Below are 55,345 nucleotides of genomic sequence, written 5' to 3'. Positions count from 1 at the left end.
CAGGGCAGGATGGCGGTGAAAGAGTTGAGCACGCGCTTCTTGGCGTAGCGGCCGTTGACGACCTTCTCGGACGTGCCGGTCTTGCCGCCGACGTAATATCCCTTCACGTCCGCCTTTCTCGCCGAACCGACCTCGGCATTGAGCCGCATCAGGAACCGCATCTTGTCGCTGGTCTCCGGCTTGATGACGCGCTTGGCCATCGCCATGGCTTCGGATTCGCTGCGCTTCAGGAATGTCGGCGGGATCAGATGGCCGCCGTTCACCAGCGCGTTGATGCCCATCACCGCCTGCAGCGGCGCCACCGACAGGCCCTGGCCGAACGCTGCGGTCACCGTGTTCAATTCGCTCCAGCGCCGCGGCAGCAGCGGCGCCGCGCTCTCCGGCAGTTCGGTGCGCAGCCGCGTCGTCTGGCCAAGCTTGGCGAGGAACGCCTTGTGCGCCTCGACACCCTGGCCGAGCGCGATCCGCGCCGCGCCGATGTTGGAGGAATAGGTGAACACTTCCTTGGTGTTGATGAAGCGCCCGACCGGATGGCTGTCGTGGATGGTGAACTTGCCGTAGTGCAGGTTGCCGCGCGCGTCCCACATCGAGTTCAGATTGATCTTGCCGGAATCGAGCCCCATCGCCAGCGTGAACGCCTTGAAGGTCGAGCCCATCTCGTAGACGCCGGTGGTCAGGCGGTTGATGCGGTCGGGGTCGTGCGCTTCCTTCGGATTGTTGGGATCGAAATCCGGCAGCGACACCATCGCGACGATCTCGCCGGTCTTGACGTTGGAGACGAGGCCGGAGGCGGCCTTGGCGCGAAACTTGTCCTTGGCCTTGAGCAGCTCGTCGCGCAGCGCATGCTCGACGCGCAGGTCGACCGCGAGCTCGATCGGCTTCTGCAACCGGTCGGTGGCGAAGCCGGCGCGGTGGAGGTCGGCGAGCCCCTGATTGTCGAGCCACTTCTCGAGGCCGGCGATGCCCTGGTTGTCGATATTGACGAGACCGATGAGGTGGGCGACCTCGTTGCCGGTCGGATAGACACGCTTGTTCTCGCGCAGGAAGCCGATGCCGGGAATGCCGAGCTTGTGGACGGCCTGCTGCTGCGCCGGCGTGACCTCGCGCTTGAGCCAGACGAAGCCCTTGCGCGTCCTCAGACGCTCGCGCACCTCGGCCTCGTCGAGGTCGGGAATGGTCGCGGTGAGGAGCTCGATCGCCTCGTCCTTGTCGATGATGCGGCGCGGCTCGCCGAACAGGCTCGCCGCCTTGACGTCGGTCGCAAGGATGGCGCCGTTGCGATCGACGATGTCGGGCCGCGCGGTCGCAACCACCTCCTGCGCCGCGGCGCGGCGCGCGCTGTGGGCGTCGGCGCCGATCGCGAACATCACGAGCCGTCCGCCGATCAGGGCGTAGACCGAAGCGAACGCGAGCATGGCGAGGCCGACGCGCGCGCGCGCCTTCGCGGCGCGATCGACGTTGCGCCCGTAGAGCAGGCTTCGGATCAGCCGCCGCCGCCAAGGCTCGGTCGACTTCTCGGTGGGTTTTGCAGGCGTTGCCGGGCTCATTGCTTGTCCTCGCGCTGAGGCACGGAGCCCGTCACCGTATCAGGGTCGCTCGCGGCTTCGATGGTCTTGAGCATGGCCCCGATCGGATCGGGCTCGCCCGGCCTGAACATCCGCGGCGGACGCTCCGGCAGGTTCTTCAGCAAATCATATTGCGTGCCGTTGACCGGCTTGAGGTGCAGATGCCGGTCGGACAGACCTTGCAGCCGATGCGGCGCATCGAGCTTGGCCCATTCCGCCCGCAGCCCCGCGATCGCATCGCGCTGCTCGCGGATCTCCGCACGCAGCCGCAGCACCTTCTCAGTACGCGCCGTGGAGTCCATCTTGATCCGGTAGACGTGGGCGGCTGCGAAGATCAGCGCACCGATGACGAGGAGGTGGATGATGCGCATGCGCTAGCCGCCCCTCATCACGTCGATGAGCTTCGGCCAGGACGACGCCGCATCGGTCTCATGCGCCGGGGCCGAGCTGCGCTCGGCGGCGCGCAGCTTCGCCGAGCGCGCGCGCGGATTGTGCGCAACTTCGTCCTCGCCGGCGACGACTGGCCGCCGCGTCAGCAGTTGGAAGCTCGGCGCCACTTGCGCGACTTCCGGCAGATGCCGCGAGCCGCCGCCGGTCTTGGAGCGCTCGGCGAGGAAATTCTTGACGATGCGGTCTTCCAGCGAATGGAACGAGACGACGACCAGGCGGCCGCCGGGCTTGAGCACGCGCTCGGCCGCTACGAGCGCGGTCTGGAGCTCCTCGAGCTCTTCGTTGACGAAGATGCGCAGCGCCTGGAACGTCCGCGTCGCCGGGTGGATGTCGCCCGGCTTCGATCGCACCACCCTGCCGACGAGATCGGCGAGCGCGCGCGTGGTCGTGAACGGGGTTTCCTGCCGGTCGGCGACGATGGCGCGGGCGATGCGGCGCGAATGCCGTTCCTCGCCGAAGAGATAGATGATGTCGGCGAGATCGCCCTCCGAGGCGCGCGCGACGATGTCGGCCGCGGTCGGACCTGTGTGCCCCATCCGCATGTCGAGCGGACCGTCGAGGCGGAAGGAGAATCCGCGGCCGGCCTGGTCGAGCTGCATCGAGGACACCCCGACATCCATCACGACGCCGTCGATCGCCTTGACGCCATGCGCGGCGCAGACCTCGGCGAGATTGGAGAAGCGGTCCTCGACCAGCGTCAGCCGGCCCGCGGCGCCTTCGACCAGCTCGGCACCGCCGGCAATCGCGGTGCGGTCGCGATCGATGGCAATCAGTCGGGTTCCCGGCACGTCCAGGATCGCGCGGCTATAGCCGCCGGCGCCAAAGGTGGCATCGACGTAGACGCCGCCCTCGCGCGGGGCGAGATGCGCGATGGCCTCACGGCCAAGGACGGGGATGTGCGGAGCCGAGTTCATGCGCGGCGCCTGCCGACCGCCGGCGGAAATACCCAAGCGGACTCGAGACCGAACAAGCCCATAACGCCTCGAATCATTGCGCGTCGCGGCGGTTCCACGACCAAGCCCCTGTCCAGCATGGTTACCGAGCCCGACCGTCCCGGGCCGCAAACCCAGTGTTCCCAGCGGAATTTGTCGGGCAGCCATGGGATTTCGAGCCAAAATACGCTTTGGCCGCCTCCGGACGCGGGTCGGCTCTTCATCCCTCAGTAACGGCCCTTAGCGTTAAGAAAGCGTTGCTCGGTTCGTGACAAGTGGAAAAGGTGACGACGGGGTGATGCGTCATCCACACACATCACCAAAATGAATCCGTTAACCGCGTCGCGCGATTGCGCGCGATGGAGGGTAAAGGAATAGTAAAGAGAAGGGCTTGCCCCACTCTCCGTCCGTTTGAGCTGCTCATGCCCTCGGGTTCGTCCACAGCTGGATCTGATTCGAAGCGTCACCGCGTTCTCCCGGTTCCCAAGACCGTGGCGGGCCTGCGGACGTTCGAGCCCGATTCCTCGATCGTCTCGGACATCATCCCCTCGCCGAACTACGGCGAGCGCAACAAGGGACGGCAGCCGGACATGATCGTGCTGCACTACACCGGCATGCCCGATGTCGAGGGCGCGCTGGCGCGCCTCTGCACCGCCGGCACCGAGGTGTCGGCGCATTATGTCGTGCTGGAGGACGGCCGCATCGTGCAATGCGTGCCTGAATCGAAGCGTGCCTGGCACGCCGGCGTCTCCTCCTGGGCCGGCGAGGACGACATCAACTCCTGCTCGATCGGCATCGAGATCATCAATCGCGGCCATGACTGGGGCTATCCTGAGTTTCCGCTGCGCCAGGTCGCGGCCGTGATCGCGCTGTGCCGCGGCATCATGCTCCGCCGCAAGGTGCCGGCGCACCGGGTGCTCGGCCACTCCGACGTCGCGCCCGCACGCAAGAAGGATCCCGGCGAGAAATTTCCGTGGCATTCACTGGCCAATTCCGGCGTCGGCCACTGGGTGACGCCCGCGCCGATCGTCCGCGGCGAGAGCCTGATGCTCGGCACCATCAGCGACGCGGTGCTGAGCATGCAGCAGGCGCTCGCAAGGTACGGCTATGGCGTGCCCCTGAACGGCAAGTACGACGCTGCGACGATGGAAGTCGTCACCGCCTTCCAGCGCCATTTCCGTCCGGCCCGGCTCGACGGCGTCGCCGATCATTCGACGCTGTCGACCTTGCAGGCGCTGCTGGCGAGCCTGCCGGCGGAAGCAACGCCGGTGGCGTCGAAGTGACGGCGTAGCGGAGCAATTCGCCCTCGTGTCCCGGACGCGCGAAGCGCGAGCCGGGACCCAGTCCACGACGCGGGTCCGCGGCGACGGGATGGGCCCCGGCTCTGCAGCGCATCGCCTGGGCGCTGCGCTGCGTCCGGGGCACGAGACCCCCTACTCCATCTCCCTCATCCGTCGCGCATAGAGCCGCCGCAACGGCTCCAGCTGGGTCGCCGCCGTCGCCGCGCGATAGGCCTCGCGCGCCTCCTCCATCCTGCCGAGCCGCCGCAACAGATCCGCGCGCGCGGCCGGCAGCAGCTCATAGCCGCGAAGCCCGCCGCGTGCGGCGATCGCCTCGACCAGATCGAGCGCGCGTGCCGGGCCATCGACCATCGACAGCGCGGCAGCGTGGTTGAGCTCGATCACGGGCGACGGATTGATGCGCAGCAGCACCTCGTACAGCCCTGCAATCTGCGGCCAGTCGGTCGTCTCGAAGCTCGGCGCACGGGCATGCAGCGCGGCGATCGCGGCCTGCACCGCATAGGGCTGCGGCCGGCCCGGCACGCGCAGCGCGTGCTCCACCAGACGAAGGCCCTCCTCGATCTGCGCGCGGTCCCACAGCGAGCGGTCCTGCTCTTCGAGCAGGACGATGTCGCCGGCCGGCGTCTGTCGCCCGGCGCGGCGCGCGTCGTGCAGCAGCATCAGGGCCAGCAGACCCTTGATGCCGGCACGATCGGCCATCAACCGGTTCAGCAGGCGGCCAAGCCGGATCGCCTCGCTCGCCAGATCAGGCCGCATCAGGTCCGCGCCCTCGGTCGCGACATAGCCTTCGGTGAAGACGAGATAGATCACGGCGAGCACGCCGTCGAGCCGCGGCGCCAGCATCTCGCGCTCCGGCACCTCATAGGGGATGCCGGCAAGCCTGATCTTCTGCTTGGCGCGGACGAGCCGCTGCGCCATCGCCTCCTCGCCGACGAGGAAGGCGCGCGCCACCTGCGCCGTCGACAGTCCGCAGACGGTGCGCAGCGTCAATGCGACCTGAACCTCGGGCGCGAACGCGGGATGGCAGCAAGTGAAGATCAGCCGCAGCATGTCGTCGTCGAGCGTTGCGGTCGGCTCATCAGGGCCAAGCGCGTTGAGCTCGAGCTCATGCACCAGCGCCTGCTGCTTGCCACGAAACGCAGCCTGACGGCGGATGCGATCGATCGCCTTGTGCTTGGCGACGTTGACGAGCCAGGCGCGCGGATTGTCGGGGACCTCACACGCCCAGCGTTCCAGCGCAACCGCGAACGCATCCTGCAGCGCGTCCTCGGCGAGATCGAAATCGCCGACGAGACGGATCAGCGTGGCCAGCGCCCGCCCCGCCTCGTCGCGGAAGATTTTGTCGATCTCGCCAGGGGTCATTGAGTGATGCTTTGCATGTCATTCCGGGGCGTGCGAAGCACGAACCCGGAATCTCGAGGTTCCGGGTTCGGCCCTTCGGGCCGCCCCGGAACGACAGTGCTCACTTCTCGTAGACCCAGATCGGCCGCACCTCGATCGAGCCGATGCGTGCGCTCGGAATCCGCGCCGCGATCTCGATGGCGGCGTTGAGATCCTTGGCTTCGATCAGGTAATAGCCGCCGAGCTGCTCGCGCGTCTCCGCGAACGGACCATCCGTCGTCAGCGTCTTGCCCTCGCGCACGCGCACGGTCGTTGCGGTCGTGGTCGGCTGCAGGCGGTCGCCGGCCTTGAAATTACCGCTCTTGATGATGTCTTGGGTGAAGGTCTGATACTCGCCCAGGATCTTCTGGCTGGTCGCCTCATCGATCTTCGCGTACTCGGCCTCGTTCTGGTAGATCATCAGCAGGTATTGCATTGCTTCACTCCTGTTGTTCGGGGGATCACCGACAGCCAGTCGAACGGGCGGCGCGCCAAACGACATCTTCAGGATAAATTATTTCGGGCGGGCCGTGCGCGGCGATATCGGCTTGACGAAACCGTCACAAATGCCCCATGCGTTATCAGTCAGTCGGCCGGACGGCCGCTCCGGCAGGTGCCGAAAGGCCGCCGGGGAGGAAAGTCCGGGCTCCCTTGACATGCGGTGCCGGATAACGTCCGGCGGGGGTGACCCCAGGGAAAGTGCCACAGAGAACGAACCGCTTCCTCCTCGGAGGGAGTAAGGGTGAAAAGGTGCGGTAAGAGCGCACCGCGGGTCCGGCAACGGAGCCGGCAGGGCAAACCCCACCGGGAGCAAAACCGAATAGGGACGGCAAATGCGGGCTGATCGCGAAAGCGATAACGCCGCGGGGCGATGTCAGGCCCGCCGTCCGGGTAGGTTGCTCGAGGCCATGTGCAAACATGGTCCCAGAGGAATGGCCGTCACGTATCGTTCGCGCAAGCGGACGGTGCCCTACAGAACCCGGCTTACAGGCCGGCTGATGTTCTAAGGCGTCTTCGAGCGAAGTGGGTTTCCGTTTCGCGTGAAGAAAACGCGTCTTGCCCAGGAAGCGACGAGGGGTTCGATGCTGACCGCATCGGACCCCTCACCAATTCGGGCTGCCGTCATTCCGGGGCGTGCGCAGCACGAACCCGGAATCCATTCATCCACCGACTCCGCTGCCTGATGGATTCCGGGTTCTCGCTACGCGAGCCCCGGAATGACGAGCTACGCGACGATCTCGTCCAGCACCTTCATCAACGCCTCCGGCGCCGTCACATTCGGCGCGTGGCTGGCGTCGAGCTCGACATAGCGCCAGCCCTCCTCGCTCTTCGTGCGCCTGGCAAACTGCCCGAACACATCGCCGGGCGGAAGGCGCGTGCAATAGATGTAGCTGCGCGGCATCGCCGGCTCGCCGTGTTCGAGCCTCAGGCGCGTCTCGAAGCACTTGATCGGCATCGGGACGCGGCGCGCATTGAGCCAGTCGAGATCGGCCTGCGCCGTGTCCGGCGGCGGCGGATTCGGCGGGATGCGATAGCCGTCGCCGGAGCTGACCGCCTTGCGCATCGGCTCGCGCCCGCCCACGTTGAGATCGAACAGCGACTGGCCGTCAAGCGGCACGAAGGCGTCGAGATAGATCAGTTGCGTCACGCGCTCTCGCGCGCGGTCGGCGACGCCGGTCGCAACCATGCCGCCATAGCTGTGGCCGAGCAGCACGATGTCGCTGAGGTCCTCGAAAGCGATGACGTTGAGGATGTCCTGGATATGCGTGTCGAGATCGATCGACGGATTGGCCAGATGCGCGCGCTCGCCGAGCCCGGTGTAGGTCGGCGCCACCAGGCGGTGGCCGGCCAGCGCCATCAGCGGATGCATCTTCTTCCAGGCCCATCCGCCGGACCACGCGCCATGACAGAGCAGGAAGGTCTTCGCGCGCGGGGCCATTGGTGTTTCCATCGTTCTTGCTTGATACGATGGAGTGTAGCGGCATGCCGCGCGATGTAAACGCCGCCTCAGGCGGCGCGCGTGTCCTTCACCAGCACCGGCGAAAGCTCGCCGGCCTCGCGCCGCAGCTTGCCCGCCTCGAACCCGTGCATGCCGAGCTGCCATTGCAGGCCGACAATGGCGCCCTTGGTCGGTTGCAGCAGCGCGAGCGAGGCGAACAATGTCACCGGCAGCCACACCGCGAGCTGCAGCCATTCCGGTGGCGCGTAGGCGGTCTCGACCGCGAGGATCGCCGGCACCACGAGATGGCCGACCACTACCATCACGAGATAGGCGGGAAAGTCGTCGGCGCGCTGGTGGAACAGCTCCTCGCCGCAATGGTCGCAAGCCTCCGCCACTTTCAGGAAGCGGCCGAACATGTGCCCTTCCCCGCAATTCGGACATTTGCCGCTGAAACCGCGCCACATCGCCTTGGCCAGAGACACCGTCGCCGGGGAGACAGACATGACCACACCTCTTCCTTTCCGATGATCCATACAATAATATCTTGCATCCATACATTCAAAGGTTATGGGCCCAAATTGCATGGAATGGATCCCTACAATCACGGAGCTTTCAGGCCCGCGCTATCAGCGGATCGTCGAGGCCATGGAGGCCGACATTGCCGCCGGCAGGCTGGTGCGCGGTCAGCAACTGCCGACGCAGCGCGCGCTGGCAAAGGCACTCGGCATCGACCTCACCACGGTGACGCGCGCCTATACCGAGGCGCGGCGCCGCGGCATCATGGAAGCCCGGGTCGGACAAGGCTCGTTCGTCTCGGAGACCAGCGCGCGGCGCGCGGTCGACCTGCCGCACCCGGTCGCGATCGATCTGTCGATGAACGTGCCGCCGCATCCGCTGGAGGCGCAGCTCGACGAGCGCATCATCGCGGGGCTGGAAGCCCTGCGCGCGCAATCGGGCCTGACGGCGTATCTCAATTACCAGCCGCCCGGCGGCAGCGCGCATGAGCGGGAGGTCGCGGCGCGCTGGATGCGCGCCCGCGTTCCCCATGCGCAGGCCGACAGGCTGGTGATCTTTCCCGGCGCTCAGACGATCCTCTTCAACATGCTCGCCCATCTTGCACGGCCGGGCGAAACCGTGCTGACCGAAGCCCTCACCTTCCCCGGCATCAAGGCCGCCGCAGCCCGGCTCGGCGTCAAGCTCGTCGGCGTCCCCATGGATGAGGACGGCATCCTGCCGGACGCGCTGGCAAAGGCGTGCCGCGTGCACGAGCCGAAAGCCGTCTATCTCATTCCGACGCTGCACAATCCGACCACGGCAACGCTTTCCGCCGAGCGGCGCGGCACTATTGCGAAGATCATCCGCGATGCCGGTACCGTCCTGATCGAGGACGACGCCTACGGGCTGCTCGACCGCTCGGCCTCGCCGATCGCGAACCTGATTCCGGAGCGGACATATCTTGCGACCACGCTGTCGAAATGCATCGCTCCGGCGCTGCGCGTTGCCTATCTGGTGACCCCGGACAGCGGCGCGCAGCGCGACATGCGCACCTCTCTGCAGGCCACCGTACAGATGCCGGCGCCCCTGATGGTCGCGCTGGTGACGCATTGGATCGAAAACGGCGTTGCCGATCGCATCATCAGCGCCATCCGCAACGAAGCGGTCGGGCGCCAGCAGCTCGCGCAACGCGCGCTGAAAGGCTTTCAGTTCCTCGCCAGGCCCGCGGCGCATCATCTCTGGTTGCGGCTGCCGGAAGGACGCCCCGACGTCACGGCACATCTCCTGCGGAACGGGCTTGCCGTCGTCGCCGGCGATGCCTTCACCGTCGACGTCGCACCGCCGCATGCCGCACGCGTCTCGCTCGGCGCGGCCCGAAACAGATCGGAATTGACGGAGGCACTGCGCATCCTGGTCGGCGCGCTGCAGAAGCCTGCCGACACCAGGCAGATCGTCTAGTCCTAGACGATGACGGCGATGGAGCATCCGCAGATCACGCTTGCGTACGGCATGGATTGACCTCGATGCCGGCAGGCATGTTATGCGAGCGGTGCGATCAACCGTTCGGGGTCGCCCCTTTCGAAAGACAATCCGTTGGAAACGCTCACCTACGTCCTGCTGCTGCTCGGCGCGCTCGCCGGCGGCTTCGTCTCGGGACTGGCCGGCTTCGGCACGGCGCTGATGGCGCTCGGTATCTGGCTCTACGTGCTGCCGCCCTCGCTCGCGGTGCCCCTGGTGCTGATCTGCTCGGTCATCGCGCAGACCTCGACGCTGCCGCGGATGTGGAAGAATTTCGATCTCTCGCTGGTGTGGCCGTTCCTGATCGGTGGACTGATTGGCGTGCCGCTCGGGACCATGATGGTCGCCTCCGCGGACCCGGAGGTGTTCCGGCTGAGCGTCGGCGTGCTGATCCTGGTTTTCTCCGCGGCGCTCTATCTGAACAAGCGGCCGCTCGCCTTCACGTTCGGCGGCCGGATCGCCGACGGCGCGGTCGGTTTTGCCGGCGGCATTCTGGGCGGCCTTGCCGGACTGTCCGGCCCGCTGCCGATCCTGTGGGCCAACATCCGCGGCTGGAGCAAGCACGAGCGGCGCGGCATCTTCCAGCTCTTCAACTTCACGGTGCTCGCCACCGCGCTGGTGTTGCAGACCGCGTCAGGCCTCGTCGCCTTCAAGGTGGTCTGGCTCGCCGCCGTCGCGTTTCCAGGCACGCTGATCGGCGCATGGGCGGGCGCGCGCGTCTATCACGCGCTGAACGACAAGCATTTCGGCGATGTCGTGCTCGGCCTCTTGTTTCTGTCGGGCCTCACGCTCGTCTGGAATAGCCTTGGCGCGCATTAGGGCGGCGCGAACTGGTCCCGCGGCGCGAAGCGCTTGCCGAACTCGCGACGCAGCAGCCACAGGCTCAAGCCGGCCTGCAGCGTCGTCGCCGCGATCGAAAGATACCAGACGTGCTCGATGCGGAATCCGGGCCGCGTCGACAGCCAGAGCACCGGCAGCGAATAGGTGAACACGCGCGTCACCGAGCTCAGCAGCACAGGCCTGGTATTGCCAAGGCCCTGGAACATGCTGGAGCAGGTAAAGATGAGACCCTGCGCCACCATGTTGAGCGAGATGATCCGGAGGAACAGAAAGGCGATCTCCATCGTCTCCCGGTCGTTGGAGAATCCGGCCAGCAGCAGTCCCGGCTTCGTTTGCGCGATGATCATGAAGCCGACCGCCACGACCGTGGCGATCAGCGCCGATTTGACGAAAGTCTCTCGCACGCGCGCGGCGTTGCCAGCGCCGAAATTCTGGCCGGCGATCGGCCCGGCCGCCAGTGCAACCGCGAGCGCCGGCATCTGGATGAGGGCGAGGACGCGCTGGCCGATACCGAAGCCGGCCTGCGCCGCCGCGCCGAAGTCTCGCAGCACGTAGTAGACTACCGCCATAAAGATGAACATCATTGCGAACTCGCCCCCGGCCGGCAGACCGACATTGAGGATGCGCTTGAAGTGGCGCGGCTGCGGGCGCCACTGCGCCGGATTGAATGCAACGTAGCGCTCGACCTTGCGAAAATACGCCAGCAGCATCAGGACGCCGGCGCCCACCGCGATCGTGCTCGCCAGTCCGGCGCCGGCGACGCCGAGGGGATAATCGGTGGCCCAGCCCGAGATCAGTACCGGCGCCAGTGCAATGTTGATGATGACAGCAAGGACCCGCACCAACATGGCGGGGCGCACGATGCCGGTCGCGCTTAGCGCGGAGGCAATGACTTGCATGACAAATTCCAGCGCGAGCGCCGGCGTGAACCACAACAGATAAGTTATCCCCGCCTCGATCGTGGCCTGGTCGGCGGCAATCGAACGCATGTAAGGACGCGACAGCACCGCTCCCGTGATCAGGGTCAGCAGGCCGAAGAGCACCGACAGCGCGACCGCCTGATTGAAGATCAGGTTGGCGTCCCGCCGGTCCTTGCGTCCCACCGCATGCGCAATCAGCGCCACCGTCCCGACGCCGAGCACCTGTATCAGGCCGCTGACGAGAAAGCCGGCATTGCCCGCCGCGGCCACGCCTGCCACTGCGGCATCACCAAGCCCCGACACAAAGTAGAGGTCGACCAGCTGGCAGATCATGATCGAGATCATGCCGGCCATGATCGGAGGCGCCATGCTCAGGATGTGGCTAGCGATGGAGCCGCGCGTCAGGTCTTTCATCCCATTCCATCCCTCGACAAGGCGACGACGGGACTTCGTCCCGCCGCCGCACGCGTCATTCCGCTGCTGCGATCCGTCCGAGCTCCACCACCTGGCGCTCGAACAGGCTGCGATAGATGCCGTCCGGCTTGCGCGCGAGCACGGCGTGCGTGCCCTGCTCGACGAGCTCGCCGCGATCGAACACCAGGATGCGATCGAGGCTCTTCACCGTCGACAGCCGGTGCGCGATCACGATCGAGGTGCGGCCCTGCATCAGCCGCTCCATCGCCTCCTGGATCAGCGCCTCCGATTCCGAATCGAGGCTCGAGGTCGCCTCGTCCAGGATCAGCACCGGCGCATCCGCCAGGAAGGCGCGCGCCAGCGCCACGCGCTGCCGCTCGCCGCCCGACAATTTCACGCCGCGCTCGCCGACCAGGGTGCCGTAGCCCTTCGGCAGGCGCAGGATGAAGTCGTGCGCATTGGCAAGCCGCGCCGCCTGCTCGATCGCTTCCAAGCTGGCGCCGGGCCGGCCATAGGCGATGTTCTCGGCGAGCGTGCGGTGAAACAGGATCGGATCCTGCTGCACGATCGCGATCTGGCTGCGCAGCGATTGCTGCGTGGCCAGCGCGATATCCTGCCCGTCGATCAGCACCCGGCCGCCGCTGACGTCGTAGAGCCGCTGCACCAGCTTGACGAAGGTGGTCTTGCCGGAGCCGGAGCGTCCGACGAGGCCGACCCGTTCGCCGGCGCGGATCGTCAGCGACAGCCCGTCATAGAGCGGCGCGCGATGGCCGCCATAATGGAACGTGACGTCGTCGAACACGATCTCGCCGCCTTCGATCGCGATCGGCTGCGCGTCGGCCGCATCGGCGATGCCGATCGGCTCGTCGTGGATCGCCACCAGCTCCTCCATGTCGTTGACCGAGCGCTGGAGATTGTTGATGTGCATGCCGACGTCGCGCAAATAGGCGTGGATCACGTAGTAGCTCGTCAGCACATAGGTGACGTCCCCGGGCGAGGCGTAGCCGGAGACCCATAGCAACACGGAGCCGCCGATCACCGACGCGCGCAAGGCCAGCAGCAGCGTGAGCTGCGCCATGGCGGTGTAGTTGTAGCGAAACCAGGTTCGCCGCACCCGCACGCCCCATCGCTTGATGACGCGCGCGAGCCGCGCATCCTCGCGCAGCTCTGCACCGAAGGATTTCACCACGGCGTTGCAGGTCAACGCATCCGCCAGCGTGCCGCCCACCTTGGTGTCCCAGGCATTGGAGACGCGCGCGGCCGGCGCGATGTAGCGGGTCGAGAACAGCACCGTCATCGTGACATAGGCCAGCGCGCCGAGCGCGATCACCGCGCCGAGCGAGGTCCAGTGCAGGCCGAGCAGGATCATCGAGCCGATCAGAACGACGAACGAGGGCAGCAACGCCAGCAGCAGCGTGTCGTTGAGCAGGTCGAGCGCCCACATGCCGCGGGTGATCTTGCGGACCGTGGAGCCGGCGAAGGAGTTTGCGTGCCAGTCGGTGGAGAAGCGCTGCACGCGCGTGAAGGTCTCCTGCGCGACCTCGGACATGATCTGCAGCGTGAACGGCACGATCGCCTGCAGTCCCGCGAGCCGCAGCACCATCGAGGCCGCACCCAGCGCCACGATGGCGCCGAACGCGACCAGCGCCGCGTGCCGCGCATCGGCATCGGACGGGCCGCGGGTCAGCGCGTCGATCAGGTGTCCGGAGAAGACCGGCATGAACAAATCGGCGGCGGTTGCGCCTAATAGGCCGCCGGCCACGACGAGGCCGCGCCCCGGCTGCTTCAGCCAGTGCTTGAACACGAAGGGCAGCACGACGCGAATCGCGGCAGGCTTCTTGGATAGAGCGGTCATGGCATCATCCGGCCGCTTCGCGCGGGCCGGCTCCATCGATGGACGCAAGTCGGCCGAAGGCCGCAACGGCGTCACGTAAGACTGATCTTCACTTGGGAAACGAAGCGATCGGGGCGCTCGGCCAAAACCTTGGCCCAATCGAAACTGGCGGAAGAGGCCTCTAACAGGCCGCGTACATACCGAGCCAGAACGTGATCGAGGTCATCATCGAGCGCGGGCGTACGATCTGCGATTGCGACGAAATCATGCAAATCTCTCCCCGGTTCGTATGAATGAGGTGCGCTTTATAGATGTGTCGTTCGTGAATTGCAACGGGGCCCGCGCGAGATCACGCACGAGTGTTGCAAATTAGTGCGCGTCGCCGCCGGCGCCGAACGGCGACGGCGGCCTCTTCAGCAGCACCACCAGAAAGCTGAGCGCGAGATAGAACAGCGCCAGGATGAAAAAGGCATCGCCAAAGCTCATCACCACGGCCTGGCGATGCACGAGCTGGGAAAGCTGCTTCATGGCCATCAAGGTGGCATCGCCAAGCCCCTGGAATTTCTGCACGAACATGCTCAGGGTTTCGGTCGCGGTGGCGTTGCCCCAGGTCACGCGCTCCTGCAGACGGACGATGTGCAGGTCAGTGCGGTCATTGAGCACGGTGTTGATGACGGCGAGGCCGAGCGCGCCGCCGAGATTGCGCATCAGGTTGAAAACGCCGCTCGCGTTCTTCACCTTCTCGGGCGCCAGCGTGCCGAGCGCGACATTGTTGGTCGGCACCATCGCGAACATCATGCCGATGCCGCGCAGGATCTGCGGCACCAGCAGCTCGTAGAAATCGTATTCGCGCGTGATAAAGGTCATCTGGTAGGAGCCGATCGCGAATACGATGAGGCCGAACGCGATCATGTAGCGCATATCGACCTTCGCCATCAGCCGGCCGACCAGCGGCGCGACCAGGAACATGGTGATGCCGGAGACGAACATGGTGTCGCCGATCATCAGCGCGCTGTAGCCGCGCACTTCGGCGAGATAGCGCGGATAGATGTAGGTCAGGCCGTAGAGGCCGATCCCGATGCAGAATTGCAGCGTGCATCCGACGGCGAAATTGCGGTCGGAGAAGGTGCGCAGATTGACGATCGGCTCGGCCGCCGTGAACACGCGCCAGAAGAAGGCGATGGCCGAGATCGCGCAGATCCAGGCGCAGATCGCGACAGACGTGTCCTGCATCCATTGATATTGCGGGCCTTCCTCCAGCACGTATTCCAGCGTGCCGAGGAAGCTCGCCATGAACAATAGGCCCCACCAGTCGAAGCGCTCGAGCAGCTCGAAATGCGGCTCGTCGAAATCGACCAGCGCCAGCACGCCCAATGTGATGCCGATGCCGGGCACGACGTTGATGAAGAACAGCCAGTTCCACGACATCAGGTCGGTGATGTAACCGCCGACCGTCGGCCCGATGGTCGGGGCCAGCGTCGCGACGAGGCCGATGATGGGTCCGACGATGTGGAATTTCGTGCGTGGGAAGACAGTGTAGGCCGAAGCGAACACGGTCGGGATCATGCCGGCGCCGAGAAAGCCCTGCAGCGCACGCCAGAGGATCATCTCCTCGATCGTCGTGGCGAAGCCGCAGAGCAGGCTTGCGGCGGTGAAGCCCGCCGCCGAGATCGCGAACAACAGCCGCGTGCCGAAGGCGCGCGACAGGAAGCCCGACAGCGGGATCGCGATCACCTCGGCGATCAGATAGGCGGTCTGAACCCAGGACACCTCGCTCGAGCTCGCCGACAGCCCGGCCTGGATTTCGCTCAAGGAGGCCGAGACGATCTGGATGTCCAGGATCGACATGAACATCCCGAACACCATGATGATGAACGCAAACAGCCGCTTCGGCGCAATGCGCTCCGAAGCGGGATCCGCCATCATGGCAGGTGAAGCGGTGGTGGCGGTGGCCATGGCCTGACCTCGCGCGCTCGGCTTCCGGCTACTGCGGATGGACCGCAGCGGGATGGTCGAGGTCGACCTCGCTGTCGGCGTCGGCGGCGCCCTTGTTGGTGTCGACGGTGGCGTAGACCGACATGCCGGCGCGGAGCAGGTTCTGCTTCGCCACCGATTTGGGCACGCGGATGCGCACCGGCACGCGCTGCACGATCTTGGTGAAATTGCCGGTGGCGTTGTCGGGCGGCAGCAGCGTGAACACCGAGCCCGCGCCCGCCGCGATGCTGTCGACCACGCCGGAGAACTTGCGCATGCCATAGGCATCGACCTTGATCGTCACCGGCTGGCCGGGACGGATGCGCTTCAGCTGCGTCTCCTTGAAATTCGCGTCGATATAGACCTCGTCCAGCGGCACGATGTTGCCGAGGCGCTGGCCGACCGCGACGAAGTCGCCGGTGTTGACCAGGCGGTTCGAGAACGTGCCGTTGACCGGCGCGCGCACCGCGGTGAAGCCGAGGTCGCGCTCGGCCTTGGCCTGCGTGGTCTTGAGCTCGGCAAGCTGGGCCTGCGCTTCGGCCTGCTGCGCCCTGGCGACGTCGACATTGCTGACGGCGACCTCGTAAGCGGCCTTTGCAGCCTTGACCGCGGCGGCGCCCTGGTCGCGTCCGGCTTCCGAGCTTTCGAAGGTGGCGCGCGAGGCAAAGCCCTTGCTGCTCAGCGCCTGCTGGCGCTCGTAATCGAGGTCGGCGCGCTTGAGGCCAGCTTCCGCGGAGACGAGCTGCGCCTTGGCCTGGGCGACCTGGCTGTCGAGTGCGGCGACCTGGCGGCCGATGCGATCGATGGTAGCCTGCTGGGTCGCGATCTTGGTCGCGGCGGCTTCGAGTGCGATCCTGTAATCGCCGTCGTCGATGCGGAAGATGATGTCGCCGGCCTGGACCGGCGTGTTGTCGGCGGGAAGGATCGCGGCGATATGGCCGGCAACGCGCGCGCCGAGCATGGTGTTGTTGGCGCGGACATAAGCATCGTCGGTCGAGATGTAAAAGCGGCCGACCAGCGTGTAGTAGCCGGCATAGCCCGCAACGGCGAGCGCCAGCGCGAGGCCGACGCCGGTCAGGACGAATTTGCGCTTGCCGGATTTGGGCGCGGCGGCGGCGGGCGCCTCCACCGCGGGTGCCGGCGGCTTGTCGGCGACCGGGGTCTCGGACGCCTCGCGGGTCGGACGCTTCGCCTCCTCGGCGACATGAACGCGCGGCTGCTCGGCAGGGAGTGCGGATGCATCGGAGCCAGCATCGCCGCCCGCTTGGTCCTTCACCGCTTCCTGGCGAAGGACGCGAGCCGTCTGGTCTCTCGATGCGGCCATCAAGTCCTCCCCAAAAACACAATCGAGGGCGGCCGCTGTGGCGCGCGGTTTCCTCGCTGAACCTCAATTATCATTGACCGAACGGTTCGGTCAATATAAAGTTTTCCTGCGGACCTTACTGCTGCGAATCCTTCGTTGGCGTTTCATGGCCCTGCTTCGAAACAAAAAGCTTCCGAGACCCTAAACCAATGGTTGTAACTGCCGGCGAACAATTGCACAGCGTCCCGGACGAGGACAATTCCAAGCGCCGCCAGATTCTGGACGGTGCCCGCAAGGTGTTCATGGATCTCGGCTTCGACGGCGCCAGCATGGGCGAGATCGCCCGCGCCGCACAGGTCTCCAAGGGCACGCTCTACGTCTACTTCGCCGACAAATGCGCGCTGTTCGAAGCCATCGTCGAACAGGAGGCGCTCCAGCATGGCCAGGTCGTGTTCAGTTTCGATCCCGACCGCGAGGCCGAGACCACGCTGCAGGAGTTCGGCCTCGCTTATCTTCACCTGGTCTGCCGCCCCGGTGGCGGATCGGCGATCCGCACCGTGATGGCGATTGCCGAGCGCATGCCGGATGTCGGCCGCCGTTACTACGCGCGCGTGCTGGACAAGAGCATCAACCGCCTCTCCGCTTATCTCAAGGCCCGCGTCGCATCGGGTGATCTCAAGATCGACGATTGCGATCTTGCCGCCTCGCAGTTCATGGAATTGTGCAAGGCGTCGCTCTTCCTGCCCTTCGTGTTCCAGGCGGAGCCCGCACCGTCGGAACAGCGCATGGCCGAGGTCGTCGACAGCGCAACGCGGATGTTCCTGGCGGCGTACAAGGCGACGTAGCAGCGCGTTGCGCCTGCGGGCGTGGCGGCACTATATTGCGGCCATGTCTCGTGATCTTCGCCCGCCGCTCGACATCCTCCACTACGAGATCGTCCAGGAACAGGCCTCGGCGCTTGGACGGATGGGTCGCGCCCTCGAACAGAGCCTGTCGCGCTTGCGCGAGTTCGACGCCGCTCACGCATCGACCGAAATGCCGGAAGCGATGCAACCGGCCAGGCGCAAGCTGGTGCTGGAAGCCGGCCAGGCGCTTTGGATGTTCGTGGTGCAACGCGAGGCGTCCGGCTTGCGCGACAGCCGCCACATCATGCGCACCTACAACGTCCCGGGTGAGGTGCAGCGCTGCATGGGTTTGGCAACCGGGCCGCGGAAGCCGGCCGCGGGGTGAACTCCGGCTCTGCTGAGCTCAAGTTCCGATGTCTTCCATTGCGCGCCACCCGTGGAGGACGCGCCGCCCCTCCCGCGCGAACGCAAAGCAGTTGCCGCCGCCGGCGGGCTGATCGTGGATGCGGGCGATGGGATGGCCCTCAATGTGGCAGAACAGCAGCGTGCCGACCGCGCCGTGGCCGACGAACAGGACATCGCCGGGACGATGTCGCGCCAGCACCGCCTCGGCCTCGCGCACGATCCGCGCCTGCGCATCCACAGCGCGCTCCCAGCCGCGCACGCTGAGATGAGGCGCGGCGAAGAACTGGTCGGCGACAGCCTCGAACTCGGCCGGCTTCAGGAAGCCGGTCGCCGAACGGTCGTTCTCGTGCATGGCCTCGCGGATCTCGATCATGAGTCCGAGACGAGCGGCAATGATCTCGGCGGTCTCGATAGCCTTCCGCTCGGCGCTGGAGACGATCTGCGTCGTGCTTGCGAGCCAGCCTGCATTTGCCAAAGCCTCGGTGCGCGCGCGGCCGACCGCGCTCAGGCCCCATTGCGGCACCGGCACGTCGGGATCGATTTGCACCTGCGGGTGGGTGAGATAGCGGACGACAGACATTCGATTGACGCGATTGTAGCCCGCATCGAGCGAAGCGGAAGGAGGAGACGCTATTCCCAGATTGCGCTTCGCTCTATCCGGGCCACCGGCAAATCCGGCTATTCGTCGATATAGTCGTCGTCTTCCCGCTTGCTCTTGCGAGCACCGAGCGAACCGGTCACCGCCGGCTCACGCGCGCTCGCATAGGGCCTGCGCGATTGCGCGCGGGATGCGATCTCTTCGCCGGACACCGCGGCGGGCTGGCAGATCAGGCGGCGGCTGGCGCGGCGCATCAGATCGACATGGATGTGATCGTAGTGAAAGACGTTGGAGCCCGGCGCCAGCACGGTGGTGAAATGTGCGCACGCACCCGCCTGCACGTCGCGCAGGAACCCCTGCTCTTCCGGCATGCCGCGCCAGCCGTCCTTGATCGTGACGCGGCGGCCATCGGCGAGCACGAAGGCCGAAATGTCGAGCGCATTGCCGAAGGCGTGCTCGGAGATGCGGGAGTGCGGATTGCCGTTCATGCCGCGGCAGGAATAGGCGGAGATCTGCTTGATCTCGGCGACGCGCACGCCGAACCAGCGCATCGCCGAAGGCTGCACCGTGTCGGCGAGCCAGCGGTCGAGCTCGGACACGATCGGACAGGCGAGCGTCGCTGTCGGCTTGATCGCGACCGGACCGATGGTCGTGACGGGATTGCCCTGCGCCGGACCAAGACGCGGCAGCGGCTGCTGCGCCGGGGCCTGCGAGTAAGGCGCCGGACGAGCCGGATAGCTCGGTGCGTTCATGTAGCGCGCCGCACCCTCGGCATCGGTGCCCTCCGCCGGCAGATCGATCTCGTCCTCCTGCGCGGCCACGCCGGGTGCGTTGAGCGACATCGGTCCCGTCGAGGTGCCGTAGCCCGCGGGCTGGCGCACCGCGCTCTCGGGATAGTTCGAGCGCTGCGGATAGGACGATGCCGGATATCCCCGGCTCTGCGGATAGTTCGACTGCGGCTGCACGGGCCAACGCGGCTGGTTGCCGATGCTGCCGGGCGGGCGAAGCGCCTCGTCCGCAAAGCCATAGGTGCCGGAGGCTTCGCCGATGGCGGCGACCTTGAGCGGAAACTCGGCGCCGCAGCTGCCAGGCCCGGAGATCGGCTCGATGCGGACGATGTCCGCACTTTCCTTGACTGCGCCCGATTTCAGGCATGCGGCTTCCGCCTCGGCCCGCCACGGTTCGCGTTCGGCCTGGAAGAAGCCGCGACCGCAACCCGCTAGCGAAACAAGGACGATGGAGCCGACGAGATACAAACGAACTCCGCGCGTCATGAACGCACGTTCGGTGAATTTACTTAAAGACTCTTCAACGTGTTGATTTCAGTGTTCTTTAACCATACCGGGCGCGACGGCACCGGTTGCGGCCGATGACGAGCGACAGCCAGCCTGACTTTTTCGAAAAGAGACTTTCTGTTAACCATAAGGGCTGCGCGCCAAGCAGTGCGTACGGAGGGAGCGACCTCATGACGTTCGCCGGCAGACTGAGCGTTATCACCGCCTATCTCGCCATGGCCTTCGTCGGCGCCATCGTGCTCGGGATGATTTAGAGGCGGCCGCCTCTTACCCTCTCCTGGAGGGTAAGAAACACTACGACCGTGTGCGCGATGGCTGCGACGAGGCGGTGATCTCCTCGCGCGGCGCCTCGACCCGCGTCCAGTCGTTGCCGGAGCACCAGAAGCGGCCGAGCGCGCAGGCTTCGACGTGCAGCTTGCCGGAGCTCTTCAGCGTCATCCTCGCGTAATAGGTGTTGCCGCTGGAGCGGCTGTAGATGCTGCCGGTCCAGACATCGCGCTTCTTCGGCTTCATGTTGACGAGCACGCTCTCGCCGCGGCTCGCCGCTTCACTGAGCGCGTAACCGCACAGTGCCGGCCCACAGCGCTCGATGCGGACCGTGCCCTTGGCACCTAGGCTCTCCCATTCGCCGAGCAGCGCGTGGCCCTCTTCAGCGCTGATCTGCGCCACCGCTGCGGTCTGATTGATCTCGGCGCTCGGGACGATGACCGGCGGCTCGATGCGAGGCGGCTCGAGCGCGGCGGTCTTCGGCTGATCGGTGCGCTCCAGATCAACCCGCGACGGCGTCTCCATTCTCGACATCTCCGAGCTTGACGCCGGCGGCGGTGCAACGGGCTGCGACGTCGCCGCCGCAAGGGCGGGAGGCGCTGGTGGCGGCACCACAGTCGCTTGTGGCGGCTTGACCGCCGCCGCAGGACAAGCCGGCTGCAGCGCCTGGACCATCGGTGCGGGCGCCGGCTGCGCGGCTCGTGCCGTGCCGACATCGTCCGTCGGCCTGCTGCGCTTGGAGGCCACCGTGATGCAGGAGGCGGATCGGCAATTGCGCGGCGCCTCGACATGGAACCGGTTGCCGCCGATCGAGAACGTGTAGGAGCCCGCCTGCGCCGTCGGCGCAATCGCCAGCAGCGCGATCGATGTGCCAATCCAGGTTGCAAGCCGCCGCATCTGCGTTTCCCTCAGGTCGCGACGACTTTACGCAGCGAAAGGCGCGGCTGAATGTGCGCTGCATCACCCAGGCGGCGTTCGCTCGTTGTGACGCCCGTCACAGAACGCGCGACCGCCGCGGCGTAGGGTCGAACCACGCTTCATCCACCAGCGACTTCGGTCCATATCGGGACCACGCTATTTTCGGAGGTTGTCATGAACAAGCTCTCCATCGCCGCCACCGCCCTCTTCCTGGCTTCGACCGCCGCCGCCCATGCCGGCAATTCGATCTCGTTCCAGATCGAGGGCCAGCGCATCCGCATCGAGACCCCGCGCAACTGCGCTTCGCTCAATTGCGTGACGATCGTCGCGCCGGGCCTGTCGGACAAGCCGATCAAGCTGAACAACATCAACCTCAAGGGCCTTGGCGGCTCCAAGGACGATGACGACGACACCACGCCGGCTCCGGCGCCCACGACGGCGCAGCCCACGCCGGCTCCCGTGCAGCAGCAGCCCGTGCCGCAAGCGACTGCTCCGGCAGCGCCGGCCGCGACCGCACCGGCGGCCCCGGCGACCGTTGCCGCCGCTCCTTCTGTCGGCTTCGACAGCTCGCAGCCTGCTCCGGTTGCTGCGCCTGCCCCTGTCGCCGCCCCCGCTCCCGTCGCGGCGGCTGCCGCGCCGGCTCCGGTGGCCGCAGCGCCCGTCGCTGCAGCGAATTCGCCGATCGGCCTCTGGGCGACCGAAGAGAGCAAGGGCAACGTCCGGGTCGAGCAGTGCGGCGCCAATCTCTGCGGCTATGCCGAGAAGACCAATGAGCGCATCCTGATCAACATGAAGCCCGAGGGATCGAAGTGGAGCGGCCGCATTCGCGATCCCAACTCCGGCCGCAACTACGACTCCACTATCTCGATGAAAGGTCCGAACACGATGCGCGTGCAGGGCTGCGCCTTCGGCGGCATGTTCTGCGGCGGCCAGACCTGGAAGCGCGTGAGCTGACACGCGAAGGGTCACATCGCGAAACATACGACGTCGTCATGCCCGGGCTTGTCCCGGGCATCCACGTTCTCAGTGCGAGAAGCAAGACGTGGATGGCCGGGCCTTCGCCGCGCCGTAGCGGCTTCGGCCGCGCAGGCGGTCAAGCCCGGCCATGACGGAGCTGAGAAGACTCAATCCGATTCGCGAGCATCGCCCCGTTTGAACGTTCGCCTCTCCTGTGCCACACACGTTCATCCGTCATTCAGCTCTGTGCGGCTGATATCACCCCATCTCGCCTCGTGTTCTTTCACCGGGACTTCTCCTCGTGACATCACTGCTGGCTTGGCGCCGCTTGGCGTTCGCGCTTGTGCTGCTCGCTGTGCCGCTTCCAGGCGCAGATGTGGCGTGCGCGTCCGACGCCATCGAATTGGCGCAGGCGCAGCAAGCCCAGCCTTCGACGGCACCGGCGGCGGACGCACAGCCCGCCGCCGTCGAGCCGATCGGCAACGTCGCGACCGTCACGGGGATCGCGACCGTGATCCGGGACAAGAATTCCTATCCGCTGCGCGTGCGCGACGACATCTATCTCAACGACATCGTGCAGACCTCGTCGAACTCCGCGCTCGGCATCACCTTCAACGACGCCACCACGTTCAACCTCTCCGCCAGCGCAAAGATCACGATCGACAATTACGTCTATGAAGATGGCGGCAAGCAGAACTCGGCGATCTTCGACATCGGCAAGGGCACGGTCGCCTTCGTTGCGGCTGCCGTGGCGAGAACAGGTGACATGAAGATCGCGACGCCGACGGCAACGCTCGGCATCCGCGGCACCACCGGCGTCGTCGACGTGCCCGAGAACGCGACCGCGAACAGGGCGAATAACGTCAGCATAAAACTCTATCCCGACGCCGATGGCCGCGTCGGCCACATCGATGTCGACGACCGCGCGAGCGGCGTGCGGCTCGGCGCGCTGACGCAAGCCGCGAGCGGCTTTGCGATCCGCCCGGGCGCGGCCGCGGCAGGCGGCATGCGCTTTGCGGCCGTGCCGATCACGATTCCCGCGCGGCAGATCGCACGCGACCGCGGCTTCGTCGGCCAGGTGCATCTGGCGCAGACCGCGGGCCGGCAGATCGTCATCGAGCAGCGCGACTTCCGTCGCGCCAATCCGACTGCGCTCAGCCGCATTCCGCGCCCCTCGCAGCCGCCGCAGCAGCAACAATTGCGGCCGACGACGGCCCCTGGGCAATTGCCGCAACGGCCGAACGGCCAGCCGCGTCAGGATAACCGTCCGGGTCAGCAGCAGCCGGGCACACCAGGCCGGCAGGGCCTACAGCAAGGCGTGCAGCCGCCGCAGCGGCAGGGACAACAAGGCGGCACGGTGCGGCCGGGAACGCCGCGAGCCGGGCAGCAGCAACATTTGCAACCGCAGCCCGGCCTGCCGCAAGGTGCCGGCCGTCCGCGCACACCGCGCGCCGGACAAGGCACGGCGCCCAACAGCGCACCACAGACCCAGCCGCAGCGCGGCGGACAGATTCAGCCCGGAACAATCGTACCGCCGCAACCGGGCGGGACACAGCAAGCGGGACCGCAGCAGCCATTGCCGCGCACGGGATTGCAACCCGGCCAGCCTGCCGCTCAACAACCCGGCATGCAGCGCCCCGGCGGCTTCCAGCCACGCCTCCCCGCCGCGCAACGTCCCGCACCACCACACAGACCCGCGCCCGCTCCGAAGGAGAAAGAGCGGCGGTGAAGTCCGACGCATGTGAGCGCGCTCGGTGGCTCCCTCGCCCCGTTCTTACGGGGAGAGGGTTGGGGTGAGGGGCTGCTTCGGCAGAAATAGTGACAGTGAGACTCGCGGAGAGTCCCCCTCGCCCGGATTGCATCTACGATGCAATCCGACCTCTCCCCGCAAGCGGGGCGAGGTGAAGACAACTCACGCCTCGCCGCGCAGCCAGGCCTTCACCTTCCGCAACAGGCCATGCCGCAACTCATCGACAGAAGCTGCTTCCGCTTGTGTCAGCGTCTGCAATGATGCGTCGATGTCGTCTTTCGTCAATGGCGGCACCGGCTCGGAAACCCGCTTCGGCTCCGGGGCGGACAGAGGCGCCAGCCCTGCCGCCGCGAGCGCGATCGGTCCGATCTGAGTCAGGAAGACGCGTTCGTATTCGCGCGACAGACGGGCGATCGCGTCGTCCAGCCTCAGCCAGTCGACCGCCTTGATGTCATTCATCAGCTTGCGGACCGGCCCGCCGTCGGCCTCCATCCGCCAGAAATGCACCACCTTGGAGCGCCCGCCGGACTGATAGACCAGCGTGCCCAGAAATTCGTGCACGGCGACGTCGTGGCCGGTCTCCTCCAGCACCTCGCGGTGCGCGGCTTGCTTCGGCGTCTCGCCGTCGTCGAGCTTGCCTTTGGGCAGCACCCATTCGTTGCGCTTGCGCTGGCGCACGACTGCAACCAGCGGCACCGGCCCGCGCCGCAACACAATACCACCCGCCGCCATGACCGGCGCCCGCGCCATCGCCACATCCGTATCGATCGAATCGTCCCCGCCCGACGATATAGGCGGCGGGCACGGCGGATTGAAGGCTACTTTCTTCTGAGCAGCGCTTGACCGGCGCGAATGCGCGTGCCCTCGGCAATGCCGTCGCAGAAGGAGAAGTCGCCGGGCGCGAGGATGATGATGGTCGAGCCATGCTCGAACCAGCCGAGCTCCTCGCCTTTGCTCACGTTGACGTCGCAGGGAAAATTGACCGGGCCGCGCGTTTGCGCGTTCAGCACCATGTCGAGGAAGTGCAGGCGGATGCTCGCCACCAGGATCGCCGCCACCGGAACCAGCGTCACGGCTTCGCCTGTCGACAAATGCGTGCGGATCACCGCACGCTCGTTCTTGCAGAACAGACGCTCGACGCGCTTGAGCGCGATCGGGTTGACGTTCCAGACGTCACCGTGGATCAGCGTGACCCGCTCGATGTGCGCGTCATAGGGCGCATGGAAGCGGTGATACATGCTTGAGGTCAGCCGCAGCGTGACGAAGGAGCCGTTGCGGTGCTGCTCGACCAGCGCGGAATCGCCGACGAGATCGAGCAGCGAATAGGGCGCGCCCTTGACCTGGAACAGCTCGGTATCCGCGATTTTCCCGTGAGCGCCGACGATGCCATCCGAGGGGCTCGCCACCACCGCAGGATCCGGATCGAACGGCCGCAGGCCCGGCTTCAGCTCCCGGGTGAAGCAGTCGTGCAGACTCCTGAACTGCGTCTTGCGCGCCTCCGACAGATCGAGGTCGGAGAACAGCTTCCACAGCGCGATCGAGAAGTCCCGCACCAGCGGATTCTCGATCTTGGAAAACCAGCCCATGAAGCGGGTGAGGGCCGCGCGCGGGATGCGGTTGGTCAACAGGAAGTTGAGGTCTTCCTGCTGGGTGAACGAGGCGATGAGGGCTTTGACTGTCATGAATCTGTCAGCTCACAGGTTTAGCGCTTGTTGTCATGGAAACGACACTCCCGATTCTCTCGATGTCCGTGGCCGCCGCAGCGTCCGCTGCCGCCGTCCTCCCGAAGATCAAGGCGCGGGTCGAACTCTCCCGCGCCAAGCACCGCTCGCTCGCGGGTCACTCCAAGATGTCGCGCCGGGTGGCGCGGCTGCTGCCGTTCTACGAGTTCGAGGGTGATCAATACTTCGCCTGCGACGGTGCGCCGGCGAACATCGCAGCGCAGCGCAAAGACGCCTTCTTCCGCCTCGCCAGGCTTTATGCCGAGCGCTACCCCAGGGGACGCGCGATGACGAAGGAAGCGGCGGAGACGATCTCCGATCTCAACTTCACCGAGAGCTATCGCGTGCCGTTCCAGTTCTCGCGTCTCGTCCGCGAGCATCTGGGCACCTCGACCTTCATGGAATCCTCGCGCGGCGTCACCGTCACCGATGTCGACGGCAACACTGCTTACGATCTCACGGGCTCCTACGGCGTCAACATCTTCGGCAACGACTTCTACAAGGAGTGCATCGAGGGCGCCGAGAAGCGCGCGCACGCGCTCGGCCCCGTGCTCGGGCCCTACCATCCCGTGATCCTCGAGAATGTGCAGCGGCTCTGCCAGATCTCGGGCCTCGACGAAGTCTCGTTCCACATGTCCGGCACCGAGGCAGTGATGCAGGCTGTGCGGCTGGCGCGCTACCACACTAAGCGCACGCACCTGGTTCGTTTCGCCGGCGCCTATCACGGCTGGTGGGGCGACGTGCAGCCCGGCGTCGGCAATCCCATTCCTGCGCACGAGACCTATACCCTCGCCGAGATGTCGGAGAAGACGCTGCATGTCCTGCGCACGCGCAAGGACATCGCCTGCGTGCTGGTCAACCCGCTGCAGGGGCTGCATCCCAACGCCAACGCGCCCGGGGATTCCTCGCTGGTCGATTCCTCCCGCGGCGGCAATTTCGATCGCGCGGCCTACACCGAGTGGCTGAAGAAGCTGCGCGAGGTCTGCAGCGAACGCGGCATCGTCCTGATCTTCGACGAGGTCTTCGTCGGCTTCCGCCTCGCCGCCGGCGGCGCCCAGGAATATTTCGGCGTGCGCGCCGACATGGTGACCTACGGCAAGAGCCTCGCCGGCGGCCTGCCGGTCGGCGTCGTCTGCGGCAAGCGCGAATTGATGCGCCGCTTCCGCGACGACCGTCCCGCCGACATCTGTTTCGCCCGCGGCACCTTCAACTCGCACCCCTACGTCATGACGGCGATGGACGAGTTCCTGAGCCGCCTCGCCAGCCCGAACTTCCGCGCCGTCTATGACGGGCTGGAGGAAACCTGGAACGGGCGCGTGAACAAGCTCAACCAGATGATGCAGGATGCCGACCTGCCGGTGCGCTTCGCCAACTTCTCCTCGATCTGGACGGTGAAATACACGACGCCGTCCCGCTACAATTGGATGCTGCAATACTACCTGCGCGCAGAGGGCCTGGCCTTGAGCTGGGTCGGCACCGGGCGGCTGATCTTCAGCCTCAACTACACCGACGCCGACTTCACCGAAGTCGCCGACCGCTTCGTCCGCGCCGCGCAGAAGATGAAGGCCGACGGCTTCTGGTGGCACGACGGCGTGCTCACCAACAAGCAGATCAAGCGGCAGATCCTGAAAGAGATGCTGGCCAAGCGCTTCGGGCGCTGACGTTTCGTACTCCGAAGCCGTCATGGCCGGGCACAGCCGTCCGAAGGACGGCGTCGCTTCCGCTCGCCTATGCCCGGCCATCCACGCGTTTCCGCACGATGGCCTCAAGACGTGAATGCCCGGGACGAGCCCGGGCATGACGTAACCATCAGACATCGGAGTGAGTTCTGAGAGCCGCGCGCTTCAAGCGTGCTGCTCTTCGAGCACGGGCTCGTCGACGAAGCCCAGCGTGTGCTCGGGATTGAGGTGCAGGCCGGGATCCATCAGCTCGCCGCGCATCAGGGCGAGAGGGGCCTTGCGATAGAGCATCAGATCGTGGAAGGGATCGGTCAGGATCTTGGTCATCCAGACGAGGCCGGTCTCGACGTCGCGGATGAAGAACAGGTGCACGGTGCGGAACAACAGGCCGCCGCCGCCGACCACGAGCCAGATCTTCGCCACCTGCCGCATGAAGTCGGTCGCGCTCTGCCAGGGCGTGAAGATGCCGAACACGGTGGGATCGACGACCAGCACCAGCGGCGACAGCGCCCAGATCGCCATCAGCACCACCTTGCGCTGCAGATTGTAACCGACCTTGATCTCTTCCTTGTACTCGTGCGTCGCCTGGTTGACGTGGTCGTAGGTGTGGGGCTCGAAGAAGAAGTGACCGGCCTGGCGCGAGGTCATCGACACCAGCCAGCCGACCAGCGCGGAGACGACGGGATCTATGAACAGCCAGACATAGGCGAAGAGGAAGCTCAGCGCGCTGACGAAGTGCAGGCTCTGATTGATGCGGCTGTGGTGATAGTAGCGATGGTCGTCCCAGCGCTGAATCCGCAGCTGCTCGAGATAGTTCTTGATCATGCTCTCCCCCAAATGCTTTCGGGTTCAGGATTTACAGAGATTCGATGTAGGCCGTGTGACATCATCATTTTGTCATGTGACGATGGGCAGCGGCGCGATGACGCACGAAAGACGCGCAAGCTCACGCCGCCTTGGCGACGTCGACCTTGCGGAAGCGTACCAGCGAGAAGTGTCCCAGCGGCGGAATCAGGCGGCGCTCGGCGAGCTCCATGCCCTTCGCGCCGGCGAGCCATTTGGCATAGCGCGACCAGGCGAACTCGGCGGTGCGGAAGCCGAGCGGACGCACCACCGGCTGCAGCTTCTGCTCGATGAAGCGGCGCATGCCGGTGTCGGCGCTGACGCGGGTGAGGATGATCAATTCGCCGCCCGGACGCAGCACGCGGGCGAATTCGTCGAGCGCCTTCTCCGGGTTCGGCACGGCGGTGACGACGTATTGCGCCATCACGACGTCGAAGGAATTGTCGGGGAATTCGAGCTTCTCGGCGTCCATAACCGCGAGGCCCTCGACGTTCTTCAGCTTCTGCTCCTTCACGCGGCGGCGCGCCTTGTCCAGCATCGCTTCCGAGATGTCGGTGCCGAAGATGCGCAGGTTCGGCGCGTAGAGCGGCAGCGAGATGCCGGTGCCGACGCCGACCTCGAGCACGCGGCCGCCGATCTTGTTGGTGGCCGCGATCGCGGCCTGCCGGCCCTTGGCGAACACGCCGCCGAACACGAGATCGTAGACCGGCGCCCAGCGGTCATAGGCCTGCTCGACCGTGCCGCGCGTGAGGTCGAGCTGCTGGGTGCCGTCAAGGTTCATGATCTTAGCCATCGATGAGGTTCTCGCTGTGGTTCGAATGGACGGTCAGCCGCGCACCGGCCGCCGCGCCATGCGAGGCGAGGCGCGCAAGGAGCGGCTGGGCTGAAGTGAGGTGAGATTGCCGACGAACTGCCGCGCGCTGTTCTCCCAGGAGCGCGAGAGCGCGAAATTGCGGCAGGTCTGGCGCGACATCGTGAGCGCGCGCAAGGACGCGGTGCGCAGATCGTGGTCGACCGCGCCGATCGGGTGATCGGCAATGACGTCCTTCGGTCCCGTCACCGGAAACGCCGCAACCGGCGTGCCGCAGGCGAGCGCCTCGAGCTGCACCACGCCAAAGGTGTCGGTCAGGCTCGGAAACACGAATACGTCGGCCGCGGCGAGATGGGCGGTGAGATCCGCCCCCTTCTTCTCGCCGAGGAAGACCGCATCCGGATATTTCTTCTCCAGCGCCGCCTTCTGGGGGCCGTCGCCGACGACGACCTTGGTGCCGGGCAGATCGAGCGATAGGAACGCTTCGAGGTTCTTCTCCACCGCCACGCGCCCCATCGTCATGAAGATCGGACGCGGCAGGTCGAGCTCTGCCGGAGCGTCGGGATGAAACAGAGTGGTGTCGACGCCGCGCGTCCAGAAGCCGAGCCGCTTGAAGCCGCGCTCGGAGAGCTCCTGCCGCAGCGAGGGCGTCGCCACCATGGTCATGGCGGCGGCATCGTGGAAGTGGCGCAGCACCGCGTAGCCGACCCCCGTCGGGATGCCGGTCCGCACCGAGACGTATTCCGGAAAGCGCGTCGTGTAGGAGGTGGTGAAGGCGAGGGCGTTGCGGCGGCAATAGGCGCGCGCGGCCCAACCGATCGGGCCTTCGGTGGCGATATGCAGCGCATCCGGCGCGCACCCCTCGATCCGCCGTGCGATCTCCTTTCCGCTCGGCAGCGCGAAGCGTAGGCCCGGATAGGTCGGGAGCGGCCAGGACGGAAAGCCGTCGGGGGTGAGGAAGTCGATCTCGACGTCGAGGGCCTTGGCCGCATTCGCCAGCGAGGTCAGGGTGCGCACCACCCCGTTGACCTGCGGATGCCAGGCGTCGGTCGCGATTAATACCCGCATGGGAAAATCCCGAGAGTTTGATGATTCTCAGGCATCGACCATCAACGAAGGATATTTCAGGCGTGTGACGTCACAGAAGTGTCGGCGTGCCGTTTTGTTCGTTAACGGGCCCGCGGGGCCACGAAACTGTCATGAAACAATTCTTGCCGCCGTGAAACCGTTTTCGGTTTTCCGCGCAAATGTCCCGAAACGTTTTGCCGTTAGGAATTTAGGCAACGGAGCACCGCAACGGTGCCGCGGTGAGCAAAACACCGAGCAAACAGGGGCGATCACATGTTCAAGCTGGACACGTTCAAGACGTTTTCGCGCGCCGTTGCACTCAGTGCCGTCGCGGTTTCCGCAATCGCGTTCGCTGGCGCAGCCAAGGCCGCGCCGGTGCAGATCTTCCCGTTCTTCCAGCCGCTGCCGCCGATGACCGCGCCGCAGCCGCTGCAGCCCTATCAGCCGTATCAGCAGCCCTATCAGTCGCCGACCTACCAGACCGAGCCCGAGGATCAGGACGCGGTCGAGCTGCCGGCCCGCTTCCGCCGCCAGACCGTCTCTTACGCGACGCGCGAAGCGCCGGGCACGATCATCATCGATACGCCCAACACCTATCTCTATTACGTGCTCGGCAATGGCCAAGCGCTGCGCTACGGCATCGGCGTCGGCCGCGACGGCTTCACCTGGTCCGGAATCCAGTCGGTGAGCCGCAAGGCCGAGTGGCCGGCCTGGACGCCGCCGCCGGAGATGATCGCCCGCCAGCCCTATCTGCCGCGCCACATGGCCGGCGGCCCCGGCAATCCGCTCGGCGCACGCGCCATGTATCTCGGCGGCACCATCTACCGCATCCACGGCACCAACGCTCCCGAAACCATCGGCAAGCGCGTCTCCTCGGGCTGCATCCGCATGACCAACGAGGACGTCACCGACCTCTATTCCCGCGTCAACGTCGGCACCAAGGTGATCGTGCTGCCGATGACCGAGCGCCGTGCGGACCTCGGCGCCGCGAACCGCTAAAAGCGACAGGACATCGTGACGCGAACGGCCCCGGAACCCACCGGGGCCGTTTTCGTTTGCCCTCGACATCCTCGTTGCGCCTGCTGCGGCGCGATCCCCGACGGAGGCGCAAATGCGATCACGAAGGCAACCCTCGCCAAGCCCATGGCTGCACGCCCTCGCCGGCACCGGAGCACTGGCGCTGTTCCTGTCCGCGCCGGCCTCGCTCGCGCAGCAACCCACGAACGACGACGCCGGCAAGCAGGCCTTCAACAATTCCTGCCGCACCTGCCATTCCGTGAAGGAGGGCGACAATCGCCTCGGTCCCAATCTCAACAAGATCGTCGGCCGCAAGGCCGGCTCGCTGCCGGAGTACAACTACTCCTCCTCGATGAAGGAAGCCGGCTTCGTCTGGGACCAGGACAAGCTCACCCGCTTCATGGTGAGGCCAGACGAGGTCGTGTCCGGCCACAAGATGCAGCCCTATGGCGGCGTCTCGGCGGAGGAAGCCGCGAAGGTGGTTGCGTATCTGAGGGCGGTGTCGCAGTGACCGGTGATTGCGGCGCATCCTTCGAGACGCCCGCCTGCGGCGGGCCCTCAGGATGAGGACTGAGTGCGGCGCAGCTCTCTAGCCGCTGCGACGATGTCGATTAGCCTCATCCTGAGGAGCGCGCCCTTGCGCGCGTCTCGAAGGACGAGGCGTTCACACCGGCGGCGCGCCTACCCGCTGACCGCACCCCGCCACTCCGCCATCAACCTCAGCCGCGCCGATGCATGAAACGCGCTCATCAAGAGATACATCGGCACCATCCCGCCGAGCAGAGCGCCCTGCCCGGCGCCGCACGGCATCTCCGTGGGCCCACCCTCGGCCAAAGCCGTCAACACGGCCATGATGGCGAAGGTCGGCCAGCGCCAGCCACCTGGCGAGGTGGCGCGCGGCCGCCACAACGTCCGGGTTGGGGCCGGGGACCGCGCTGACCGGAGCGGTCATTTCCGTTCTCCCGCAGCCTCCTCGCGGAAGGCTTTCTCGCCGGCGTCCGAGATCTCCACCCATTTCTTGTCCGGCGCGGCGCCTTCGGTGTAGCTGTCGTGCCAATTCCACCATTTGTAGGTCGGGGTCTGTGGATAGCCCGGAGGCGAGTCCTCCCACACTTCCTGTCGGCCGAGCGGGGTGATGTCGAGATAGTTCCAGGTCCCGCCCATCTGCTCGTCGCCGCGGCTCTTGACGAAATAGGTGCGGAAGATGCGCGTCCCGTCGCGGTAGAACACGTTGGTGCCGTGCCATTCGTCCACGCCGAAATCGGCATCGAAGCTGTCGGTGATGGTGACCCAGGGCATGATCCAGCCCATCCGCTGCTTCAGCCTGACGATGTCGGCTTGCGGCGCACGCGAGGCGAACACCAGCGTGGTATCGCGGGCATTCAAATGCGAGACATGGGCGACCTGGTCGGCCACCATGGAGCAGCCGCGGCAGGCGTGATCGGGCCAGCCGAACACCCCGGGCTCGAAGAAGGCGCGATAGACGATCAGTTGCCGCCGGCCCTGGAACAGGTCGTGCAGACTGAGCTTGCCGCCGGGGCCCTCGAACGCATAGGTTTTGTCGACCGCCATCCACGGCATCCGGCGGCGCTCGGCGGCCAGGGCGTCGCGGGCACGGGTATGCGCCTTTTCCTTGACGAGCAGTTGCAGACGGGCGGCCTCCCAGTCCTGCGGCGACACCACCGGCGGGGTCTGCATGGCGGTCGTTCCGCTGGTTCCTGATTTTTCTGCTGATGTCATCATGACTCTCCAAAGCTCTTGCTTGACGCCCTGCCAGCGATTTCTGGCACCAAGCGGCCGCGGTGCGGGAGTAACAAGTGTGGCGGGATTGACATGGAGTCGTTGATCACCGCCGCGGCGCGCGCGTTAGAGGCCGGCGATCCGCTCGGCGCCCTGAACCGCGTCGCGCTGCGCAACGATGCGCCGTCGCTGGCGCTGCGCGGCATCGCGATGGCGCAGCTCGGCGATCTCGCCAAAGCGAAGTCGCTGCTGCGCACCGCCGCGCGCGCCTTCGGTCCGCGCGAGGCGGTGGCACGCGCAAGATGCCTGGTGGCCGAAGCCGAGATCGCGCTGGTCGCGCGCGATCTGAACTGGCCGGTGAAGACGCTCGCGGCGGCACGTGCGACGCTCGAACAGCACGGCGATCTCGTCAATGCCGCCCATGCGGGCCATATCGAGGCGCGCCGCCTGCTTCTGGTCGGACGTCTCGACGAGGCCGAGCGCGCGCTCGCCGAAGCCCGTCCCATCATGCTCCCGCCCGCGTCCCAGGTCGTCCGCGAGCTCGTGCTCGCCGGCGTCGCCATCAGGCGGCTCAGAACGAAAGACGCGCGCGCCGCGCTCGGCCGCGCGGCTCACGCAGCGCGCCTTGCAGACATTCCGGCGCTCGTGGCCGAGGTCGACAGCGCCAAGCTGATCCTCGACACGCCGGCGGCGCGCCTGATCGCGCGCGGCAGCGAGCATCCGTTGTTGCTGGGCGAGGTCGAGCGTCTCGCGACCTCGACGGCGCTCGTCGTCGACACCTTCCATCACGTCGTGCGCAGGCAAGGTGTCGCGATCTCGCTCGGAACGCGTCCCGTGCTGTTCGCGCTCGCGCGTCTCCTGGCGCAGGCATGGCCTGCGGACGTCTCGCGCGAGACGCTCATCTCGGGCGCCTTTCAAGCCAGGCACGCCGACGAATCGCACCGCGCGCGCCTGCGCGTCGAGATCGGACGGCTCCGCAGCAAGCTCGCGCCGCTGGCCGATATCAGCGCGACGAAGCAGGGCTTCGTGCTGGCGCCGCGGAAGACGCGCGACGTCCTCGTGCTGGCGCGGCCCGTTGAGGAGAAGCACGCCGCCGTCCTCGCCTTTCTCGCCGACGGCGAGCCATGGTCGAGCTCGGCGCTCGCGCTTGCGCTTCGCATCAGCCCACGCACCGTGCAGCGCGCGCTCGAGGAGCTGGCGCGGTCGGGCAAGGTGCAGTCGTTCGGACACGGACGGGCGCAGCGCTGGATGACGCCGCCCGTCCCGGGATTCCCGACAGGCTTGTTACTCCCCACGCCGCTCCTGAAGACCTAGGATGCGCGTCAAGCAGGAGGGATCGAGCACATGAAACGTTCAGCCGCCGAGATCGTCACGGAGTATGGGCCCTTTCCAGGCGTCGAGGCCGTGCATGGCGTCACCTATGACGGCACGCATGTCTGGTTCGCCTCCGGCGACAAGCTGAACGCGCTCGATCCGGCGGGCGGCACGATCGCGCGCTCCATCGACGTCGCCGCGCATGCGGGAACGGCGTTCGACGGACGGCACCTGTTCCAGATCGCGGAGGACCGCATCCAGAAGATCGATGCGGCCTCGGGCAAGGTGCTCGGCACCATTCCGGCCCCCGGCGGCGGCGGCGATTCCGGCCTTGCCTGGGCCGAGGGCTCGCTCTGGGTCGGACAATATCGCGAGCGCAAGATCCATCAGGTCGATCCCGAAACGGGGAAGATCCTCCGCACCATCGAGAGCAAGCGCTTCGTCACCGGCGTGACCTGGGTGGACGGCGAGCTCTGGCACGGCACCTGGGAGAACGAGCAGAGCGATTTGCGTCGGATCGCCCCCGAAACGGGACAAGTGATCGAGCAGATCGACATGCCCCCCGGCACGATCGTGTCGGGCCTGGAGTCCGACGGCGGCGACCGCTTCTTCTGCGGCGGCGGCAATCGCGGCAAGGTGAGAGCGGTCCGGCGCCCGCGGCGCGGCTAGTCTTGCGTCCTGGCGTGAAGGCGCGTTCGCAATCGTTAACCTGTCCGCCCCAATTCCACCCCACCGGTGCGCTCTAGCGCCCTCCTCGCCCGCCCTGTAGAATCCCCGCTTGGGCGGCTTGGGGGATTGATGCGTCTGACGTGGAATCTGAAGACTATCCTGATCGGTGTCGCGGTGCTCGCGGCGTCGTTCTTCATCAGCCTGAAGGCGATGGACTGGCTGGCGCCGCGCGCGACGAATTCGGCGCCGCCGGTCGCACAGCTGCCGCCGCTGCCGCCGGCCTCGAAGAGCTCCATCGTGATCGCGCCGGTCGCCATCGCGCTGTCGGCGATCCGCGAGCAGGCCGAGAAGGCCGCGCCGCGCAATTTCGCCGGGAAGGCCGACAACCCGATCTCGCAGATCCTTGAGAATGCCGATATCGGCTGGTCCGCCGTCCGGGGCCCGATGGCGGCAGCCGGCGACAAGGACGTGCTGACCATCTCGACGCCGCTGACGGGCAAGCTCAACGTGACCGGCTCGCTGTCGTCGAAGGCCACCGGCGCGCTCGGCGATGCGCTCGGCAGCGTGCTCGGCGGCGACGCCGCCAAGCGCATCGGCGCGGTCAACATCAAGAACCTGAACGCGAGCGCGGAGATCAAGGGCAACGTCGTCGTCACCTCGCGCCCGAAGCTCGCCGCCGCCTGGTATCTGGAGCCCAATCTCGGCGCCCAGGTCAATCTCGGCGACACCAACCTCAACGTCGCCGGCGCCAAGGTCAACGTGCCCGCGCAGGTCAAGCCGCTGATCGACAAGACCGTCGGCGAGCAGATCAACGCCGTCTCCGAGCGCATCCGCAACGATCCCAGCCTGCGCGAGAATGCCAAAGCGCAATGGTTCAAGGCCTGCCGCTCCATCCCGCTGCAAGGCTCCGGCGCCTCGGCGGCGCTGCCGCCGCTCTGGCTCGAGATGAAGCCGGTGCGCGCGATCGCGGCGCAGCCGCGCGTCGATGCGCAGGCCGTGACCTTGCTGCTCGGCTTAGAGGCCGAGACACGCGTGACCTCGACGCCGACCAAGCCGGACTGTCCGTTCCCCGACAAGATCTCGATCGTGCCGCCGACCGGCACCGGCGTGAACATCGGCGTGCCGATCGACGTGCCCTTCACCGAGATCAACAAGCTGATCACCGCGCAGATGGTCGGCCGCACCTATCCCGAGGACGGCTCCGGCCCGGTCGACGTCACCGTCAAGAGCGCCAACGTCATCCCCTCGGGTGACCGGCTGCTGATCTCGCTTCTGGTGCGCGCCAAGGAGAAGAAGAGCTGGTTCGGCCTCGGTGCCGAGGCGAATGTGCATATCTGGGGCCGGCCGGTGCTGGACCAGGCGCAGCAGACGCTGCGGCTCACCGACATCCAGCTCGCGGTCGAATCCGAGGCGGCCTTCGGTCTGTTGGGTGCCGCCGCCCGCGCGGTGGTGCCGCAGATGCAGCAGGCGCTGCTGCAGAAGGCAACCCTCGATCTGAAGCCGATCGCCGCCAACGCCCGCGAGAAGATCGCCGCCGCGATCGCCGACTACCAGAAGAGCGAGGACGGCCTCAAGGTCGAGGCCAGGATCGAGAGCCTCACTCTCGCCGACATCGCCTTCGATTCCAAGACCCTGCGCGTGGTCGCCGAAGCCGGCGGCTCGCTGAACGTATTCGTGACGAAGCTGTCGGGGATGTAGCGCGCCTCTACGCATCGCAGGGCCATCGCATGTGGTGTGCACGATGCTTCGGCATCAGCGCTGGGCTCCCTCCCCAGCTTGCGGGGGAGGGTTGGGGAGAGGGTTTCTCCGCGTTGGGGTTGTCGAGAATTTGCCGAGTATGTCCCTGCGCGGTGAGAGCCCTCACCCGCCGCGCTCTGCGAGCGCGTCGGCCGCTCTCGCAAGCGGGAGAGGCCGAGCAAGCCCCAGACGGTGCCCGTGAAACCGTATGCGATAGGCTGCCACTCGCCGGAGCCGCACAATTCCTCGTCGCTTGCGCCGCTGGCATTCTCGCTGCAGGATGCTAATCTCGCACGGCATTGTAAGGGGACACCGCGAGGACAACATGGAAGCCGGCATGGTCACACCTGCGCCGGCGCTGGTGCGATTTTCCGGCATTCAGAAGACCTATGATGGCGAGCATCTCGTGGTGAAGAACCTCGATCTCGACATCAGGAAGGGCGAGTTCATCACCCTGCTCGGCCCGTCGGGATCGGGCAAGACGACCACGCTGATGATGCTGGCCGGCTTCGAGGTGCCGACCCATGGCGAGATCTACCTCAGTGACCGGCCGATCAAGAACGTGCCGCCGCACAGGCGCGACATCGGCATGGTGTTCCAGAACTACGCGCTGTTTCCGCACCTGACGATCGCGGAAAACATCGCCTTCCCGCTCTCGGTTCGCAAGTCGGGCAAGGCGGAAACGCAAGAGCGCGTCGGCGCGGCGCTGCGCATGATCAAGATGGAAACGTTTGCCCACCGGCGGCCCGGGCAATTGTCCGGCGGTCAGCAACAGCGGGTGGCGCTGGCCCGCGCGCTGGTGTTCAATCCGCAGCTCGTGCTGATGGACGAGCCCCTGGGCGCGCTGGACAAGCGCCTGCGCGAGCAGATGCAGCTTGAGATCAAGCAGCTGCACGAGACGATGGGAATCACGATCGTCTATGTCACCCACGACCAGAGCGAAGCGCTCACGATGTCGGACCGCATCGCCGTATTCAACGACGGCATCGTGCAGCAGATCGACCGGCCCGACGCGCTGTATGAGCATCCCGTGAACAGCTTCGTCGCCCATTTCATCGGCGAGAACAATGTGCTCGCCGGCACCGTGGAAACCGTCGAAAGGGATTATTGCCGCGTCGCGCTGGCCGGTGGCGGCACCGTCGCCGCGCGGGTGGTCAACGTGTCGGGCGCGGGCGCATCGACCTCCCTGTCGGTGCGGCCGGAGCGTGTCGCGATCATCCCGAATGGCAGTTCAGGTGAGGGACCGAACCGGCTGCCGGCGAGGGTCCAGAACACCATCTATCTCGGCGACCACGCGCTGGCGGTGCTGGATGTGGCCGGCAACCCCGAGTTCATGGTCAAGCTTCAGCCGGGAGCGCATGACGGCCTGAAACATGGCGAAACCGTATTCGTCACCTTCCGCCCCGAGGACTGCCTCGCCCTCGATCCGGTCTGATCGAACGGCAGCGAAACCAATCAATGTCAACGCAACTCACATGAAGAAGGAACGAAGACCATGCTGAAGCGCAAGATTGCTCTGGGTTTCGCGGCGGCACTGGGCGCCAGTGCTGCTCTGGCCAACGTCGCGGAGGCGCGCGACCTCACCATCGTCTCGTGGGGTGGTGCGTATCAGGAGGCCCAGAAGAAGGTCTATTTCGAGCCGTTCAAGAAGGCGTCCGGCGTTGCGATGAACGACGAATCCTGGGACGGCGGCGTCGGCGTGCTGCGCGCCAAGGTGCAGGGCGGCGCCGCCACCTGGGACGTCGTCCAGGTCGAGAGCGACGAGCTCGCGGTCGGCTGCGAGGAAGGCCTGTTCGAGAAGCTGGACTATTCCAAGATCGGCGGCGAGGCCGCCTATATCCCGCCGGCGGTCAATCCTTGCGGCGTCGGCGCCATCCTCTACGATTTCGTCCTCGGCTACGACAAGGACAAGCTGAAGGAGGCCCCGAACGGCTGGGCCGACTTCTTCGACACCAAGAAGATTCCGGGCAAGCGCGCGCTCCGTCAGGGTCCGAAGACCACGCTGGAGATCGCGCTGATGGCCGACGGCGTCGCGCCGAAGGACGTCTACAAGGTGCTGGCGACCGACGAAGGCATCGAGCGCGCCTTCAAGAAGCTCGACACCATCAAGGGCGACCTCGTCTGGTGGAAGGCCGGCGCGCAGCCGCCGCAATTGCTCGCCTCCGGCGAGGTGGCGATGACCTCGGTCTACAATGGCCGCATCGACACCGCGAACAAGAACGACAAGAAGAACTTCGGCATGGTGTGGGACGGCGCGCTGTTCACCATCGACAGCTGGGTCATCCTGAAGGGCAGCCCGAACAAGGACGCGGCCTACAAGTACCTGGATTTCGTCGGCAAGGCGGAGAACCAGTTCAAGCTGTCGGAGAACATTGCCTACGGCACCTCGAACAAGGACGCCGCCGGCAAGCTCGCGCCCGCCGTCCTGAAGGACCTGCCGACGGCGCCCGACAACATCAAGAACGCGGTCGAGATCAACGTCGCCTTCTGGCTCGAGAACATCGACCGCCTGACCGAGCGCTTCAACAAATGGGCCGCGAAATAGCGGCCGATGACGAACGCGCTCCTGACCGGCGCTGATGCCGCGACCGAGGTGCCGCTCAAACGCCGATTGAGGCGTGCTGAGCGGACACGCCAGGTCAAGGCGTTGGCGCTGGTCCTGCCGCTTCTGCTGTTTCTGCTCTTCACCTTTGCGGGTCCTATCGCCGGCATGCTGTGGCGTTCGGTCGAGGATTGGGAGGTGCGTCAGGTCCTGCCGCAAACGACAATTGCTCTCGCCAGCTGGGACGGCAAGGACCTGCCGGACGAAAAGGCCTATGCGGCGCTGGCAAGCGACATCCTGGCGGCGCGCGCCGCCGGCACCATTGCGATCGCGGCCAAGCGGCTCAATTACGCGCTCAACGGCTTCCGCACGATCCTGACCAGCACGGGGCGCAATCTGAAGGCGGTGCCGGAGCCTGGTACGGCGAAGGAGACGCTGGGCAAGATCAACCCCGCCTGGCGCGAACGCGCCACCTGGACCACGATCAAGGACGCGAGCGGCCCGATCACCGGTTTCTACCTGCTCGCCGCGCTCGACCTGACGCGAAACGCGGACGGCGCCATCGTCGCTGCAGCACCGGATCAGGCCATCTACCGCGACATTTTCATCCGCACCTTCCTCATCAGCCTCGGTGTCACGGTCCTCTGCCTGATCCTCGGTTTCCCGGTCGCTTACCTCCTAGCGACGCTGCCGCCGGGCCGGTCGAACCTCTTGATGATCTTCGTGCTGCTGCCGTTCTGGACGTCGCTCCTGGTTCGCACCTGCGCCTGGATCGTCCTGTTGCAGAGCAAGGGCGTCGTGAACGATAGTCTGCTCTGGCTCGGCATCATCGATGCGCCCTTACGCCTGATCTACAACCGCTTCGGCGTCTGCATCGCGATGACCCACGTCCTGCTGCCGTTCATGATCCTGCCGCTGTACAGCAGCATGAAGGCGATCTCGCCCGCCTACATGCGTGCCGCCGCCTCGCTCGGTGCGCCACCCCTCACCGCCTTCCTGCGGATCTATCTGCCGCAGACCCTGCCCGGCATCGGCGCGGGAAGCCTGCTCGTCTTCATCCTGGCGCTCGGCTACTACATCACGCCGGCCCTGGTCGGCGGCGCCGCCGACCAGATGATCAGCTACTTCATCGCGCTCTACACGACCGAGACGGCCAATTGGGGCCTTGCGTCGGCGCTGGGTGCGGTGCTGCTGCTGGCCACCGTTCTGCTCGCTCTCGTCTACGGCAAGCTGGTGCAGGGCCAGCAGGTCACGGGAGGGATGAAGAATTGAGGGACAATTCCTCACTGCGGACGCCCAGCCAGCGCATCGCGTGGGCCGCGACCGTCGTCGTCTCCACGCTGGTGTTCATCTTCCTGATCGCGCCGATCCTGGCGATCATGCCGCTGTCCTTCAGTTCAAGCTCGTACCTCACCTATCCGCTGCCGGGCTTTTCCTTGCGCTGGTACGACGATTTCATCAATTCGCCGCGCTGGATGAACTCGCTCAAGAACAGCATGATCATCGGCGTCGCCTCGACGCTGCTGTCCATGGTGCTCGGCACGACGGCCGCGCTGGGGCTGGCGCAGTGGAAGAGCCGGTTCAAGCCGCTCGTGCTGGCCTTCGTGCTGTCGCCGGTGGTCGTGCCCGGGGTCATCACCGCGGTCGGCCTGTACTTCTTCTTCGCGCCGATTGGCCTGACCGGCAGCTATCTCGGCCTGATCCTGGCTCACACCGCGCTGGCGACACCCTTCGTGGTGATCACGGTCGGTGCGACGCTGCAGAGCTTCGACACCAACCTGGCACGCGCGGCCGCCTCGCTCGGCGCCTCGCCGCTCGAAGCGTTCCATCGCGTGATCCTGCCGCTGATCCTGCCGGGTCTGGCATCAGGCGCGCTGTTCGCGTTCGCCACCAGCTTCGACGAGGTAGTGATCGTGCTGTTCATGGCGGGTCCCGAGCAGCGCACCCTGCCGCGCGAGATGTTCAGCGGCATTCGCGAGAACATCAGCCCGACCATCACGGCAGCGGCGGTGATCTTGACGACGGTCTCGGTCGTGCTGCTCGCCACCCTGGAGGCCCTCCGCCGGCGCAATGAACGGCTCAAGGGCGGCGGGGATTGAGGACGCGGGAGGTCGAAGGCACGACAGCGCGCCCGGTGAAAACCAGGCGCGCTTCGTTCAGGCGGTTACGCGAGCCGCATTACTCCGCGTACTTGAACTCCGGCATGTTCTTCAGCTCGTCCTTGCTGGCATTGAACACGGCGTGGTCCGGATACCATTTCGACGCGGACGACGTCGACGCGGTCGTCGCGGGCCTGTCGGTCCCGGTCGCCGCGCCGGTCGTGGTGCCGGCGGGCTTGGCGCCGGGGTTCGCGCCGGTGCCGGTATAGGCGACGGGCTCGTTGACGAACTTCAGCTTCTCGTAGGGCACGGCGACCAGATGCTCGCCCATGCCGAGGAAGCCGCCGACGCCGATCACGGCGATCTTGATGTCACCATTCTTGTCCATCAGCAGGTCGTTGATCGTGCCGATGTTCTCGTTGGCCTCGTTGTAGACCTTCAGGCCGTCCATCTTCGAGGTGCGCCACTGGCCGGAAGCCGTCGTGGTCGTTGCGGTGGCCGCAGGGGCCGCCTTGTCGGTGGTGGCAGCGGGCGGTGTTTGCGCGAATGCGACGGTCGCAAGCAGCGCGGTACCGGCGAGGCCGGTGACGATCGATTTCATCAACATTGTTGTCCTCTCCTTCACAGAAAACTCGTGCGGAGAAAACCGCGTTGTCCAAGCGCAGTTCCGTGCCTGCCGCAATTTCGTCGCGCCATGCGCGAACTGTTCCTGCGTCACTCAGGAACATTTTGCGGTGCACGGTTCCCCGCCAACGATCATGCGCGTTGGGGCACGGCATGACCGCGGCGAGGACCGCGCCGACCTGGCGTCGCCGAGGTCAGCTCTTGTAGTCGATCAGGAGCGCGGCGAAGCTCGCATTGCCGGTTGAGCTGCCGTTGGCGCCGTAGGACGGGTTCGACGATTGCGATTGCTGCAGCGCCTCGATGAATTGCTGGAGGACGTCGCTCACGCTCTGCCCCGTCGCGCTGCTGCTCGATGAGTCCGTCGCGGATGCGTCCGAAGCGCCGTCGCCCGGCCGCGGACCGGGCGGCGGGCCGCCCGCGCCGCCAGGCCCTCCGGTCCCCTTCGCGAAGGCGGACTGAAAGACGTTCTTCAACTCCTCGGCCTGGTCGGAGGTGAGCGTGCCGTTCGACACCTCGTTCGAGATGAGGTCGTCGAGCTTCGACTGCATCTCCTCCCTGGACGGGCGCGTACCGCCCGACCGGCCGCTCGCCCGGCTCTCCTGGAGCGCCGTGTCGATGTCGGTCAGCGCCGTCGACAGCGCGGACTGATCCGACGATGCGATCGCGCCCGTGGAGACTTGCGATTGCAATTCCCGCTGCAGCCGCTGCAGCGGCGATTGATAGCTGCCGGTGGAGGCCGCCGAAATCGAGGTCATGATGGCTCCGTGGTTCTTGCGGGAGGGTTCGTTGCGGACCACGCCACGGTAGGGTTGACGCGCTTAACGGGATCTTGCCGCCCCGCGCCCGGTCGATTGCTGTCCGTTGCGGGCAGCCGGGCAGAAACAATCCGAAACAAAAATCTTCGCCATTTGGCCCGAATTTTGATCCAACAAGGCGCATGGCCATTCCCAATCCCAACATCCTGGTCGTCGAGGACGACCGCGAAACCCGGACGCTGATTGCAAAATATCTGCGCAGCAACGCCTGCAACGTCACCGCCGTCGCCGATGGCCGCGAGATGTCGCGCGCCATGGCCGATCACCGCGTCGACCTCATCATCCTCGACGTCATGCTGCCCGGCGAGGACGGCCTCACGCTGTGCCGCAAGGTGCGCGCCGAAAGCCAGACGCCGATCATCATGCTGACCGCGCGCGCCGAGGACGTCGACCGCATCCTCGGCCTCGAGATGGGCGCAGACGATTATCTGCCGAAGCCGTTCAACCCGCGCGAGCTGCTCGCCCGCATCAACGCGGTGCTGCGCCGCCAGGCCGCCGCGCAAGCGGCGAGCTCGGTCGAGGGTGCCTCCACGCTCACCTTCGAAGGCTGGCGCATCGATCTGCGCCTGCGCGAGCTCCGCAATCCCGCAGGCGCGCGCGTCGCGGTGACCAGCGCCGAGTTCGATCTGCTCAGGACGTTCTGCGAGCGGCCCGGCCGCGTGCTGTCGCGCGACAGCCTGCTCGACCTCACGCAAGGGCGCAACACCGGCTCGTTCGAGCGCTCCATCGACGTGCTGGTCAGCCGCATCCGCCGCAAGATCGAGCCAAATCCGGCCGATCCTACCCTGATCAAGACGGTGCGCTCCGGCGGCTACTTGTTCACGCCACGAACCGAAGTCGCGAGAAGCGAGGCAGCAAGCGCTGGAGCGGGCGCAGCGCCCCTGAGCGGCTGACGGGGGACGACGATGAAGCCGTTCTCGTTCTTCCACCTCAAGAGCATCGGCAGGCAGATCGCCGCGCTGGTGCTGGCCTCGACAGTGGCACTCCATCTCGTCGTCACCACCACCTTCCTGATCGTCCGGCCGGACCGCCCCGAGGCGTCGCCGGACGGGGCGCATCAACTGGCCGATGCCGCGCTGCTGCTGGGCGCGGCGGAGGCGGGCGAGCGTCCGCGCCTCGTCGCCGATCTCGCGCGCGCCTTCCCCGGGCTCGGCATCGAGATGCTCGCGCCCGGCACGGCAAACCTCGATGAGACCGACAGACTGAATCTGCGCGGGATGCGCCATCAACTCGGCCGCGCCTACAAGACTGGAGTACTGGCGCCAGGTGGCGGCGCGCCCCGCGTCGGCGTGCAATTGCCCGACGGCACCGTGATCGCGGGCCATGTCGGTGGCAGCCCGCGGCCGTGGTTCTGGGGCGCGCCCTGGCTGATGGCGCTGATGAGCACCTTCATCTGCGTCACCGTGCTCGGCCTGTGGGCGGCGCGCGCGCTGACGCGGCCGCTGTCGTCCTTCGCCGAGGCGGCGGAGAATTTCAGCCTCGACGGCACCGCCGAGCCGCTGCCCGAGCGCGGCCCGGAGGAGATCCGCGCGGTGGCGCGCGCGCTCAACCGCATGCACGAGCGGATCGCGCGGCTGATGTCGGACCGCACGCGGATGCTGGCCGCGATCAGCCACGATCTGCGCACGCCGATCACGCGGCTGCGCCTGCGCGCCGAGTTCATCGAGGACGAAACCAACCGCAAGCGCATGCTGATGGATCTCGACCAGATGCGCGAGATGCTGGAATCGGTGCTGTCGCTCTTGCGCGACGATCGCAAGGTCGAGGCGGTGACGCTGGTCGACATCGCCAGCACGCTGCAGCTCGTCGCCGATCAGTTCGGCGACATGGGCCATGTCGTACGTTACAAGGGTCCGGCATCGGCGACCGCCGCGGCGCGGCCTGACGATCTGCATCGCGGCGTCACCAACCTGGTCGAGAACGCCGTGCGCTTCGGCACCGAGGTGACGATCCGCCTCGACGCTTCGGACACCGCGCTCGTCATCGACGTCGAGGACGACGGCCCCGGCATTTCGGATGCACGCAAGCAGGAGATGCTGGAGCCGTTCGTGCGCGGCGACGACGCGCGCACCATGGACTACTCCACCGGCTTCGGGCTCGGCCTGTCGATCGCGCGCGCGATCGCGCTCGCCCACGGCGGCGCGCTGTCGCTGCACGACCGCGCTCCGCATGGCTTGATCGTGCGGATGCAGTTGCCGGTCGCGCAGGCGGCGCGCCGCGCCGCGTGATCAAGCCGCGAGCGGCGGGTGCTCGATGGCCTCTTGCGGGAAGATCGCCACCGCCTCGAAGCGATAGTTGCAGGCGTGGCAGGTCCAGAGATAGGAGATGCGCCCCTTGCCCGGCTCGATCCAGTCCGGCTGCGCGATCGGCGTGCCGCACTGGGCGCAGGGGTTGTATCTGGGGATGTCGGTGGCGTGTGCAGTGACCAGGTCGGCTCTCGTCATGGCACCTCTCCCGATTTGCTGGCCGTTTCTTACTCGCATTCGCGCTAGCGCGAATAGACAGGCATGCTGTCGCGAGCGGGGATCATCCGCCCCCGAAGCCCGATTACGCCAGCTTTGAGTCGTAACGGCGGCACGGCACCGCAAAAACGTTAACGGCGGCGTTTGGTCACATCATCGCCGTGATCGGGTTGCTTAAGGCGGCTGGGCGCAGGCTACTCAAGGACTATCTGATGAAAATTTTACGCGTTGTCGCGCTGCTCGCGGCCGGATTGACGTTGCCGCAGGCCGCTATGGCCGGCGAAGCCGAATATGCCGAGATGGTGGCCGCCCATGCCCGCGCCAACGGCGTGCCGGAAGCGCTGGTGCATCGCGTCATCATGCGTGAAAGCCGCTATCAGCCGCACCTCGTCGGCCGCGGCGGCACCATCGGGCTGATGCAGATCAAGCTCGCGACCGCCCGCGGGGTCGGCTACACCGGCGATGCCGCGGGCCTGCGCGATCCCAACACCAACCTCACCTACGCCGTGAAGTACCTCGCCGGCGCCTATCGTGCCGCCAATGGCGATCATGCGCGAGCCGTGCGTTATTTCGCGGGCGGCTATTACTATGCTGCAAAGCGCCAGCGGCAGGAAGCCGTGCAGGTCGCCAATGCGGGCGAGACAATGGGCCAGCCCTGGCTGGAGCCAAACGGCAATCCGCAGCCGATGTTCGGCAACGTGCCGCACAGGAAGCTCGCTCAGCGCGTCCGCAACGCGCGGGCGCAGGTTCCCGCTTATTGATCTCCGTCATGGCCGGGCTTGACCCGGCCATCCACGTCTTTGCATCCACGCCAAGAACGTGGATGCCCGGGACAAGCCCGGGCATGACGAGTGTTAACGCGTTGACCACCCCGCCCGGCTGGCATACATTGGCACCGTTCCGAGGGGTGCTCCGAGGAGGAGCTGAGATACCGCTAAATGGGCAATCCTGCCAACACAGGCTGCCCAAGACCGCGGTGACCCTTTGAACCTGATCCGGGTCATGCCGGCGAAGGGACAGGGATGTTGCAGACCACCAAGCGACCGGATTCACCGGTATCCATCATCGGCGCAGGCATCGCGGGCGCCTGGCAGGCGCTGCTGTTCGCGCAGGCCGGCCACGCCGTCACCTTGCACGAGCGCGGTGACGAGGCGATGACGGATGCCACCAGCCATTGGGCCGGCGGCATGCTCGCGCCCTATTGCGAGGCCGAAATCGCCGAACCCATCATCAGCCGCCTCGGCCTGCGCTCGCTCGATCTCTGGCGGCGCGAACTGCCGGACACGCCGTTCAACGGCTCGCTGGTCGTCGCCCATCCGCGCGAGCGCAACGATTTCGAGCGCTTTGCGCGCATGACCGCGGATCACCGCCGGCTCGATGCCGCCGGCCTTGCCGCGCTCGAGCCGTCGCTGGAGGGCCGCTTCCGCGACGCGCTGTTCTTCCCGGCCGAGGGCCATGTCGAGCCGCGCCGCGTGCTGCCGAAGCTGCACGAGCGCATCAAGGCTGCCGGCGGCACCATCAGGTTCTGCAGCGACGTCAGCGCGAGCGAGCTCGCAGACCTGGATCCCAAAGGCATCGTGATCGATTGCCGCGGCATCAGCGCCCGCGACGAGCAGAGCGAGCTTCGCGGCGTCAAGGGCGAGATGATATTGATCGAGACGGACGAGGTGCGGCTGGCGCGCCCGGTACGGCTGATCCATCCGCGCTGGCCGCTCTACGTGATCCCGCGCGAGGACGGCCTGTTCATGCTGGGCGCGACCTCGATCGAGGCGGAAGACACCGGCGTCAGCGTCCGCTCCGCGCTGGAGCTTCTGGGCGCCGCCTACACCGTGCATCCGGCGTTCGGCGAGGCCCGCATCGTCGAGTTCGGCTCGGGGCTTCGGCCAGCCTTTCCCGACAATTTGCCGCGCATCGGCATTCGCGATCGCAAGATCAGCGTCAACGGCCTCTACCGCCACGGCTTCCTGATTGCGCCTGCGCTCGCTGAGCTGACGCTCGTTTTTGTCGAGCGCGGCCAGATCGACAACGAGGTAATGCAATGCGCGTGATCGTCAATGGTGAGCAGCGTGAGGTGAACGCGGCCAGCGTCGACGCCCTGCTCGCCGAGCTCGACTACGAAGGCAGCCATTTCGCCATCGCGCTCAATTACGACGTCGTGCCGAAAAGCCGCTGGGCCGAGACGAGCTTGAAGGCCGGCGACGAGATCGAGATCATCACGCCGCGGCAGGGAGGGTGAGGATGGCTCTACGTTCGTTGCACCGACGCCTGCCACACACTCCGCTGTCATCGCCCGGCTCGACCGGGCGATCCAGTACGCCGCGGCTTCACGGTTCCAGCCGCGCTGCTGCGGCGTACTGGATCCCCGCCTTCGCGAGGATGACACCTGCACTTGTGGAGACACCTGAGCCATGGTGACCTTCTACGGCAAGACCTTCGCCTCCCGCCTCCTGATCGGCAGCGCGCTCTATCCCTCGCCTGCGATCATGCAGGACGCCATCCGCGCCTCCGGTGCCAACATCGTCACGGTGTCGCTGCGGCGCGAATCCGCCGGCGGCAAGACTGGCGACGCGTTCTGGAAGCTGATCCGCGAGTTAGATGTCACCGTGCTGCCGAACACCGCGGGATGCCGCACCGTGCGCGAGGCAGTGACGACGGCCAAGCTCGCGCGCGAATTGTTCGGCACCAGCTGGATCAAGCTCGAGGTCATCGCCGACAACGACACGCTGCAGCCCGATGTCGTCGGCCTCGTCGAAGCCGCGACCATCCTGATCAAGGACGGTTTTGAAGTGTTCCCCTATTGCACGGAGGATCTCTCCGTCGCGAGCCGCCTGGTCGATGCCGGGTGCAAGGTGGTGATGCCGTGGGCCGCGCCGATCGGCAGCGCAAAGGGCATCACCAACCGCGATGCGCTCAAGCTCCTGCGCGAGCGGCTGCCCGACATCACGCTGGTAGTCGACGCCGGCTTAGGCGCGCCCTCGCACGCCGCGCAGGCGTTCGAGCTCGGCTATGACGCCGTGCTGCTCAACACCGCCATTGCCAAGGCTGCCGATCCCGTCGCGATGGCGACCGCCTTCCGCCTCGGCTGCGAGGCCGGCCGCACCGCTTACGAGGCCGGGCTGATGAACGCCCGTGATTTCGCCTCGCCCTCCACCCCTGTCGTTGGGACCCCGTTCTGGCATGCCGTATCCTGATCGCTTCTATCCCGTCGTCGACAGCCTCAAATGGGTCGAGCGCCTGACCAGGCTCGGCGTCGGCACCATCCAGCTGCGCGCCAAGGAGCTCGACGACTCCCAGGCGCTGCAGATCGTCAGCGACGCGCTGGCGATCACGAAGGGCATGCAAGCCAAGCTCGTCGTGAACGATTATTGGCGTGCGGCGATCGTGGCCGGCGCAGAATATCTGCATCTCGGCCAAGAGGACCTCGCGGAGGCCGACCTCGGCGCGATCCGCGAGGCCGGCCTCAAGCTCGGCATCTCCACCCATGACGATGCGGAGCTTGAGACGGCGCTGGCGGCGAAGCCCGATTACGTCGCGCTCGGCCCGATCTTCTTCACCACCCTGAAGTCGATGCGCTTCGAGCCGCAGGGCATTCCGAAGATCACCGAATGGAAGCAGCGCATCGGCACCATCCCGCTGGTCGCCATCGGCGGCATCAAGTTCGAGCACGCCGCGGAGATTTTTGCGGCGGGCGCGGATTCGATTGCTGTCGTGTCCGACGTCACCCAGAACCCGGACCCCGATGCCCGCGTGAAGCAATGGCTCGGCCTGTCGAAGGAAGCGGCGTGATGCTGTCCCCGCTCTCACCCCACATTCCGCCGTCATCGCCCGGCTTGACCGGGCGATCCAGTACGCCGCGCCTTCTCGGCTCTAGCCGTACCGGTGCGGAGTACTGGATCCCCGCCTTCGCGGGGATGACAGCGGTAATTGCCTCTCGCGCAGCGAAACTAACGAATTAACCGGAGGATCCCCATGAACATCCGCTCCAACCCCGATAAAACCGTCCCCGCCGTCACCACCGGCCCCCTGCCCTCCTCGCGAAAAATCTTCGCGACCCCCGACGCCGCGCCTGACATCCGCGTGCCCCTGCGCGAGATCATCCTGTCCGAAGGCGCGGGCGAGCCGAACCTGCCGGTCTACGACACGTCCGGCCCCTACACCGACCCCTCCGTCACCATCGACGTCAACGCCGGCCTGCCCCGCAATCGCAAGCAATGGGTGCTGGAGCGCGGCGGCGTCGAGGAATATGAGGGCCGGCAGATCAAGCCTGAGGACAATGGCAGCGTCTCCACCGACAAGGCCGCGCGCGCCTTCTCGGCCTATCACAAGCCGCTGCGCGGCCTCGATGGCCACAAGATCACCCAGCTCGAATTCGCCCGCGCCGGCATCATCACCAAGGAAATGATCTACGTCGCCGAGCGCGAGAATCTCGGGCGCAAGGCCCAGCTCGAGCGCGCCGAAGCCGCGCTCGCCGACGGCGAAAGTTTTGGCGCCGCGGTGCCCGCCTTCATCACCCCGGAATTCGTGCGCTCGGAGATCGCGCGCGGCCGCGCCATCATTCCCTGCAACATCAACCACTCAGAGCTCGAGCCGATGATCATCGGCCGCAACTTCCTGACCAAGATCAATGCCAATATTGGCAACTCCGCGGTGACCTCATCGGTCGAGGAAGAGGTCGAGAAGATGGTGTGGGCGATCCGCTGGGGCGCCGACACCGTGATGGACCTCTCGACCGGCCGCAACATCCACACCACGCGCGAGTGGATCCTGCGCAACTCGCCGGTGCCGATCGGCACCGTGCCGATCTACCAGGCGCTTGAGAAGTGCAACGGCGATCCGGTCAAGCTGACCTGGGAGCTCTACAAGGACACGCTGATCGAGCAGTGCGAGCAGGGCGTCGACTATTTCACCATCCACGCCGGCGTGCGCCTGCAATACATCCACCTCACCGCCAGCCGCGTCACCGGCATCGTCAGCCGCGGCGGCTCGATCATGGCGAAGTGGTGCCTGGCGCATCACAAGGAGAGCTTCCTCTACACCCATTTCGACGAGATCTGCGACTTGATGCGCAAATACGACGTCTCGTTCTCGCTCGGCGACGGCCTGCGTCCCGGCTCGATCGCCGACGCCAACGACCGCGCGCAGTTCGCCGAGCTGGAGACGCTCGGCGAATTGACGAAGATCGCGTGGGACAAGGGCTGCCAGGTCATGATCGAGGGCCCCGGCCACGTGCCGATGCACAAGATCAAGATCAACATGGACAAGCAGCTGAAAGAGTGCGGCGAAGCGCCGTTCTACACGCTGGGGCCGCTGACCACCGACATCGCGCCGGGCTACGACCACATCACCTCAGGCATCGGCGCGGCCATGATCGGCTGGTTCGGCTGCGCCATGCTCTGCTACGTCACGCCGAAGGAGCATCTGGGGCTACCCGACCGTAACGACGTCAAGACCGGCGTCATCACCTACAAGATCGCCGCCCACGCCGCCGACCTCGCCAAGGGCCACCCCGCCGCGCAACTGCGCGACGACGCCCTCTCCCGCGCGCGGTTCGAATTCCGCTGGACCGACCAGTTCAACCTCGGCCTCGATCCGGATACCGCGAAGAACTTCCACGACGAGACCCTGCCGAAAGAAGCCCACAAGGTCGCCCATTTCTGCTCGATGTGCGGCCCGAAATTCTGCTCGATGAAGATCACGCAGGACGTGCGGGATTACGCCGCGACGCTTAACGATCCGAACTCGGTGGGCATGTCGATGAGCGGCACCGCCGAGGACGGCATGGCCAGGATGAGCGCGAAGTTCAAGGAGATGGGCGAGAGCTTGTATCTGGATGCGGAGAAGGTGAAGGAGAGTAATCGGGTGCTGTGAAATACAAGCATGCCAGGGCGGGGGCAGCTAGCCTCTTAGCTGATCCTCGCCCGACAGCTATTTCACAACTTCTCTTGCTTCAACTTCGAGCATCCTATCGACATGCTCACTAAGATAACTCCGAACATCGTTTATGTGCTCTTTCTCAACGATCATATTCAGTGCGTAGCTGCCATCTCTTAACTCCTTCCAAGCAAGGCTATGAGTGAATGGTAGCTGCTGGACGAGAGAAGAGATTAGCTTTCGCTTCGACGGGCTCAATTTTGGAAACTCCCATTCGACCACATCGAGATGAGGCGTCGATTTATTTCGCAACGCTGCCTCTGGTATTGACCGATCAAGGCGCTGCACTAACGAGCGCAAACTTTTTATTTCTTCGAGAATGAATTCCTGTCCTGAAACTTCCTTCTTGTCCAATTTGGCAACCGTAAACTCGCCGAAATTTTTCAAAAAGGTGGTGTAGTTAGCATCGGCCGCAGCTCTCTGGAAGGTTCCTCTTATTTTGTCAGCCAATTTCTGTTTAAACTCAACAATCTGGCTGTAACGCAGATCACGCGGATAGGTCACGTGTTCGATCGGCGACGTGTCAAACGAATAGGTCGTCTTATCATCCTTTACGATGATCGTCGGCTTATCGAACGCCAGCCTCATGCCAAGCTCAAACATCACGTTTGGATTCTTGCCGCTCACGTCACAGACCACGATTGGATTGTCATACAGATTCTGAATGATCCGCTTTTGGATAATCCCAATGTCGTCCGCGTTGCTTACAAGGTTCGGACTAAAGCCGGCTGTCTCGATTGCATCTGATAATATAAGCAGCACCTCTGCCCAATGAGCTTCGGACAGACCATCAATCGCTGAGATTGGCATAACCAGTCCGCATACTTCCCTAGCTGTAGAATCTGGCATCAGTCCCCCTCTCAACTTGATCGGCAAACTAAAGCATAGCGCAACCTGCACCCCGGTAGCCATAAGCACTTCGGCGCAAGTAAAGCGCGAGCACGCATATTTCGGCCAATCGAACTTACAAGACCCACAACGGACGTTTGACTTGTCACACCGCCTCCCCGACCTCCTCCGCCCCGACCTCCGCCTCATCTTCGTCGGCACCGCCGCCTCGACGCGCTCGGCCGAGCTCGGGCACTATTACGCCCATCCCGGCAACCGCTTCTGGCGCGCGATCCATGAGGCCGGGATCACGCCGCGGCGCTATCAGCCAGGCGAGTTTGCGTCGTTGATCAAACTCGGGATCGGCTTCACCGATCTCTGCAAGACGGGCGCCGGGATGGATCACCAGATCGCGGCGGAGACGATCGACGTGCCGGGCTTCAGGGCGAAGATGGACAAGTACCGGCCGCGGACGGTTGCGTTCACGAGCAAGAAGGCGGCGAGCTTGTTTTACGCCAGGTCGTCGGCTGCGATTGCGCTGGGGCGGCAGCCGTCGGATGGAAGCTGGCCGGAGACATTCGTGCTCCCGTCGCCCTCGGGTGCTGCCTCCGGGCATTGGACGATCGAGCCGTGGCGCGAGCTGGCGGCGTGGATCGCTGCGTAGGGTGGGTTAGACGCGCGGCGGCGCAAAGCGGCCGCCGCGGGGCGTAACCTACCGCTTCTGCTGCCGCGGACGCCCAAGCGCCGGGTTGCGCCAGGGACTGTGCTTCGCGCAGCCCCGGGGCTAACCAACCTACGAGAACTTCACTTCAACGAACGATATTCGTGATGGAGCGGGCGATGGCCTGCACATCGATCTCGGCGGATGGCCCTCCTTCGACAGTGATCGCTTTGAAGTTTCTCAGCTGGTCCGGCACATCGGCCGTCGATCGCAGGATCGGAATGATCGGCCTGTCCGACTTCTGCGCCAGCTGCAATTCATAGCTTGTGAAGCTGTTCGACAGCATCGCGGAATCGGCGTTGGGGAGCAGGAACACGGTGGCATCGCTCTGGGCAATCTTTTCCGAAATCCAGTCCCGGAGATTGACGCCTGAGGGAATGTCGACGTCGACGTCGACGTCAACGTGATTGCGCTTCAATTCCTTTGCGACAGCGCCTGCGAGCCGAGCGTCCGAGCTGGTATAAGAGAGGAATACCCGCGGCTGGCGTTCGCCGGGCTCGATGGCAAGCGACACAAACTCGTCGGTCTCGGCCGCAGCCATCTCCTCCTTTGACGGCGCCGACCGGCCGAGACGCAGCCAGTGGCTCAGCGCGAGGTTCTGCCCGTTGTCCATGCGGACAGCTGCCTGAATCCGAAATTCACCCCAGCCACTGCTCTCCAGGCGAAAGTTATTCGCGCGATCCGTCACGCGTACCTCGGACGGCGAGAACGTCGGGTGAAGTTTCCAGACCACCTCCTCGACGGCGGCGATCTCCTCTGGGGATCCTTCGAGCCAGACCGACCACTGCCAGTACGCGGATTCGATTGGTTCGGAATGCTGGGCAATCTTGAGGCTCGTCATCACACGCTCGCCAGCTCGATGTGAACCCACTGCGGGGACTCGACCGAATTCCACCTTGGGAGGGCTCCCTCGAGAAGCTGAACCTCAATGGAGTCATCCGCCTTGACGCCCGGCACGACGAGAAACACGCCGCCCGGCTTTCGCGCCGCCCGCCCGTCGATCCACGGACTCGGTGCCACTGCGTTGGGACGGACGAGCCTGTACTGGCACTTCGCATTGCCGCTGGCCGCGAAGATGGCGGCCTCCTTCGGCACAAGCCTGATCTCGAGAGCCCGCCCCGCTTGCGTCCGCCAGTAACCAATCGTTTCAGAGAGACGGACAAGGGCTTCCGCGGGCGTCGCCCGATCGAGCTTGATATGCTCATTCTGCGCATACGGCCCGTTCAAACGGACACCATCTTCGATGATGGCGATGGCGAGCTGATTCCTGGTCCGCGCCGCTACATACTCGCCCGCCACCCATTGGGTCGGCATCCAATAGCTTTCCGCAGGCGGAGGGGCCTGCACCTGCAGCTCTCGCGTCATCAGCGCGATCAGAGCGTCGCATTCCTGAATGCGGGCCAGGACTTCCGGAGTGAGATCCTGTCCGCCAAGAATTTCTCCGCTGACAGGCACGATGCCATGGCTGCGAATGAGCCGGTCAACGTCCCTGACCAGTTGCTCGTTGCGATCCCGAAATGAAAAGGCGACAAAAATCTTGTTCACGTCAAATCCCCGCATTGATTGACGGAGAGAGAAAAAATACTCCACTACTTAAACGCGATCAGAATGTTCGGATTCCGATCCACCGTCAAGGCCGTTGTCTGGCCAACCGCGGGGGCAATTGTCGCTGCGACGCCCTGCATTCCAGGCCCGCCAGATAGAGGATCCCACCCATGCTGACGCTCTACTCCTACCCAAAGCTCTTCGGCGTCGCCGACAACAACGGCTACGGCCTCAAGGTCTACGCCTTGCTCAAGCTCGCGGGCGTGCCGTTCGTGCATGAGCACGTCTTCGATGCCTCCGCCCCGCCGGCGCAAGGCTTCGTGCACGGCGCGGCGCCGACGAGCGTTGACGCAGGCATCTACGGCTTCATCGCCAACATCTACTATTTTCCGATCCCGACGCCGCTCGAGGCCTTCGTCGATGCGCACGCAAACCTCGTCGCGCATTGCGAGCGGGTGCATGCGATGGTGAGTAACAACTAGATTGCTCCGTCATTGCGAGCGCAGCGACTTGTCCGCCGAAGCCTCGGCGAAGGCGGAAGCAATCCAGAATCTTGTCGCGGTGACAGTCTGGATTGCTTCGTCGCAAGTGCTCCTCGCAATGACGATGTGTAGCGCCGTCTTTTACCGCATCGTGATCGCAAGCCCGCTGAGATCGGCGTTCGCCATCAACCCGACCTGGTGCCCCGTCAGTTCCAGCACCGCGCCCTTTTGGTTGCTCAGCACGATGGCGCGGGCGCCGCGGCCGACGGCTAGGCCGGCGCCGGCAGCGCCGTAGACGCCGGCAACATCCGACGGCCGGTTGATGTTGGAAACGCGGCCGCGCAGCACGGTCTTCGATCCCCCGAACACCAGGCCGTAGTCGAGGCCGCCGGTGGAGAGGGCGTACGAGCGGCCGCGGAAGTTCAGCACGCCCGAGCCGCCGGAACCGCCGATGATCCAGCCGGCCTTGTAGATCGTCAGCGTCACGAAGCCGCTGTCGGCGCGCGCGCTCGTCGAGAGGCCAGCCAGGGCGAGGATGGCGAGGCACGCGGCGCGGAGGGTGGATGCGAGCTTCATGGGTGTCTCCGGAGATTTTTTTGGGGGAGGATTCGAATCAGACGGAGCGAATGTACCTGATCGATCGGGGCGGCAACATGATGGAAGGGGAACCTCCGCAAGTACGGCGGCGGCGAGACTCGCGGAAGGTCCTCATGCGGCGAGCGCAGCGAAGCAATCCAGAATCCCTCCGCGGCGGCAGCCTGGATTGCTTCGTCGCAAGGGCTCCTCGCAATGAC

General features: G+C 65.7%; 56 protein-coding genes, 1 other RNA gene and 1 riboswitch (1 of these 58 cut by a window edge). Of the genes, 29 read left to right on the top strand and 28 right to left on the bottom strand.

The features are described 5' to 3' along the window. The 3 genes in view from AC24YW_RS30545 to rsmH are tightly spaced (at most 3 nt apart) and all read right to left on the bottom strand, a layout consistent with a single transcriptional unit that may run on beyond the window. On the bottom strand, positions 1–1,547 hold the 5' portion of the coding sequence (locus AC24YW_RS30545; RefSeq protein ID WP_487486186.1) for a peptidoglycan D,D-transpeptidase FtsI family protein. The gene continues 208 nt to the left of window position 1, outside the view; 1,547 of the gene's 1,755 nt are visible here — the first part of the coding sequence; it begins with the start codon at positions 1,545–1,547; the stop codon falls past the left edge of the window. Further along, positions 1,544–1,936 (bottom strand): cell division protein FtsL, encoded by a 393-nt coding sequence (ftsL, locus tag AC24YW_RS30540; protein ID WP_487486185.1) that lies wholly within the window; start codon positions 1,934–1,936, stop codon positions 1,544–1,546. Before ftsL ends, AC24YW_RS30545 begins: the two co-directional genes overlap by 4 nt. Positions 1,937–1,939: 3 nt before the next feature. Further along, on the bottom strand, positions 1,940–2,929 hold the full coding sequence (gene rsmH / locus AC24YW_RS30535) for a 16S rRNA (cytosine(1402)-N(4))-methyltransferase RsmH (RefSeq protein WP_487486184.1): 990 nt from the start codon (positions 2,927–2,929) through the stop codon (positions 1,940–1,942). A 440-nt stretch (positions 2,930–3,369) separates the two neighbouring features. Here rsmH and AC24YW_RS30530 point away from each other — a divergent pair, with 440 nt between their 5' ends. Then, positions 3,370–4,230 (top strand): N-acetylmuramoyl-L-alanine amidase, encoded by an 861-nt coding sequence (locus AC24YW_RS30530; RefSeq protein ID WP_487486183.1) that lies wholly within the window; start codon positions 3,370–3,372, stop codon positions 4,228–4,230. 150 nt (positions 4,231–4,380) lie between these two features. On the opposite strand, the gene AC24YW_RS30525 is transcribed toward AC24YW_RS30530, so the two are convergent. Both AC24YW_RS30525 and AC24YW_RS30520 read right to left on the bottom strand, forming a co-directional pair. Then, complete coding sequence (locus tag AC24YW_RS30525) at positions 4,381–5,610, bottom strand: RNA polymerase sigma factor (protein WP_487486182.1); 1,230 nt, start codon at positions 5,608–5,610, stop codon at positions 4,381–4,383. A 100-nt stretch (positions 5,611–5,710) separates the two neighbouring features. Next, complete coding sequence (locus AC24YW_RS30520) at positions 5,711–6,064, bottom strand: YciI family protein (protein WP_487486181.1); 354 nt, start codon at positions 6,062–6,064, stop codon at positions 5,711–5,713. Positions 6,065–6,213: 149 nt separating this feature from the next. Here AC24YW_RS30520 and rnpB point away from each other — a divergent pair. Then, positions 6,214–6,631: RNase P RNA component class A (rnpB, locus tag AC24YW_RS30515), an RNA gene on the top strand. 222 nt (positions 6,632–6,853) lie between these two features. Here the strand turns inward: rnpB and AC24YW_RS30510 are convergent. Together AC24YW_RS30510 and AC24YW_RS30505 are read right to left on the bottom strand one after the other, a co-directional pair. Next, positions 6,854–7,567 (bottom strand): alpha/beta fold hydrolase, encoded by a 714-nt coding sequence (locus AC24YW_RS30510; protein ID WP_487486180.1) that lies wholly within the window; start codon positions 7,565–7,567, stop codon positions 6,854–6,856. Between the two features lie 68 nt (positions 7,568–7,635). Continuing rightward, positions 7,636–8,073 (bottom strand): DUF983 domain-containing protein, encoded by a 438-nt coding sequence (locus tag AC24YW_RS30505; RefSeq protein WP_487486179.1) that lies wholly within the window; start codon positions 8,071–8,073, stop codon positions 7,636–7,638. Between the two features lie 79 nt (positions 8,074–8,152). Here AC24YW_RS30505 and AC24YW_RS30500 point away from each other — a divergent pair, with 79 nt between their 5' ends. Both AC24YW_RS30500 and AC24YW_RS30495 read left to right on the top strand, forming a co-directional pair. Beyond that, positions 8,153–9,523, top strand: a complete 1,371-nt coding sequence (locus AC24YW_RS30500) for an aminotransferase-like domain-containing protein (RefSeq protein WP_487486178.1) — start codon at positions 8,153–8,155, stop codon at positions 9,521–9,523. A 135-nt stretch (positions 9,524–9,658) separates the two neighbouring features. After that, positions 9,659–10,402 carry a sulfite exporter TauE/SafE family protein gene (locus AC24YW_RS30495; RefSeq protein ID WP_487486177.1) on the top strand — a complete coding sequence of 248 codons (744 nt, stop codon included), beginning with the start codon at positions 9,659–9,661 and terminating at the stop codon, positions 10,400–10,402. Here AC24YW_RS30495 and AC24YW_RS30490 read toward each other — a convergent pair. The 5 genes from AC24YW_RS30490 to AC24YW_RS30470 all read right to left on the bottom strand — a co-directional run bounded on the left by AC24YW_RS30490 (position 10,399) and on the right by AC24YW_RS30470 (position 16,889). Then, positions 10,399–11,757, bottom strand: coding sequence for an MATE family efflux transporter (locus AC24YW_RS30490; protein ID WP_487486176.1), 1,359 nt, complete (start codon positions 11,755–11,757; stop codon positions 10,399–10,401). The two genes, AC24YW_RS30495 and AC24YW_RS30490, sit on opposite strands and share 4 nt — an antisense overlap. Positions 11,758–11,812: 55 nt before the next feature. Continuing rightward, positions 11,813–13,612: an ABC transporter ATP-binding protein gene (locus tag AC24YW_RS30485; RefSeq protein WP_487486175.1), complete on the bottom strand. Its 1,800-nt coding sequence runs from the start codon at positions 13,610–13,612 to the stop codon at positions 11,813–11,815. A 71-nt stretch (positions 13,613–13,683) separates the two neighbouring features. Next, a complete protein-coding gene (locus tag AC24YW_RS30480; RefSeq protein ID WP_487486174.1) occupies positions 13,684–13,863 on the bottom strand; it encodes a hypothetical protein in 180 nt (59 codons plus the stop codon). Between the two features lie 97 nt (positions 13,864–13,960). Then, positions 13,961–15,547: a DHA2 family efflux MFS transporter permease subunit gene (locus AC24YW_RS30475; protein ID WP_487486173.1), complete on the bottom strand. Its 1,587-nt coding sequence runs from the start codon at positions 15,545–15,547 to the stop codon at positions 13,961–13,963. Positions 15,548–15,575: 28 nt separating this feature from the next. Next, the gene (locus AC24YW_RS30470) at positions 15,576–16,889 is read right to left on the bottom strand and encodes an HlyD family secretion protein (RefSeq protein ID WP_487486172.1); all 1,314 of its coding nucleotides are present in this window, start codon (positions 16,887–16,889) and stop codon (positions 15,576–15,578) included. A gap of 188 nt (positions 16,890–17,077) precedes the next feature. On the opposite strand from AC24YW_RS30470, the gene AC24YW_RS30465 reads away from it, so the two are divergent. Both AC24YW_RS30465 and AC24YW_RS30460 read left to right on the top strand, forming a co-directional pair. Then, complete coding sequence (locus AC24YW_RS30465; RefSeq protein ID WP_487486171.1) at positions 17,078–17,713, top strand: TetR/AcrR family transcriptional regulator; 636 nt, start codon at positions 17,078–17,080, stop codon at positions 17,711–17,713. 43 nt (positions 17,714–17,756) lie between these two features. Then, positions 17,757–18,098, top strand: coding sequence for a DUF6665 family protein (locus AC24YW_RS30460; protein ID WP_487486170.1), 342 nt, complete (start codon positions 17,757–17,759; stop codon positions 18,096–18,098). A gap of 18 nt (positions 18,099–18,116) precedes the next feature. On the opposite strand, the gene AC24YW_RS30455 is transcribed toward AC24YW_RS30460, so the two are convergent. Beyond that, positions 18,117–18,698: a histidine phosphatase family protein gene (locus AC24YW_RS30455; RefSeq protein ID WP_487486169.1), complete on the bottom strand. Its 582-nt coding sequence runs from the start codon at positions 18,696–18,698 to the stop codon at positions 18,117–18,119. A gap of 98 nt (positions 18,699–18,796) precedes the next feature. Beyond that, on the bottom strand, positions 18,797–19,990 hold the full coding sequence (locus AC24YW_RS30450; RefSeq protein ID WP_487486168.1) for an extensin-like domain-containing protein: 1,194 nt from the start codon (positions 19,988–19,990) through the stop codon (positions 18,797–18,799). Between the two features lie 95 nt (positions 19,991–20,085). On the opposite strand from AC24YW_RS30450, the gene AC24YW_RS30445 reads away from it, so the two are divergent. Beyond that, positions 20,086–20,265 carry a hypothetical protein gene (locus AC24YW_RS30445; protein ID WP_487486167.1) on the top strand — a complete coding sequence of 60 codons (180 nt, stop codon included), beginning with the start codon at positions 20,086–20,088 and terminating at the stop codon, positions 20,263–20,265. A 40-nt stretch (positions 20,266–20,305) separates the two neighbouring features. On the opposite strand, the gene AC24YW_RS30440 is transcribed toward AC24YW_RS30445, so the two are convergent. Beyond that, the gene (locus AC24YW_RS30440; protein ID WP_487486166.1) at positions 20,306–21,175 is read right to left on the bottom strand and encodes a DUF2147 domain-containing protein; all 870 of its coding nucleotides are present in this window, start codon (positions 21,173–21,175) and stop codon (positions 20,306–20,308) included. A 195-nt stretch (positions 21,176–21,370) separates the two neighbouring features. Between AC24YW_RS30440 and AC24YW_RS30435 the strand changes: the two genes are divergently transcribed. Continuing rightward, complete coding sequence (locus AC24YW_RS30435) at positions 21,371–22,150, top strand: DUF2147 domain-containing protein (protein WP_487486165.1); 780 nt, start codon at positions 21,371–21,373, stop codon at positions 22,148–22,150. Positions 22,151–22,463: 313 nt separating this feature from the next. Then, positions 22,464–23,882 (top strand): FecR domain-containing protein, encoded by a 1,419-nt coding sequence (locus AC24YW_RS30430; protein ID WP_487486237.1) that lies wholly within the window; start codon positions 22,464–22,466, stop codon positions 23,880–23,882. Positions 23,883–24,065: 183 nt separating this feature from the next. Here AC24YW_RS30430 and AC24YW_RS30425 read toward each other — a convergent pair whose 3' ends face one another. Next, complete coding sequence (locus AC24YW_RS30425) at positions 24,066–24,653, bottom strand: NUDIX hydrolase (protein ID WP_487486164.1); 588 nt, start codon at positions 24,651–24,653, stop codon at positions 24,066–24,068. A gap of 68 nt (positions 24,654–24,721) precedes the next feature. After that, positions 24,722–25,585, bottom strand: a complete 864-nt coding sequence (asd, locus tag AC24YW_RS30420) for an archaetidylserine decarboxylase (RefSeq protein WP_487486163.1) — start codon at positions 25,583–25,585, stop codon at positions 24,722–24,724. 35 nt (positions 25,586–25,620) lie between these two features. On the opposite strand from asd, the gene AC24YW_RS30415 reads away from it, so the two are divergent. Beyond that, positions 25,621–27,285: an aminotransferase class III-fold pyridoxal phosphate-dependent enzyme gene (locus AC24YW_RS30415; protein ID WP_487486162.1), complete on the top strand. Its 1,665-nt coding sequence runs from the start codon at positions 25,621–25,623 to the stop codon at positions 27,283–27,285. Between the two features lie 183 nt (positions 27,286–27,468). Here the strand turns inward: AC24YW_RS30415 and AC24YW_RS30410 are convergent, their stop codons facing one another. The 3 genes from AC24YW_RS30410 to AC24YW_RS30400 all read right to left on the bottom strand — a co-directional run bounded on the left by AC24YW_RS30410 (position 27,469) and on the right by AC24YW_RS30400 (position 30,025). After that, on the bottom strand, positions 27,469–28,128 hold the full coding sequence (locus tag AC24YW_RS30410; protein WP_487486161.1) for a hypothetical protein: 660 nt from the start codon (positions 28,126–28,128) through the stop codon (positions 27,469–27,471). A gap of 121 nt (positions 28,129–28,249) precedes the next feature. Continuing rightward, complete coding sequence (locus tag AC24YW_RS30405) at positions 28,250–28,939, bottom strand: class I SAM-dependent methyltransferase (RefSeq protein WP_025034506.1); 690 nt, start codon at positions 28,937–28,939, stop codon at positions 28,250–28,252. Between the two features lie 33 nt (positions 28,940–28,972). After that, positions 28,973–30,025 (bottom strand): glycosyltransferase family 4 protein, encoded by a 1,053-nt coding sequence (locus tag AC24YW_RS30400; RefSeq protein ID WP_487486160.1) that lies wholly within the window; start codon positions 30,023–30,025, stop codon positions 28,973–28,975. A 273-nt stretch (positions 30,026–30,298) separates the two neighbouring features. On the opposite strand from AC24YW_RS30400, the gene AC24YW_RS30395 reads away from it, so the two are divergent. Beyond that, positions 30,299–31,024: a L,D-transpeptidase gene (locus AC24YW_RS30395; protein WP_487486159.1), complete on the top strand. Its 726-nt coding sequence runs from the start codon at positions 30,299–30,301 to the stop codon at positions 31,022–31,024. Between the two features lie 112 nt (positions 31,025–31,136). Then, positions 31,137–31,553, top strand: coding sequence for a c-type cytochrome (locus AC24YW_RS30390; RefSeq protein ID WP_487486158.1), 417 nt, complete (start codon positions 31,137–31,139; stop codon positions 31,551–31,553). Between the two features lie 437 nt (positions 31,554–31,990). Here AC24YW_RS30390 and AC24YW_RS30385 read toward each other — a convergent pair whose 3' ends face one another. Continuing rightward, positions 31,991–32,785 (bottom strand): DUF899 domain-containing protein, encoded by a 795-nt coding sequence (locus tag AC24YW_RS30385; protein ID WP_487486157.1) that lies wholly within the window; start codon positions 32,783–32,785, stop codon positions 31,991–31,993. A 90-nt stretch (positions 32,786–32,875) separates the two neighbouring features. Between AC24YW_RS30385 and AC24YW_RS30380 the strand changes: the two genes are divergently transcribed. The 7 genes from AC24YW_RS30380 to AC24YW_RS30350 all read left to right on the top strand — a co-directional run bounded on the left by AC24YW_RS30380 (position 32,876) and on the right by AC24YW_RS30350 (position 41,143). Then, a complete protein-coding gene (locus AC24YW_RS30380) occupies positions 32,876–34,096 on the top strand; it encodes a helix-turn-helix domain-containing protein (RefSeq protein WP_487486156.1) in 1,221 nt (406 codons plus the stop codon). A gap of 30 nt (positions 34,097–34,126) precedes the next feature. Further along, on the top strand, positions 34,127–34,765 hold the full coding sequence (locus tag AC24YW_RS30375) for a Vgb family protein (protein WP_487486155.1): 639 nt from the start codon (positions 34,127–34,129) through the stop codon (positions 34,763–34,765). Positions 34,766–34,894: 129 nt separating this feature from the next. Continuing rightward, on the top strand, positions 34,895–36,463 hold the full coding sequence (locus AC24YW_RS30370; protein ID WP_487486154.1) for a DUF4403 family protein: 1,569 nt from the start codon (positions 34,895–34,897) through the stop codon (positions 36,461–36,463). A 364-nt stretch (positions 36,464–36,827) separates the two neighbouring features. Then, a complete protein-coding gene (locus AC24YW_RS30365; RefSeq protein WP_487486153.1) occupies positions 36,828–37,937 on the top strand; it encodes an ABC transporter ATP-binding protein in 1,110 nt (369 codons plus the stop codon). A gap of 60 nt (positions 37,938–37,997) precedes the next feature. Continuing rightward, positions 37,998–39,047, top strand: coding sequence for an ABC transporter substrate-binding protein (locus AC24YW_RS30360; RefSeq protein ID WP_487486152.1), 1,050 nt, complete (start codon positions 37,998–38,000; stop codon positions 39,045–39,047). A 6-nt stretch (positions 39,048–39,053) separates the two neighbouring features. After that, entirely contained in the window at positions 39,054–40,316 is a 1,263-nt protein-coding gene (locus tag AC24YW_RS30355; RefSeq protein ID WP_487486151.1) for an ABC transporter permease, read from the top strand. Then, complete coding sequence (locus AC24YW_RS30350; RefSeq protein ID WP_487486150.1) at positions 40,313–41,143, top strand: ABC transporter permease; 831 nt, start codon at positions 40,313–40,315, stop codon at positions 41,141–41,143. The genes AC24YW_RS30355 and AC24YW_RS30350 overlap by 4 nt, the downstream gene beginning before the upstream one ends. Before the next feature lie 79 nt (positions 41,144–41,222). Here the strand turns inward: AC24YW_RS30350 and AC24YW_RS30345 are convergent, their stop codons facing one another. Both AC24YW_RS30345 and AC24YW_RS30340 read right to left on the bottom strand, forming a co-directional pair. Then, positions 41,223–41,750 carry a PRC-barrel domain-containing protein gene (locus AC24YW_RS30345; protein ID WP_487486149.1) on the bottom strand — a complete coding sequence of 176 codons (528 nt, stop codon included), beginning with the start codon at positions 41,748–41,750 and terminating at the stop codon, positions 41,223–41,225. Positions 41,751–41,961: 211 nt separating this feature from the next. Beyond that, entirely contained in the window at positions 41,962–42,522 is a 561-nt protein-coding gene (locus tag AC24YW_RS30340; RefSeq protein ID WP_487486148.1) for a hypothetical protein, read from the bottom strand. Between the two features lie 182 nt (positions 42,523–42,704). Here AC24YW_RS30340 and AC24YW_RS30335 point away from each other — a divergent pair, with 182 nt between their 5' ends. Both AC24YW_RS30335 and AC24YW_RS30330 read left to right on the top strand, forming a co-directional pair. Next, positions 42,705–43,475, top strand: coding sequence for a response regulator (locus AC24YW_RS30335; protein ID WP_487486147.1), 771 nt, complete (start codon positions 42,705–42,707; stop codon positions 43,473–43,475). A 12-nt stretch (positions 43,476–43,487) separates the two neighbouring features. Continuing rightward, the gene (locus tag AC24YW_RS30330; RefSeq protein ID WP_487486146.1) at positions 43,488–44,810 is read left to right on the top strand and encodes an ATP-binding protein; all 1,323 of its coding nucleotides are present in this window, start codon (positions 43,488–43,490) and stop codon (positions 44,808–44,810) included. On the opposite strand, the gene AC24YW_RS30325 is transcribed toward AC24YW_RS30330, so the two are convergent. Continuing rightward, on the bottom strand, positions 44,811–45,026 hold the full coding sequence (locus AC24YW_RS30325; protein WP_487486145.1) for a hypothetical protein: 216 nt from the start codon (positions 45,024–45,026) through the stop codon (positions 44,811–44,813). It abuts the gene before it with no gap. 230 nt (positions 45,027–45,256) lie between these two features. Here AC24YW_RS30325 and AC24YW_RS30320 point away from each other — a divergent pair, with 230 nt between their 5' ends. The 6 genes from AC24YW_RS30320 (at position 45,257) to thiC (ending at position 50,912) form a co-directional block, all read left to right on the top strand. After that, a complete protein-coding gene (locus AC24YW_RS30320) occupies positions 45,257–45,805 on the top strand; it encodes a transglycosylase SLT domain-containing protein (RefSeq protein ID WP_487486144.1) in 549 nt (182 codons plus the stop codon). 132 nt (positions 45,806–45,937) lie between these two features. After that, positions 45,938–46,079, top strand: a riboswitch (TPP riboswitch). Beyond that, positions 46,067–47,092 carry an FAD-dependent oxidoreductase gene (locus tag AC24YW_RS30315; protein WP_487486143.1) on the top strand — a complete coding sequence of 342 codons (1,026 nt, stop codon included), beginning with the start codon at positions 46,067–46,069 and terminating at the stop codon, positions 47,090–47,092. Its footprint overlaps the riboswitch before it by 13 nt. After that, the gene (gene thiS, locus AC24YW_RS30310; RefSeq protein WP_487486142.1) at positions 47,083–47,280 is read left to right on the top strand and encodes a sulfur carrier protein ThiS; all 198 of its coding nucleotides are present in this window, start codon (positions 47,083–47,085) and stop codon (positions 47,278–47,280) included. The genes AC24YW_RS30315 and thiS overlap by 10 nt, the downstream gene beginning before the upstream one ends. Positions 47,281–47,452: 172 nt before the next feature. Then, a complete protein-coding gene (locus AC24YW_RS30305) occupies positions 47,453–48,235 on the top strand; it encodes a thiazole synthase (RefSeq protein ID WP_487486141.1) in 783 nt (260 codons plus the stop codon). Next, positions 48,222–48,830: a thiamine phosphate synthase gene (locus tag AC24YW_RS30300; RefSeq protein WP_487486140.1), complete on the top strand. Its 609-nt coding sequence runs from the start codon at positions 48,222–48,224 to the stop codon at positions 48,828–48,830. Before AC24YW_RS30305 ends, AC24YW_RS30300 begins: the two co-directional genes overlap by 14 nt. A gap of 183 nt (positions 48,831–49,013) precedes the next feature. Next, on the top strand, positions 49,014–50,912 hold the full coding sequence (thiC, locus tag AC24YW_RS30295) for a phosphomethylpyrimidine synthase ThiC (RefSeq protein WP_487486139.1): 1,899 nt from the start codon (positions 49,014–49,016) through the stop codon (positions 50,910–50,912). A 57-nt stretch (positions 50,913–50,969) separates the two neighbouring features. On the opposite strand, the gene AC24YW_RS30290 is transcribed toward thiC, so the two are convergent. Further along, a complete protein-coding gene (locus AC24YW_RS30290) occupies positions 50,970–51,824 on the bottom strand; it encodes a hypothetical protein (RefSeq protein WP_487486138.1) in 855 nt (284 codons plus the stop codon). Positions 51,825–51,966: 142 nt separating this feature from the next. Between AC24YW_RS30290 and AC24YW_RS30285 the strand changes: the two genes are divergently transcribed. Continuing rightward, positions 51,967–52,467, top strand: coding sequence for a mismatch-specific DNA-glycosylase (locus AC24YW_RS30285; protein ID WP_487486137.1), 501 nt, complete (start codon positions 51,967–51,969; stop codon positions 52,465–52,467). A gap of 145 nt (positions 52,468–52,612) precedes the next feature. Here the strand turns inward: AC24YW_RS30285 and AC24YW_RS30280 are convergent, their stop codons facing one another. Together AC24YW_RS30280 and AC24YW_RS30275 are read right to left on the bottom strand one after the other, a co-directional pair. Then, positions 52,613–53,365 (bottom strand): pYEATS domain-containing protein, encoded by a 753-nt coding sequence (locus AC24YW_RS30280; RefSeq protein ID WP_487486136.1) that lies wholly within the window; start codon positions 53,363–53,365, stop codon positions 52,613–52,615. After that, complete coding sequence (locus AC24YW_RS30275; RefSeq protein ID WP_487486135.1) at positions 53,365–54,069, bottom strand: hypothetical protein; 705 nt, start codon at positions 54,067–54,069, stop codon at positions 53,365–53,367. The genes AC24YW_RS30280 and AC24YW_RS30275 overlap by 1 nt, the downstream gene beginning before the upstream one ends. 170 nt (positions 54,070–54,239) lie before the next feature. Between AC24YW_RS30275 and AC24YW_RS30270 the strand changes: the two genes are divergently transcribed. Beyond that, entirely contained in the window at positions 54,240–54,551 is a 312-nt protein-coding gene (locus AC24YW_RS30270) for a glutathione S-transferase C-terminal domain-containing protein (RefSeq protein ID WP_487486134.1), read from the top strand. Between the two features lie 141 nt (positions 54,552–54,692). On the opposite strand, the gene AC24YW_RS30265 is transcribed toward AC24YW_RS30270, so the two are convergent. Further along, positions 54,693–55,127 (bottom strand): hypothetical protein, encoded by a 435-nt coding sequence (locus tag AC24YW_RS30265; RefSeq protein WP_487486133.1) that lies wholly within the window; start codon positions 55,125–55,127, stop codon positions 54,693–54,695. Positions 55,128–55,345 lie beyond the last annotated feature (218 nt).

It is taken from the genome of Bradyrhizobium sp. USDA3516 (assembly GCF_057651995.1).
Note: the sequence above shows the minus strand (reverse complement) of the source record. Positions and strands in the feature narration are given on the sequence as shown.

Coding starts and splice junctions, on each gene's coding strand:
- AC24YW_RS30490 (WP_487486176.1), bottom strand. CDS start 11,757: ATGAAAGACCTGACGCGCGGCTCCATCGCTAGCCACATCCTGAGCATG.
- AC24YW_RS30300 (WP_487486140.1), top strand. CDS start 48,222: ATGCCGTATCCTGATCGCTTCTATCCCGTCGTCGACAGCCTCAAATGG.
- AC24YW_RS30330 (WP_487486146.1), top strand. CDS start 43,488: ATGAAGCCGTTCTCGTTCTTCCACCTCAAGAGCATCGGCAGGCAGATC.
- AC24YW_RS30435 (WP_487486165.1), top strand. CDS start 21,371: ATGAACAAGCTCTCCATCGCCGCCACCGCCCTCTTCCTGGCTTCGACC.
- AC24YW_RS30315 (WP_487486143.1), top strand. CDS start 46,067: ATGTTGCAGACCACCAAGCGACCGGATTCACCGGTATCCATCATCGGC.
- AC24YW_RS30460 (WP_487486170.1), top strand. CDS start 17,757: ATGTCTCGTGATCTTCGCCCGCCGCTCGACATCCTCCACTACGAGATC.
- AC24YW_RS30520 (WP_487486181.1), bottom strand. CDS start 6,064: ATGCAATACCTGCTGATGATCTACCAGAACGAGGCCGAGTACGCGAAG.
- AC24YW_RS30505 (WP_487486179.1), bottom strand. CDS start 8,073: ATGTCTGTCTCCCCGGCGACGGTGTCTCTGGCCAAGGCGATGTGGCGC.
- AC24YW_RS30270 (WP_487486134.1), top strand. CDS start 54,240: ATGCTGACGCTCTACTCCTACCCAAAGCTCTTCGGCGTCGCCGACAAC.
- AC24YW_RS30355 (WP_487486151.1), top strand. CDS start 39,054: ATGACGAACGCGCTCCTGACCGGCGCTGATGCCGCGACCGAGGTGCCG.
- AC24YW_RS30465 (WP_487486171.1), top strand. CDS start 17,078: ATGGTTGTAACTGCCGGCGAACAATTGCACAGCGTCCCGGACGAGGAC.
- AC24YW_RS30445 (WP_487486167.1), top strand. CDS start 20,086: ATGACGAGCGACAGCCAGCCTGACTTTTTCGAAAAGAGACTTTCTGTT.
- AC24YW_RS30305 (WP_487486141.1), top strand. CDS start 47,453: ATGGTGACCTTCTACGGCAAGACCTTCGCCTCCCGCCTCCTGATCGGC.
- AC24YW_RS30365 (WP_487486153.1), top strand. CDS start 36,828: ATGGAAGCCGGCATGGTCACACCTGCGCCGGCGCTGGTGCGATTTTCC.
- AC24YW_RS30450 (WP_487486168.1), bottom strand. CDS start 19,990: ATGACGCGCGGAGTTCGTTTGTATCTCGTCGGCTCCATCGTCCTTGTT.
- AC24YW_RS30470 (WP_487486172.1), bottom strand. CDS start 16,889: ATGGCCGCATCGAGAGACCAGACGGCTCGCGTCCTTCGCCAGGAAGCG.
- AC24YW_RS30425 (WP_487486164.1), bottom strand. CDS start 24,653: ATGGCGCGGGCGCCGGTCATGGCGGCGGGTGGTATTGTGTTGCGGCGC.
- AC24YW_RS30440 (WP_487486166.1), bottom strand. CDS start 21,175: ATGCGGCGGCTTGCAACCTGGATTGGCACATCGATCGCGCTGCTGGCG.
- AC24YW_RS30530 (WP_487486183.1), top strand. CDS start 3,370: ATGCCCTCGGGTTCGTCCACAGCTGGATCTGATTCGAAGCGTCACCGC.
- AC24YW_RS30325 (WP_487486145.1), bottom strand. CDS start 45,026: ATGACGAGAGCCGACCTGGTCACTGCACACGCCACCGACATCCCCAGA.
- AC24YW_RS30370 (WP_487486154.1), top strand. CDS start 34,895: ATGCGTCTGACGTGGAATCTGAAGACTATCCTGATCGGTGTCGCGGTG.
- AC24YW_RS30345 (WP_487486149.1), bottom strand. CDS start 41,750: ATGTTGATGAAATCGATCGTCACCGGCCTCGCCGGTACCGCGCTGCTT.
- AC24YW_RS30335 (WP_487486147.1), top strand. CDS start 42,705: ATGGCCATTCCCAATCCCAACATCCTGGTCGTCGAGGACGACCGCGAA.
- thiS (WP_487486142.1), top strand. CDS start 47,083: ATGCGCGTGATCGTCAATGGTGAGCAGCGTGAGGTGAACGCGGCCAGC.
- AC24YW_RS30380 (WP_487486156.1), top strand. CDS start 32,876: ATGGAGTCGTTGATCACCGCCGCGGCGCGCGCGTTAGAGGCCGGCGAT.
- AC24YW_RS30410 (WP_487486161.1), bottom strand. CDS start 28,128: ATGATCAAGAACTATCTCGAGCAGCTGCGGATTCAGCGCTGGGACGAC.
- AC24YW_RS30455 (WP_487486169.1), bottom strand. CDS start 18,698: ATGTCTGTCGTCCGCTATCTCACCCACCCGCAGGTGCAAATCGATCCC.
- AC24YW_RS30395 (WP_487486159.1), top strand. CDS start 30,299: ATGTTCAAGCTGGACACGTTCAAGACGTTTTCGCGCGCCGTTGCACTC.
- AC24YW_RS30525 (WP_487486182.1), bottom strand. CDS start 5,610: ATGACCCCTGGCGAGATCGACAAAATCTTCCGCGACGAGGCGGGGCGG.
- AC24YW_RS30390 (WP_487486158.1), top strand. CDS start 31,137: ATGCGATCACGAAGGCAACCCTCGCCAAGCCCATGGCTGCACGCCCTC.
- AC24YW_RS30415 (WP_487486162.1), top strand. CDS start 25,621: ATGGAAACGACACTCCCGATTCTCTCGATGTCCGTGGCCGCCGCAGCG.
- AC24YW_RS30375 (WP_487486155.1), top strand. CDS start 34,127: ATGAAACGTTCAGCCGCCGAGATCGTCACGGAGTATGGGCCCTTTCCA.
- AC24YW_RS30485 (WP_487486175.1), bottom strand. CDS start 13,612: ATGACCGCTCTATCCAAGAAGCCTGCCGCGATTCGCGTCGTGCTGCCC.
- AC24YW_RS30320 (WP_487486144.1), top strand. CDS start 45,257: ATGAAAATTTTACGCGTTGTCGCGCTGCTCGCGGCCGGATTGACGTTG.
- AC24YW_RS30385 (WP_487486157.1), bottom strand. CDS start 32,785: ATGATGACATCAGCAGAAAAATCAGGAACCAGCGGAACGACCGCCATG.
- AC24YW_RS30475 (WP_487486173.1), bottom strand. CDS start 15,547: ATGGCCACCGCCACCACCGCTTCACCTGCCATGATGGCGGATCCCGCT.
- AC24YW_RS30265 (WP_487486133.1), bottom strand. CDS start 55,127: ATGAAGCTCGCATCCACCCTCCGCGCCGCGTGCCTCGCCATCCTCGCC.
- AC24YW_RS30290 (WP_487486138.1), bottom strand. CDS start 51,824: ATGCCAGATTCTACAGCTAGGGAAGTATGCGGACTGGTTATGCCAATC.
- AC24YW_RS30280 (WP_487486136.1), bottom strand. CDS start 53,365: ATGACGAGCCTCAAGATTGCCCAGCATTCCGAACCAATCGAATCCGCG.
- ftsL (WP_487486185.1), bottom strand. CDS start 1,936: ATGCGCATCATCCACCTCCTCGTCATCGGTGCGCTGATCTTCGCAGCC.
- AC24YW_RS30500 (WP_487486178.1), top strand. CDS start 8,153: ATGGAATGGATCCCTACAATCACGGAGCTTTCAGGCCCGCGCTATCAG.
- AC24YW_RS30405 (WP_025034506.1), bottom strand. CDS start 28,939: ATGGCTAAGATCATGAACCTTGACGGCACCCAGCAGCTCGACCTCACG.
- asd (WP_487486163.1), bottom strand. CDS start 25,585: ATGACAGTCAAAGCCCTCATCGCCTCGTTCACCCAGCAGGAAGACCTC.
- AC24YW_RS30340 (WP_487486148.1), bottom strand. CDS start 42,522: ATGACCTCGATTTCGGCGGCCTCCACCGGCAGCTATCAATCGCCGCTG.
- AC24YW_RS30360 (WP_487486152.1), top strand. CDS start 37,998: ATGCTGAAGCGCAAGATTGCTCTGGGTTTCGCGGCGGCACTGGGCGCC.
- AC24YW_RS30510 (WP_487486180.1), bottom strand. CDS start 7,567: ATGGCCCCGCGCGCGAAGACCTTCCTGCTCTGTCATGGCGCGTGGTCC.
- thiC (WP_487486139.1), top strand. CDS start 49,014: ATGAACATCCGCTCCAACCCCGATAAAACCGTCCCCGCCGTCACCACC.
- rsmH (WP_487486184.1), bottom strand. CDS start 2,929: ATGAACTCGGCTCCGCACATCCCCGTCCTTGGCCGTGAGGCCATCGCG.
- AC24YW_RS30400 (WP_487486160.1), bottom strand. CDS start 30,025: ATGCGGGTATTAATCGCGACCGACGCCTGGCATCCGCAGGTCAACGGG.